Source organism: Paludifilum halophilum, from assembly GCF_002245355.1.
GTDB lineage: Bacteria > Bacillota > Bacilli > Thermoactinomycetales > DSM-45169 > Paludifilum > Paludifilum halophilum.
The window spans coordinates 1-56,270 of the sequence record NZ_NOWF01000005.1 but is presented as its reverse complement, the minus strand read 5'-3'; the positions used below and the strand labels follow the sequence as shown (position 1 = coordinate 56,270).

Below are 56,270 nucleotides of genomic sequence, written 5' to 3'. Positions count from 1 at the left end.
GATGCGGAAGGTGACGGCACCGTGGCGGTCGGTACGGAAGATGCGGGTTCCGTGTTCTCGCAACCGCTTCAGCACCTCGGGGGCGGGGTGGCCAAAACGGTTGTCGCGACCGACGGAAATGACGGTACTCCGGGGACGTATTTCCTCCAGCCACGGCTCTCCGGTAGAGGTATCGCTCCCATGGTGAGCCGCCTTGAGCAGATCGATCCGGGGCAAGTCCCACCGCCTTACAATCTTCTTTTCCGCCTCCTCCTCGATATCCCCTGTCATGAGGATCTGTCGCCCGTAGGCGGTCAGAAGAAAAACCACGGAAGCGTCGTTGGGAGCGATCCTTTCCCCTTCTTCCGCCGGAGCGGGATGAAGAAACCGCAGGGAAACCCCCGGTTCCAAGGCCCAGCTCCCGCTGACAGCCGGAGTATGGAAATCGGCTCCTCGATCGGACAAGCGATGCATTAATTCCTTTTCCGTCGATGTATTCGGAGAGAGCGAATTGCGAATCACCCGATCCACGGGAAAACGCTCGGCCACTGCTTTTAATCCGCCGATGTGATCGGCATCCCCGTGGGTGATCACCAGGGCATCGATATGTCGGATTCCCCGATTCTTTAAAAAAGGAACGACCACTTTCTCCCCCACATCGTATTCCTCCCGTTTTTTCTGCCAGTCTTCCTTAGGAAAGGGAAGAGTCCCGCCGCCGTCCACCAGGATCACTTTTCCCCGGGGCGTTTCAATCACGGTACAGTCCCCTTGACCGACGTCGAGGAAGGTGACGCGAAGTTCCTCCTTTCCGCCGATATCCGGGTGATAGGCGTAGAAGAGAAGCCCTATCATCAAACACAGAGAAAGAAGACGGTGTCGAAGTCCTGTTTGCGCACTTCCCGCCCACACCCACAGTATATAAAGAGCGACGGAACCGTAACCCGCCAGCCACCACCCGGATGGGGACGGCCAAACCCCGTGAAAACCGGTCTGAGCGGCCAGAGGGCGCAGAAAGTCCAACAATCCCCTCACGAGGGTTGAGGAAAGGGTGGCGGGCAACCAAGCCGCCCCTTCATGAACGACCCCCAATCCCAAAGCCCCCAGGGATAACGGAATAACCAACAAACTAACCACGGGTACAACGATCACATTCAGCCCCCAGGAAAGGAAGGAAAATTCATTAAAATGATAAATCAACAGGGGGAACGAAGCCGCCTGAGCCACTCCCGTGACAGCGATCAACTGATTGAGCCGCCGCCAGGGAAAAGGTAAGGCTCTGCTGACCGGGGCCACGGCGATCAAGAGAGCCCCTGTAACCAAAAAAGAAAGCTGAAAACCCACTTCAAACAATCGATAGGGATTCCACCACAACATCGCCAATCCCGCCGCTCCCCAAAAGGAGAGACCGTCCTTCCAACGGCGGAGAATCACGGCTGTCAATCCCAGGCCGGCCATAATCGAAGCACGGATGACAGGTGCCCCGGCTCCGGTCAACAACGCATATAAAGGCAACAGGAGAATGATCGTCCCTGCTGTTTTTTCCCGGGTCACACCCACTCCCGTTAATACGGCGTACAGACATCCGACGAAAACCCCGACATGCAAGCCGGAGATCGCCAACAGGTGAACCAGTCCCAACACTTCGAAAGCCCGTTCCACCGAGGCGGGGACCTGACTCCGCTCCCCCAGAAGCATTCCCCTCATCAAACCGGCGGTCTGTTCCGGGTAAACCGCTTCCAACTTCTCTCCCAAAAACTGACGCAAACGGTCGATACCACTTCTCCAACCCTCTTCTCCCCGGGGAAGAAAACGGATCCGGTGAAGGGATTCAGCATCCGCCACCCAGTAAATCCCCCGATGGGACAAATACTCCCGATAGTTGAAGGCCCCTGGATTTCTCGCCTTCTCCGGCTCTTTCAGCCGGACTTCCGCCTGAATCCGCCACCCCCGACGGACCCGGCTGATGTATTCTTTTTCCGAAGGTTGCTGTAGTCGCGTCCGAAGAACCACTGTTTCCTCCGAAACAAAAAACGATCGATCTCCGATCGTCAGCGCAGAAACATCGACGGGGAACTGAACCGAGTCCCCATCCACTTCCGGAGGTTCAGCCGCTTCTCCCCGCAGGGTGACCACCTGATCTTCCGGCATGCCGGCAGGAAACCCCGTTCGGTTCCCTTCATCCACCCATTGAAACTGGGCCGCTCCGGCGGCGACAGCGGCCAAACACAACCCCAAGAGAAGGAGTCGGCCCCGATAATAGTGAAAAACGATTCCCAGCAGCAAAAAGATCAGTGCAGCAAGCCCCCATATCCATCCGCTCAAAGGAACCTTCGCTCCGAGACCGATTCCCGACGCCCAAGCCAGTGCCACCCAAAATAACGGCCTCCTCATCTCATCCCCCATTTGATGACAAATCAGGAAATGATCATATATTCGACAACAAGAGACATGTTTCCTTTCTGATGGCTCCATTTCCTTCGGTTGTTTTTTTCACCGAAAAACCCTTGTCAAAAGGACAAGGGTTTTTCAATAAAAAGAGTCGGGTCCGGTTTTTCCTCGAAAACCGGACCCGATCACATGAGTTCCATCGGACTGACGCATTGCCTTAGTCGTCATCCGGCTCTGTCGGTTGGATTTCAGCCCCGTCATCAGGGTTATCCGGATCGCCTTCACCGGGAGGATCGTCCCCCGGATCCCCTTCACCGGGGGATTCGGGGTTATCGTTGCCCGAATTCCCATCTCCCGGATTCCCGCCTCCCGGATTTTCGTTACCGGGATCATCATTGCCGGAATTTCCGTTACCGGGAGATTCACCCTGATCCGGCTGGTTTTTCTCTTTTTTTTTCTTCTTCTTTTCCTTCTCTTCTTCTTTCTTGGCCCGTTTGCACTCGAAACATTTGAAACCCACCGAGGGCTGGGACTTGAATTTACTGCTCTTCGACGCCAGCTCCGGATCAGTTTCATCAATGGCCTGGAAGATTTTCGTCCAGACGATCCTGGCCCGTTTATCATTGGGGAGGCGATGGGCGTATTCGTAACCGGTCCAAACTCCCAGGGTGATATCCGGAGTATATCCCATGAACCAGACATCTTTGGTACCATTGGTCGTCCCCGTTTTACCGGCCAAGTCGTAACCGGGGACCCGGGCCCCGACATAGGTGCCGGTTCCGCTTTTGATCACGTCCCGGAGCATATCCGTAGTCCAGTAAGCGGCTTGGGGGGAATAAACCTTCACCGGATCGCTTTCGTGTTTGTAGACCGTTTCTCCGGAAGCGTCGGTAATCTTTTCGATCATGTAAGGTTCATTGAATTTCCCTTCGTTGCCGAGGGAGGCGTACCCCGCCGTTACCCGCTGTACGTCGAAGCCGTAAGTAAAGCCGCCGATGGCGGATGCTTCACCGTCATTTTTATGGACGGGAAAATTCATTTTACGCAGATAGTCCAGGCCCCTCTGTACGCCGACCTTACGAAGCACCTTGATCGCCGGGATATTTATCGACTTCTTCAGGGCTTCCCGGGCGGTCATCGCTCCATCATACCGATGGGTGTAGTTTTCATACACTCCGCCGCTGTGGCGCAACGGTTCATCGATAATCACAGAATCCGGCGAAATCACCCCTTTGTCCATCCCCGGACCGAAGTCCAACAAGGGTTTGATCGTGGATCCGGGCTGGCGCCTGGCATCCAGGGCGTGGTTTCGATTATTCGCCTCAAAATCGCGGCCGCCCACAAAGCCCAGCATGGCACCGGTTTTCGTGTCGAGCAGGGTAGCCCCCACCTCTTCTTTGGCGTTTTTAATCGTGCGCCCGTTGACGGTATACGTTATGGGACCTGCATACAGCGCATCATTTTGGGCCGCTTTATTCATCGCTTCGTATAGATCCTTGTCCAGAGTCGTATGAATCCGGTATCCGCCGGTTTGCACCTCTCCGCGGTATTTGTTCAGGGTCTCCCGATATTTACCCTCTTCGCTCAGTTTCTTTGCGTCAAGACCGTCCTCTTTCATCAAGATTTTGGCCGCTTCTTCCTCCAAGGCCATCGTAATGTAGGGGTACTTTTGATAAGCATTGGTTTCTCCCTTTTCGGCCAGAGAACCTTTGATGTCAAACTTTGCGGCTTTTTTATACTCGTCTTTGGAGATCTTTTTGTTCTCCACCATATTTTTAAGTACGTCCCTCATTCGTTCTTCTCCGCGTTTTAACGCCTCTTTGCCCATAAAGGGATTATAGGCGTTGGGACGCTGCACCATACCTACGATGTAGGCAGACTGGGCGAGGTTGAGATCCTTGGCGTCCACTCCGAACATCCCTTGTGCCGCGGCCTGAACCCCTAACATGTTTCTTCCGCTGGCTCCTCTGCCGAAATAGACGCTGTTCAGATACGCATTCAAAATTTCTTCCTTGGAAAAAAAGCGTTCCATGCGCTGTGCCAGGAAAATTTCCTTGGCTTTGCGCTCCATGGTTTGTGCATTGTTTTTCAGGATACTCTGTTTAACCAACTGTTGGGTGATTGTGCTTCCCCCGGTTTGAACCTCACTGCCGGTCACCTTCTGGAATGCGGCGCGAAGAATCGAACGGGGAACAATCCCGTCGTGCTCGTAGAATTCCCGATCCTCCGTGGAGATCAGAGCATCGACCAGATGGGGGCTGACGTTATCCGCCTGAATCACTTTCCGGTCTGCATCAGCGCGCATCCGTCCGATCAGCTCTTCATCCCGGAAGTAGGCATAGCTGGTCTGGCTCCATTTTGTAATCGCCTCTTCCAGCTTTGCTTCCGGACGCACGGGTTCTTCATTGACAAGGGAAGCTACGTAACCCGCTGCAGCACCGACCGAAGCCATTGTACCGACTGAGAAAAGCGTGATCAGAACCAATGACGTAAAGAGAAGTCCTCTCACCAGACGACTGCGCTTATTTCTTGGATCTTTCGTGTCGGAAGGACCCTTTTTTTGTTCGTTTGATTGAGAAGGTCTTTTTTGATCTGCCACCGCTCAAACCCTCCTTGTTTCATGGCCATATTGTATCACAGGTTGGAAAAATGAGTGAGATTAAAAAGGTTAAAAATCGTTGTATCAACTTTGTGAACTCGTTTGACCGCACATTGGCGGTGACTGTTTGTCAACCGCCGGATCCGGTGATAGCATGATACAAGATCCACAGAAAACGGAGGGGTCTCCATGGCCAGCCATTTCAGCGATATCGGTTTTAACGCCGACTCCGACGAAGAAATCATGTCTCTCCTTCGGCAGGCGGCACAGGAAGGACAACCTGTGGAAAGCACCAACGGGCACTATCTTTTCTGGTCCCCGGAAGAAGGGATTCAGCTTTGGCTTCAAGTGGACCCGGAAGGAACCGTTATCGGGTTCAATCCACACCTCGCCGGCAAAGGACGAATCCGGGCCGCTCTGACTGAGGAACAACCGGAACCGGATATGACGATGGAAGGAGGGTTTCACGCCTGGGCCGATCCTTCGGGGGAAAGCCCGGACACCGGTGCCTATCCTTTTCTCTTCGACATGCCGGATTACGATCGTTATCGAGGGCATCTCGCCCTGCCTCAAACCGTCAACACCCAGATTGCCGCCTTCGCCCACGAGCTGTACAGCTTTGCCGACGAGGACGCATATGCTTCTTTTCAAAGAGAAAACGACCTGCGTTTCACCCCGGAGTCCTTCGTCTCCTCCGGGCTTCTTATAGCGTCGGAAGCGAAGACCGAAGAGCGACCGGAAGCGACGGCGGTTTTTACAGGCCGCGTTTTGGAAACCGAGCGTCGAACCAATCCGACAAGCGGCCGCCCATTTTACCACCTTCATGTCCGAACCCTCGGCGGCACCTTCGACGTCGCCGCTGATCCGGACATCATCCAAGGAGAACCCGTCCCCGGGGGGATTGTACAAGGGTCCTTCTGGTTGAGCGGCCGTATCATCGACTCGTAAGAGGGAAAGGTATCGGTTAAAGGAGGCTATTATGTACGGGTTCCTTCGCATCGTCAATATCTTTTTCTCGTCCGTTTTAATCGCTCTTTCCTTCAATATGTTCCTGCTTCCGCAAAAGATTCTAACCGGCGGTGTCTCCGGTGTTGCCATGATCCTGGGGTTGGTGACGCCCCTGAATACCGGTACGATCATCTTTATCCTGAATCTGCCGCTCCTGATCCTGGGGCTCTTGAAACTGGGTAAACAATATATCGCCTATAGTATCTTCTCTGTAGTCGTCACCTCTGTCGCCATGCAGTTTATCCCGGTGAAGGGGATTTCTGACGATCCGATTCTTTCCTCCATCTTCGGCGGAGTTCTAGTAGGAATCGGAACCGGGTTCATCTTTCGCGCCGGGGGATCCACCGGAGGCTTTGACATCATCGGAATGATCCTTACTTTGCGAAAAGAATTCCCTCTCGGCGGTCTCATCTTCGCGATGAACGCCATTGTCGTCTTTATCTCCGGATTCGTCTTCGACTGGGAGCTGGCCCTGTACACCATGATCTCCATCTTTGCCACCGGAAAAGTGGTGGATGCCATCCACACCCGCCACGTCAAGCTAACAGTCATGATTATCACTGTCAAAGGAGAAGCGGTGAGACAAAAGTTGCTGGCCAGCCTGGTCAGGGGAATCACCGTCCTGGACGGAGAAGGAGGATACACCAAGGAAAAACGCAAGGTCTTGATTACGGTGATCTCCCGTTATGAACTTTCGCAAGTGAAGCGAATGGTTTCGGAAATCGATCCCCACTCCTTCGTCAATATTACCGAAACTGTCGATGTGATGGGAACCTTTCGCCGAAGTTGAAGGAATCTGTAATCCTTGCGGAGGAAAACCCACCGGCCGGCGGCCGGTGGGTTTTCTTTCTGGATCCAGTCCGTCCCGACACCCGGCTGGCAAGCCGAAGGGGTAGCGGATCGTTCCTTATACCACCTTCGCTCGGCGGGATAAGGTGGCTTTATTCCAGGCAGGCATGGAAACAGATTGAACCTCGTCGGCATAAATCAGTCCGAGACGGTCCGTCTCATAGACACGGCGGCCGTCATACCGGTAGGTATTCTGAATCGTCAGCTTGATCACTTTACCAAAGGCACTGATCAGGGAAAGTTCATCCCCGGTTTGCAGTTGATCCATCACTTGACCCGTCTCAACGCCGCCCATTACAAATTTACCTTTATATTTCGCCATTCTGAAATCCCTCCGGACGTTTAATATTATGAAAATTTCGTTTTATTACATTTAGGTAACTATCGGGTTACAATCGGTTTACACTCTTTATTTTAATATGACGACCCCCTCTTTCACAACTCCATAATATGACCAATTGTTGAACGATTTTGTCTTAAAACGAAGGAAACCCCTTCGGAAATGATCTCTCATTTTAGGGTCCATACTTGCAGGATACGCGACTTTGGTCTGTTTTGCATCGTTTTGCAGGCGAATTGATAATAAAGACCTATATATTTAGTTCTGTTGGGAGAAGATTTAGTCAACGGGTGTCATCGCTTTTCCCTCTTAAAGAAGTATCACAACGGAAAAGACGTTTCCTACGAAAAACCGCCGACTTTTTGTCGGCGGACAAACGGTATCATTTCTTGTTTCTTTCAGATTCGGGGCAGTGTAATTCCCCGCTGGTGCTGGTATTTTCCCTTCTTGTTTCGGTAAGAGGTTTCACAGGCTTCGTCACTCTCGAAGAAAAGCACCTGACACAGTCCCTCATTGGCATAAATCTTCGCCGGAAGCGGGGTCGTGTTGGAAATCTCCAGGGTGACGTGCCCCTCCCACCCCGGTTCAAAGGGTGTCACATTGGTGATGATTCCACACCGGGCATAGGTGGATTTACCCACACAGACCGCCAGCACGTTTTCCGGAATCCGAAAGTATTCCACCGACGTCGCCAAAGCGAAAGAATTGGGCGGGATGGTGCAAACATCCCCTTTGAAATCGAGAAATGATGACTCCTCGTCGATCGCCTTGGGGTCGATCACAGGCATTAAGGCATTATGAAAAATCTTGAATTCATCTCCGACCCGAAGGTCGTAACCGTAACTGCTCAATCCGAAGCTGACCGCTTCTCCCTTACCGACGTTGGAATCGACAAAGGGCTCGATCATCCCCTCTTCCCGGGCCATTTTCCGTATCCATTTATCCGATTTGATCGTCATGACTGCGGCTCCTTTGTCTCTATTTTCCTTTTATTGTACAACAATCAGTGACACACAAAAACCGCCGATTTCCCCGGAGGATTGGCGGTTTCTGGTGACGATGGCGCAAGTTGCTTGTGCCATCCTAAACAATGGACGCCCTCCATTCCGGGCCGACGGAGATGAGACGCCGGCTCCCGATGGCCTGTTCCAAGTCGCGGAAGAGGTCGTCAGCATCCTCCAAACCGACGGAGAGACGCAACAGACCGTCGGTGACCCCCCTGCGTTGACGCTCCTCCGTCGGCATAGCAGCATGGGACATCTTGGCGGGATAGGACAGGATACTTTCCACGGAGCCCAAACTGACAGCGACGATCGGAAGGCGCACCCGGGACAGCACTTCCCGCACCTTGGCGCCGGAACCCAGGTCAAAAGAGAGGACCGCTCCGTGACCACTCGCCTGGGACTCTTGAAGGTCTTTTCCCGGATGTCCGGGGAGTCCGGTATAATACACTTTTTTCACACCGGGCAATTCTTGCAAACGGCGGGCGATTTTTTCCGCTGAAGCAGTTGAGGTTTCCATCCGCGCCTTCAATGTTTTCAAGCCCCGCATGGTCAGCCAGGCATCCTGCACTCCCAGTATGGACCCCAAGGCGTTTTGAAGGAGGGCGAGACGTTCGGCTACTTCCTCCCCTTTGACCGCTACCAATCCCGAAACCACATCGCTGTGTCCGCCGATAAACTTCGTCGCACTGTGGATAACGATGTCCGCCCCCAACCGGAGAGGCTTTTGAAAATAAGGGGTCAAAAAAGTATTGTCCACAATGATCAACAAACCGTTGCGCTCAGCGATCCGGGAAACACCCGCCAAATCCGTCACCTTCAGTGTGGGGTTGGAGGGAGTCTCGATATAGATCGCCCGGGTTTCGGGGCGGATCGCCTTTTCCACTTGACCCGGATCCGTGGTGTCGACAAAGGAAGCTCTGATACCCAACCGAGGCAACACATCGCTCAATACCCGGTAGGTTCCCCCGTACAGGTCCTCGGAGACCACCAGGTGATCCCCTGAAGAAAAGAGGAAAAAGACGGTGGAAATCGCCGCCATTCCGGAGGCAAAGGCAAATCCGCGGTATCCCTCTTCCAATTCGGCAATGGTTTGCTCCAGAGCGTGTCGGGTCGGATTGCCGGACCGGGCATAATCATAATCCCCCGGTGCATCAACATCCTCCTGATGATACGTAGACGCCTGATATAGAGGAATACTCGCCGCACCGGTAAAAGGATCGATCTCATTTCCGTTGTGTAAGAGACGAGTTCCGAAGTTCATCCCGCTTCACTCCCTCTCCCTCGATTGAAGCTTGTGCTCGATCAAAAGCCTGCGACAAATCGCCGATTAAATCGTCCATATGCTCGATTCCCACTGAAAGCCGGAGCAGTTTATCACACACTCCCACCTTTCGCCGAATCTCCTCCGGAATCTCCGCATGGGTTTGTGTCGCCGGGTACGTGACCAGACTCTCGACTCCCCCCAGGCTTTCTGCAAAGGATATCAGGCGAAGCGAACGCAATATCTCGGGAACAAAGACCGGATCTTTGACTCGGAAGGAAAGCATACCCCCGTACCCCCCGGCCTGTTCTTCCTGAATCCTTCGCTCCTCCGAATGAAGGGTTGGATAAAACACCTCTTCCACCGCAGGATGGGTCAGTAAAAACTGGGTCAGAGCCATCGCATTTTCCTGGTGTTTTTCCATCCGCAGGGCCAACGTTTTGATCCCTCGCATTAACAGCCAGCAATCCTGAGGCCCCAACACGGCCCCGATGGAATTGTGAAGAGCGAAAACCTTCTCCGACAGATCCTTTCCCTTGGTGACAATCAAACCTGCCAGAACATCGTTATGCCCGCCCAGATACTTGGTGGCGCTGTGAATGACGATATCCGCCCCCAGTTCCAACGGTCGCTGTAAGTATGGCGTCATAAAGGTATTATCAATGATCGACAACCAACCGCGATCGCGAGCCCGTTCACAAACAGCCCGGATATCCGTTACCCGCATCAAGGGGTTGGTAGGGGATTCAACGAATATTCCGCAGGTATAGGGGGTTGCCGCCTCCTCAATCGCCTCCAGATCTCTCAGATCCACATAACTGAAAGTTATTCCGTAGCGGGTCAGAACTTCTTCAAAAAGGCGATAAGTCCCGCCGTACAGATCGAGGGAGACAATCAAGTGATCTCCCTTGGAGAAAAGACCCATAATCGTCTGGATCGCCGCCATTCCCGAGCTGCAGGCAAAACCGGCCTCTCCCCCTTCCAGCTCTGCGATGGCCTGCTCCACCACCTGTCGGGTCGGGTTGGCGGTTCGAGTGTAATCAAACCCTGTGGACTCTCCCAAGGCGGGATGTTCGTAAGCGGTGGAATGATAAACCGGACAGCTGACAGCTCCGGTGATGCGGCCTCTGTTTTTTCCGATTTGGACCAACTGGGTTTCGGTATGCATGCGCATCGCCCTCCAAATAAAAAACCGTTTCCGCCTCATACTCCGTCCGAATATTCGGCATAAAGGGGGTTAAACAGGATCGCTTTCGGGTTTTGACTACAAAAAAACCTCTTCTCTTATCGTGAGAAGAGGTTTGGCTCTAAAATCCCTTCTCTTATCTCTCAGTGACCGCTACGCGGCCCTGCAAGATTTGGCACCTTCCGGACAGTAACCGGGGTTGCCGGGCTTCATCGGGCTAGTCCCTCCGCCTCTCTTGATAAGAGTTCTTTCACCAATCATCCAATTGTTTTCATCAGGCTGAAACTTGAGATTTATTATAACGACTTCCTCCGATACCGTCAACCCTTCGTTCAAAAAATTTCCGTCCACGCACCCGACCCGGAACTCATATTTATGAAAGCGGCATCATCTCTATCCGTTTTGCCCGGAACTCTTCTTATCCTTCCTCGATGGTGTTACACTGAATGATGGTGAGTACGCGTTTTCAAACCGAGAACACTACGAAAACAGCTGAAGGAGGACGCTATGACAAACAATCAAACCTTGATCCAGCTGACCGAAGAGTACGGTGCCCGCAACTACCATCCGCTTCCTATCGTGATCTCCAAGGCCGAAGGCGTTTGGGTAGAAGATGCTGACGGCAAACGATATATGGATATGTTGAGCGCCTATTCCGCCCTGAACCACGGACACCGACACCCGAAGCTGATCGAAGCGCTTAAAACGCAAGCGGCTAAAGTCACCCTGACTTCCCGTGCCTTTCACAACGACCAACTCGGTTTCTTTTACAAAGCCGTAGCCCAGTTAACCGGCAAAGAGTTGGTTTTGCCGATGAACACCGGAGCGGAAGCGGTGGAAACGGCGATCAAAGCGGTACGCCGCTGGGCCTACGACGTGAAAAAGGTCCCCGAGGACCAAGCGGAAATCATCGTTTCCGAGAACAACTTCCACGGCCGCACCATGGCCGCTGTTTCCCTTTCATCCAGTGACGAAAACAAGCGGGGCTTCGGCCCGATGCTCCCCGGGATCAAAGTGATTCCCTACGGCGACATTGAAGCGCTGAGGCAGGCAATCACCCCGAACACCGCCGCTTTTCTCGTCGAACCGATACAGGGCGAAGCCGGTGTGATCGTCCCTCCGGAAGGCTTCCTGAAAGAAGCTTATGCTGTCTGTAAAGAACAGAACGTCCTCTTCGCCGCCGACGAGATTCAAACCGGCTTCGGACGTACCGGGCAGCTCTTCGCCTGCGATTGGGAAGAAGTGAAGCCGGACGTTTACATCATGGGGAAAGCGCTGGGAGGAGGCGTTATGCCGATCTCCGCAGTAGCCGCCGACGAAGAAATTCTCGGGGTTTTTGAACCCGGTTCCCACGGTTCAACCTTCGGGGGCAACCCCTTGGCCTGCGCCGTCTCCGTCGCTGCGCTGAATGTGCTGGAAGAAGAGGAGCTGACCCGTCGTTCCCGCGAATTAGGCGCTTATTTCAAAGATGAATTGCAGAAGATCGAACATCCATCCATCAAAGAGATTCGCGGAAAGGGCCTTTTCATCGGAATGGAACTGACGGAGCCCGCCCGCCGCTACTGCGAAGAGCTGGCGGACCGCGGACTGCTGTCCAAAGAAACCCACGAAAACACCATCCGCTTCGCACCGCCTCTCATCATTTCCGAAGAGGATCTGAACTGGGCATTGGATCAAATTCGGACAGTGATGAGCCGATAAGTCCAAGGAACCTTCGGGTTCCTTTTTTTATGGCATGAACCAGTCGATCAGGGCTGTTAAGATCGCAATCGCACCAAGCACCAGCAGCACAGAACGCAGCAAAGCATCATCTCCTCCAAACGGTTCTCTCTACCGCAAGGTTACCTGATCCCGGAAATTTTCCAGCGTTTTTTCCCCGATTCCCGGTACTTCCGTCAACTCCTCCAGGGAAGAAAAGGAGCCGTTTTCCTCCCGGTAGCGAATGATCGCCTCCGCTTTGGAGGGACCGATTCCCTGCAACTCCTCCAACTCGGCGGCCTGAGCGGCATTAACGTTGACCTTAGAACCGGCACCATTTCCGGAAGCGGGTTCTCCTCCCCCGGCAACTGTATCTTCAAGCGGGGAAGCCTCTTCCCCCTGCTTCGGTATGTACAGTGCCATCCCATCCGACAGGGGCTGCGCCAGATTCACCCGGTCCATATCCGCTTGCTTCCGCGGTCCCCCCGCCTCCTCCACCGCATCCTGAACCCGGGCCTCCGATTCCATTCGGTATACGCCGGGCTTTTTTACAGCTCCCTTGACATCCACCACGACTTCCTTCGCTTTTTCGTCTTCCCGACGGTCCTCTTCCTTCGGTTTCGCCTGTTCTTCCGGCTCATAGGGCGGCAAGGGAGGCTCTTCAGCCTCCTCTCCACCCAACCAGGTTACCGCCGCCAGCCCGGCCAGAGCGAGGACGAGAACCACCATCGCCACCGCCATCTTTTTTTCCCGAGGGCTCCATTCTTCTTCCAACAAACCCATCCCCTCCTGTGACCGCAGATTCCTTTGTTTACGGGGTACAGGGAGAGCCGACCCTCCATACCTTGATCAACCTTATTTTGGTTGATGCGATTGTATTCCTTCCGGTCCCGCTGTCGCAGAACGCACGCTTCCCCTTTCTGCCTCCAATTGCTGGATCATCAACCATCCGGTTCCCATCATAATATGCCGCGTCATCACGTATCCATGGAGATAACAACGGATCGCCTTGATCGTTCCGACACCCTTGATACAAGGAGGGATCGATAATGAACGTGGGCTTTATCGGCACGGGAAACATGGGTCGCACCCTGGTCGAGGCTTTCATTCGATCCGGAAAGTTGAAACCGTCGGACATCATCATTAACAACCGAACCCGTAGCAAAGCGGACCGCCTCGCCGAAACGCACCCGGGACTCCGGATCGCCGACAACAGCCGGGAATTGGTCCGGGAGACACCGCTCTTCTTTCTGTGTATCAAACCCGGTGAATTCCGACCGGTGCTCGATGAGATCCGGGAAACCGTCCGATCCGAACAGATTGCCGTATCCATCACCAGCCCGGTTATGATCCGAGACCTGGAGGAATGGCTGCCCGCCAAGGTTGCCAAAATTATCCCCAGCATCAACCATGCAGTTCTCGCCGGAAACTCCCTGTTCGTCCCGGGAAATCGGTTAACCGCGGACGATCAACAGATGCTGTGGAACCTTTTTTCCGCCATCAGTCAGCCCCTCCGGATCGAGGAAGAGCACACCCGGATCGCTTCCGATTTGGCCAGCTGCTCCCCGGCCTTTTTCGCCCAGCTTTTAGAAAGTTTGGCGAATACCGCAGTCAAAGAAACGGGAATTCCTCAGTCATCGGCCCTTTCGCTCGTCAATCAAATGACCCAAGGGCTGGCCCGACTGCTCGCGGAAGGGGGATTTACCCTGCAAAGTCTTCAGGAACGGGTGGCGGTTCCAGGAGGAATCACCCGGGAAGGCCTCGATTTATTAAACAAGGAAGTAAGTCCTGTCTTTCACGAGCTGATTCAGCTGACCCATGCCAAGTATGATCACGATGTAAAAAAAGTGAAGCACTCCTTGGGTCATACAGCGAAGAAAAATATGTAAGACGGTTTTGTTGAAAATGTTGGACACTGGACAGGATATTCTACAACATCCCCGATTTTCCCTTTCGAGGAAATCAAAGTTTATCCAAAAAAACCGATGCCCCATTTTCAGTGAGGCATCGGTTTTTCACATCGAGGACCGATCAAGCCCTTTCGCTTTTCTCTTATCGAATTCCACCGCTGGTTCCCTGTTTCCTCATCCCCCTCCTCTCTTTCTTCCATCCCTCCGAACGCCTTACGGCTCGGGAAAATAGATTCCCTCCTGATCCCAAAGCTGTTCCATGTCCCGCAGACGACGGGCGACCTTCGGCTTGGAATTTCGTCCAACCGCCGTCAATAAAGCGTTTATCAGGCTGAGAGGAGCCGTAAAAGAGTCAACAAAGGAGGGTAATCGACTGGATGCGACGAGATATGTACCCGCCTCCCGGGCTAGGGGTGAACCGTTAGAATCCGTAAGGGCCAAGGTTTGAACATTTCGGATACGGGAGAAGGAAAGCGCTTGGACTGTTCGCGCCGTATACCGGGGAAAGCCGATCCCGATCACCAGATCCTCCCGGCCCAGAGTGGAAAGACGCTCAAACATGGTATCGGAGTTGGCGATAAATTGAGTGTTCTGCAAAAGGAGATTCAGATAAAAAGTCAAAAAATAACCCAAAGCGTGGGAGCTTCGAAAGGCGACAACCTGAATCCTCCGGGCCCGGGTGATCCGGTCGACCGCCTCGGCGAAGGAAGACGCGTTCATCATGCTCATCGTTTGTTTCAAATTGCTCAGATCGTCGTTTAGGACTTCATAAGCTACATGGGATTCTTCCGGATAGACATCTTCGGACAACTCGAGACGATCCACAGTGGTCAACCGTTCCCTCATCCGCTCTTGCAGGCTCCGCTGCATTTCGGAATAGCCGGAGTATCCGAGAAAAACAGCGAAACGGACGACCGTCGCCTCTCCCACCTCCGCCGTTTCCGCCAATTTGGCCGCCGTCAAAAAAGGAGCGGTATCCGGATACCTTTCGATAAACAGAGCGATCTTTTTTTGTGCCTTGCTCATCTCGGCACTCTTGTTGCGAATACGCCGGAATACGTCTTCTTTTTCTTCCAAATCTTCACCTACTTTCGTATAAGTTGCCTCACCCCTCCTTCAAATCTCTCCAGCGTCTCCGCCAGCACATCCTCCGTATGGGCGACGGAGAGAGAGAATCGGTTTCCCGGCTTGACATAGATTCCCCGCTCTAATAAAGCCGTATCCAGCTTCTTCCGAAGGTGCAAGTCGGAACGGAGGAGATCCTGTACTTCACGGATCGGGGTGTCGGACAGAACCAGGTTAAAAATCGTTCCCACCCCCACCGTTCGACCGCAGAGTCCGAAATCGCAAAGAATCTGTTCCATTTCCTGTCGCAATCGACAAGCCGCTTGTTCCACGCGGTCGTAAACCCCTGTCTCCTCCAAAGCGTTTATCGTGGCAAGTCCTGCGGATAAAACCGTCGGATGCCCGTTGTAGGTACCGCTATGAAACAGCACATCCGACCCGCCGTTTTTCCCCGTGTCCTGCCCGCCGAAACTGAGAATATCGCTTCGACGGTTTGGCGAGCAGATTTCCATGATTTCCTGACGGCCGCCGACGGCCCCCACAGGAAAGCCACCGCCCAATACCTTTCCAAGAGCCGTTAAATCGGGAATAACCCCATAACGTCCCTGAGCACCGGATAAACCCAGCCGGAACCCGGTCTTCACTTCATCGAAGATCAGCGGGATTCCATAAAGGAGGGTACATTCACGCAATTTTTTTAGGAATTCAATATCCGGAGGGATAAATCCTGCCTGTACCGGCTCCAGAATGACAGCCCCCAGCTCATGTCGGTGTTTTTCAAGAATCGCTTCTGTCTGTTGCCAGTCGTTAAAGGGGAGGACCACCGTATTGTCGCGATAATAGTCCGGTACTCCCAGGGAATCAACCGACGAACGGGGGGGAACATCTTGTTCCCGTTCCTCCGGCGTGACACTAATCAAAACCTGATCGTATCCCCCGTGGTAATGCCCTTCAAACTTGGCGATTTTGCGCCGCCCGGTCCATCCCGTCGCCAGACGGATGGCCAACATCGTCGCCTCCAAACCCGAGTTGGTGAACCGGGTGGTTTCAATCCCCGGATACAATTGTACCAGTTTCTTGGCCACTGCCGACTCCAAAGCGTGGGGCGTACCGAAAACCGGCGTCCCCATCTGGTCCAACTGTTCCTTAACCGCTCGTATCACCCGGGAATTACCGTGGCCGAGCATTAAGGCCCCGTAGCACAGATTGTAATCGATATATTCGTTTCCGTCGACGTCATAAAGTTTGGCTCCCCCGGCGGATTCCATGAATAGAGGATAGGGTTCAAAATGCTTGATATTGGCCGTCACACCTCCAGGCATCGTTTCGGATGCCTCTTCATACATCTCAGCGGAGTTCCGCGTTTTTTCAAGAAAAGGGGGAACCGGCTTGGCCGGCGTTGCCATGGTTGTCATCCCCTGTTTGATTTTATTTCATTCACATTTATTACTATATGAATGATTTATTTCATTATACGGTATCTCCGACGATTTGTTCAGGACGTTCATCTCTGCTATCCGCCTCTCTTTCCTTCTCCACTTCCGCAAAACGCCCTTTATGACGGATTTTCTCCAAATTGATACATAAATGAAGGATTTATTTCATCGAGGGGATTTCGAAAAAAAAAACCCCCGATTGAGGTTTTTTGATTCAATCTCTTTTCCATTGAAGAGCATCCACTTCTCTCGGACAGACTGACCCTCATCTTTAGGGACTTATGAGATAAGAAAAGCCGCCCAAATTTGAACCGACCGACCTTAGCGGTTTTTGAGTATTGATTCATTCAACGGTAATAAAAATGTCCAGATCATGAGCATGGCAAAAAAAAGAAAAGTTGCACTTGAAACATAGTTCCTTTTCTCTATTAGTTGATAAACAAGAAAAAACATCATGGCCACTATAAGTGGTTGTTTAGAGAGAAGATAAAGTGGAACACATGAGAAAACATGAAACAAAAAACTTATCAATCTAGGATAATAGGGGAATCTCCCAGTGATGGTGTCCGCGATGATAGAAACCGGTACGCCATATATAAATACTCCTATGAAGATAAATAGAGTATATGTTGTAAAAGCAGTGAGTATATTGGCAAATGTATATCCTTGGTGTGAAGAAAAGCCTGAGGTGTTAAGAGGGAATATAATAGATAAACAAAAAGAACTTACGGTAGCCGCAAATACAGCGGTTTGAAGCTTCTTTGCGAACATCTCATCCCTACTTTCGTTCTAATAAGCAATCCATATAACCCGAGGAGACTCGATGTGCTCTCGAATCTTGAAGACGGGAAAAGAATTGCTCAACCAGCGATTGTAAAGTGGGAAGTCGATTCCTAGCGAAGCGACGTTTGCACTCAGAGGAGCACAAGTCTCGCCTCGTTGGCCAGAGATAGTCGAAATCTACGTGTTCTTGTCTATGAATTGGTACCCATCCTCCATCACTAGCGTACGGAGCAATGTAGAACTCGTGCGAAGGAGCTTGATCGTGAACCCCATAATATTCTCCCCTACCATCTCTATATACCTTTGCATAATAAAATGCGTCGGGATATTTTTTTGTATCCGATTATTTTATAATTGTAAAATTTATCAGCATCAACATTCGTGTCACGAAAACGCTCTCCTGTAATTTTTGTGATTGGCTTCCCATTCCGATAAAGTTGGTATTTATGATCTTTGTCTGGAAGATCAGACCATTCAAGTATGACCTCGTCGCTCCTTACATATGAATTAAGACTACTTTTCACCATTGGAAACGAAATTTCATCCTCTTCCATATTCATCTTTTTCATTGAATTTTGATTAGATTCAATTGATTTCTTAATCATATCGGTTGACTTCCTGGGCCGGTTTCGGAACAAAAAGTCCGGTGATGGTAAAGCACTAAAAAAAGAGACCACCCGCACAGGTGGTACTCTTCTTGAACCTCAGTTGGCTACGATATTCACCAACTTGCCGGGAACGACGATCACTTTGCGGACCGTCTTCCCTTCCAGCATCGTTTTCACTTTCTCCTGTTCCATCGCCTGATCCTGGATCGTTTGCCGGTCGGCCTGGGAGGGGACGACTACTTTCCCCCGAACTTTGCCGTTGATCTGGACGACGATTTCAATCTCATCTTGAATCAGCGCCTTTTCGTCGTAGGAAGGCCAATCCTGATCGTGAACACTGTCCGAATGGCCGATGGAATGCCACAGCTCTTCCGTCAAATGGGGAACACTGGGAGCCAACATCAGAATCGTCTTCTCAATCGCTTCAGCCAACGTACCCCGATCTGCATCTTCCGGATAGGCTTGAATCCCGTTCACCAGTTCCATCACAGCACTGATGGCTGTGTTAAATTGGTAACGTTCTCCGATATCCTCCGTCACCTTTTTCACGGTTTGGTGGAGAAGCCGGTGCAACTTTTTCGCCTCCGCGTCCTCCGGACGGGAATCCGGCCGATCCCGGAACAAGTCTTGATGCTGCTCGACCATCCGCCACACCCGGTTCAGAAAACGATAGCTCCCTTCCACACCGGATTCGCTCCAGTCCAATTCCCGGTTCGGCGGTGCGGCGAACAGGATAAACAGGCGCGCGGTATCCGCTCCGAAACGATCGATGATCTCCATCGGAGAGACCACATTCCCCTTCGATTTGGACATCTTGGCTCCATCCTTCAGTACCATCCCCAGCGGGTCATATTGTTCAAAGGGTTCCACCGCTTTCACCATGCCCGCATCGTGCAACACTTTGGTGACAAAACGGGAATACAAAAGGTGGAGCACCGCATGCTCGATTCCTCCGATATAATAATCCACATTCATCCACCGGTCGGCTTGATCCTTATCAAAAGGAAGCCGGTCGTTTCCGGCGTCGGTATACCGCAGGAAATACCAGGAGGAATCGATAAAAGTATCCATCGTATCCGTCTCCCGCCGCGCTTCTCCTCCGCAGGAAGGACATGTCGTGTGAACAAAACTCTCCGAGGTGGCAAGCGGGTTTCTCTTTCCGTCAAATACCGCATCCTCCGGCAACAACACCGGCAGATCTTCCTTGGGTACCGGGACGGTTCCACAAGAGTCGCAGTAGACAATGGGTATCGGACATCCCCAATACCGCTGTCGGGAAAAAAGCCAATCCCTCAGCCGGTAAGAGGTCGTTTTTCCACCCCGTCCCTCAGCCTCCAGACGGTCAGCGATGACGGAGATCGCCTTTCGATGCTCCAACCCATCGAACTCTCCGGAGTTGACCAGGACCCCTTCCCCGACATAAGCGTTCTTCAGTTCTTCGGTGGTTTCGTCCTTCGGCTGAATCACTTGGCGAATTTCGAGTCCATGTTTCCGGGCGAACTGGAAATCCCGTTCATCGTGGGCGGGAACCCCCATAACCGCCCCGGTTCCGTAATCCATCAATACATAATTGGCCACCCAAATCGGGATTTCCTCGCCGGTCAGAGGGTGACGGGCGGTGGCTCCGGTATCGTAACCCATTTTTTCCACCTCGGAACCGGTACGCTCCAGCTCCGATTCTTTTCTCATCCGGTCGATAAACCGACCGACCGATTCTTCATTCTCCCGACCGCGAATCAGCTGGGGAACCAAGGGATGCTCCGGGGCCAACACCAGATAAGTGACTCCGTACAAAGTATCCGGACGGGTGGTAAAAACAGAGACCGGCTCATCATTCAAGTCGGGTATGGTAAAGGTCACCTCAGCCCCTTGGCTCCTGCCGATCCAATTGCGCTGCATCGCCTTGACTTTTTCCGGCCAATGCGGCAACTGCTCCAGATCATCCACCAACCGGTCGGCATAGTCGGTAATACGCAGAAACCACTGCTTCAGCTCTTTCTTCTCCACTTCCGAATCACAGCGCCAGCACTGTCCGTCCTCCACTTGTTCATTGGCCAGGACTGTGGCACACTCCGGACACCAGTTGACCGCCGCTTTTTTCCGGTAAGCCAGGCCTCGCTCATAGAAAAGGAGGAACAGCCATTGGGTAAACCGATAATAATCCGGTTCACAGGTAGCCACATATCGGTCCCAGTCATAGGAGATTCCCAAGCGGGATTGCTCTTCCCGGATCCGTTTCATATTGTTCAGCGTCCACTCCCGGGGGTTGACTCCCCGCTGGATCGCCGCATTTTCCGCAGGCAGGCCGAAAGCATCCGCCCCCATCGGATGCAGGACCCGATAACCTTTCATCCGCTTAAAACGGGCGACGAGATCTCCCATGGAATAGTTGCGGACATGACCCATATGAAGTCCTTCCCCGGAGGGATACGGAAACATCTCCAAGGTGTAAAACTTCGGTTTGGATGGATCCTCATCGGCCCGGTAGGTATTGTTTTCCCGCCATATCCGTTGCCATTTCGGTTCGATATCCTTCGGCTCGTACTTTTTCATCTCAACATCCTCCAACCCCGAAAAATATAAAACCTCCCGCCCCCAGCGCCGAAGCTAGGGACGAGAGGTTGGTTCACAAACTCCCGCGGTACCACCCTGATTAGCATTCCGCAGAATGCTCCCTCATGACATCCGTATCGTGGATGATCCGTTGAAGAGTACTGCCGCAGGTTCCCCTTCAAAGCGATGAGGCGAGTTCATCGCACCGTCCTGGTTGGCTCTCACCAAATCCGCCAACTCTCTGAGCAGGATGGATGGATTACTACTCCTCATCATAGCCTTTTATTCATTTCCGAAAGAATTTAGTTTACATTATATGAAACAGCCTGACCATGTGTCAACGTTTTTTATACAAAAATGTTTCATTTTTTTCTCTGTCACTGAACACCGACTTGCCCCGCATCGCCCCACAAACGCTCCAAGTCGTAGAAATCCCGCTCATCCTTGTGGAAGACATGGACGACCACATCACCGAGATCCATCAATACCCAACGAGCGTCCCGGAGCCCTTCAATCCCTTTAAGCGGCACCTTCGCCTCATCGATTTTTTCCTTGATCGCCTCTACAATCGCCTGTACTTGGGTCTGTGATTTCCCGTGACAGACGACAAAATAGTCGGCGATAACGGACAACCCCCGAATGTCGAGGATGTTGACACGTTGGGCTTTTTTCTCCTCGGCGGCGGCGGCCGCCAACTGTGCGATTTCCACCAGGTTCAAAAAGATTCCTCCTTCGATCTTGGTTCGTTAACCTGATCCAGCATATAGTTTCGGGCGGCGAGGGTCAAAGGATACACTTTTTGACCTCGCTGAATCAAAAACCGGAGGGTGTTGTCCAAGGACTGGAGAATCGCCCGATCCAGATTTTCCCGGGCCAGTCGCCGAACATCCTCCACTCCCGGAAAGCGGCGTCCCGGTTCGATATAGTCCGCAAGAAAGATCACTTTTTCTAATAAAGTCATATGCGGACGACCCGAGGTATGATAACGGATAGCGTTTAAAATGTCCGCATCACCGATTCCAAACTCATCCTGTACCACCTCGGCTCCGACGGGAGCATGCCAAAGCTCAAGGTTATGCTGTAATAAATCCTCCGGGAGACCCCGGCGGAGGATCACTTCCCTCATCCGCTCCCTGGACCAGAACTTGCAGTAGTCGTGCAGCAGAGCGGCTGTATCAGCTTTCTGCGGATCGGCCCCGAACCGCTCCGCCAGCTCCAAAGCCGTATCCACCACCCGCAGGGTGTGCTCCCAGCGGGTTTGCGTCAATTGTTCCCTGACGGCTCGTTTCCAATCATCTCGATTCATAAATTCGATGCTCCTTCATATACAAGCGAACGGGCTCGGGTACCAAAAAACGAATCGATTCCCCTGCAGCCGCCTTGTTGCGGATATAGGTGGAAGACAATTCCACTTTTGCCCCCTCGGTAACCAGGATCAACCGGTCCCGAAGCCAATCAGGCAGCCCTTCGTCCTCCAAAGAAACCCCCGGTCTCATCAGTCCCACCACGCGGACCGACTTTACAATCTGCTCAATCCGATGCCAACGGGGAAGATCCAAAACCATATCCGCCCCCACAATCAAGTAAAACCGGTCATCCGGATACCGCTCCGTAAAAGTTTGTACCGTATCCGCCGTGTAGGAGAGGCCGGGGCGTTCGATTTCCGCCCGGGAGAGTCGGAAAGGGGAAAAGCCGTCGATCGCCCGCTCCACCATAGCGACCCGGTGTTCCGGAGAGGCTTTGGTTCCGCCGGATTTATGGGGCGGACTGGAAGCCGGGACGAACCAGACCTCGTCCAACCCGAGGGCTTCCCGCGCTTGATCGGCCATGACCAGGTGACCGATGTGCACCGGATCGAAACTGCCGCCGAAGATCCCGATTTTCATGGCTGTCCTTCGATTCCTTTCTTTCGCAGGGATCCTTCCCCCGGACGAGAATCCGGAGACAACGATCGGTCAAGGGTTCGACGCATTTGTTCCACGGGCGCCTCCCGACCGGTCCAACGCTGAAAGGCTAGAGCCGCCTGGTAGAGCAGCATTCCCGCTCCAAAGTGAACGGCGGCCCCCCGAGCCCGCGCCTCCTGTAACAGCTTTGTTTCCCGGGGATGATAAACCAGGTCACTCACGGTCATCCCTGCGTGGAGAAGGGACGGATCGATCGGGATGGCTTCTATGTCCGGGTGCATTCCCACTGAGGTTGTTTGTACCAATAGCGTCGCCTTTCGGACCGTATCCCCCAGTTCCGTCCATCTTGCCCACCGGCAAAGGGCCCACCGACTGAGATGAGAGGCCAACCGTTCCGCCTTAGACTCTGTCCGGTTGGCGATGATGATTTCCTGTACTCCGGCCCTGGCTAAAGCATAGCCCACCGCTCGAGCCGCTCCGCCGGCCCCCAGGATCAATACTCGCTGGGACGTCGGGTCCAGCCCGGTCTCCCGGAGAAGGGATCGTATATAACCTTCCCCGTCCGTATTGGTTCCAATCAGACGATCCCCCTCCCGAACGACCGTATTGACCGCCCCGATTTCCCGGGCGCTCTCCTCGACGTGATCCAGCAGATCCATAATCGCCACCTTATGGGGAATCGTCACATTCCACCCGCGAAACCCCAATGCCCGCATTCCCTGGACGGCATCCGCCAGGGATTCCGGAGCAACGTCGCAGGCCAGATACAGATAGGACAATCCCTTCGCACGAAAAGCTTCATTCATCATCTCCGGCGACTTGGAATGTCCGATGGGATGCCCGATTAAACCCGTTTTCTCCGTCTCGCTGTCGATCTCCATCCTCGGCTTCCCCCCCTTATTTAAATGATGGCCGGGCGAAGGTGAACCTGTACTCCTTCCGGTGCCCAAACATCTACGATACTCTTTTGGCTTCCCGTGGTGACCCAGCCCAAACCGGAAACGACCAGATCTTGCTTGGTCTCTCCCTTGAGATGAAAAGTGTGCCGCTTCATCGGAGGCAAAAGAGAGGGATCTGACGGGGGAGACAAAAGTCCTCCCCGGTGACGTTCCCACATCTCATCCGCTTTTTCCCGTTTGGTACGATGGATATAGAGTGAATTGGCCGCATAGCAAACAAAAGGCTGCTTCGGGCCGGTAACAAAGTCAAAACGGGCCAGCCCGCCAAAAAACAACGTCTGTCCCTCGTTGAGTTGATACACCTTGGGTTTTACCTCGCTGTCCGGAATCGCCGCCGAAAGCTCCCGGGGAGGAATCCACTCACTGATCCGGTCCTTACGAATAATCCCCGGCATATCCACAATCCGTTGACCACCCTCCAGGGGAATGCTGATCGCATCCAGGGTGGTGCCGGGATAAGGGGAAGTGGTAACAGCGTCATCCCCCGCACCGAATCGCTGAACCAGGCGATTGATCAATGTGGACTTTCCGACATTGGCCGTTCCGACGATAAAGACATCCTCGCCGTCCCGATATCTCTCGATGGCGTCGGCCACTTCCCGGAGGCGGAATCCTTTGGCGGCGCTGGTCAGTACCACATCCACCGGTTTCACCCCCAACTCTTTGGCCATACGGTCCACCCATTCCTTTAGCCGTTGGCGTTTGACAGACTGGGGGAACAAATCCACCTTATTAGCCAGGATTAACAGAGGATTTCCTCCGATATGCCGGTGAATTCCGGGAATCCAGCTTCCGGCGATATCAAACAGGTCGACCACTTGGACCACCAAAGCCTTTGTCTTGGCGATCTCGGCCAGCAGAGAGAGATAAGCATCGGAATCATGCTCTACAGTTGCAATCTCATTATAGTGTCGAATGCGGAAGCACCGACGGCAGATCACGTTCTCCCGCTCCAGTGCAGAAGCCGGAACATATCCCGGCTTGTCCGGATCCACCGTCTGCAGTGTTACACCGCACCCTTCACACCAAGCTTCCCGTTCCAATTCCGTATCCGTCACTTTTGATCCTCCCAACCCAACAATCCCCGTTGCCGCATCCAATGAAAGACCATCCGTTCCAATCGCCGGTTAACCCTTGTAAAAAAGCCCTCCGCTTCCGATACGGGCACCACCAGAATCGTCCGAAGCCCGATGCGGTTCCCCCCTAAAACATCGGTAAACAGCTGGTCCCCGATCATCACGGTTTCCTCCGGCTTCGTCTCTATCTCCCGCATCGCCCGTCTGAAAGCGGGGGAAAGGGGTTTTTTCGCCCGGTGGATATAGGGAACTTGGAGCGGCATCGCGAACTTGGACACCCGCGTCCGATTGTTGTTGGAAACGATCATGACACGAAAACCCATCCCTTGCAACTGGTCCAGCCAACTGACCAACTTCGGTGTCGCGTCGGGACGGGTCGCTTCCACCAGAGTATTATCCAGGTCGACAATCGCTCCCTTGATCCCCTGGTACTGCAATCGGTTCAAATCGATTTCATAGATCGATTGGACAAACATATCGGGAACCATCGTTTTAAACACAAATCCACCTCATCAACGCTTTCTTTACAGCTTTCTTTTCGGCATTACTATACCACATCATGGAATGGCGATGCAAAAGGTGAAAAGGCTTTCCCATTGATTTTGAGGGGACTCATCCTTTATATCATTCCTTTTCTGATTTTAAAGATTCTATTAAATCCCGCTCTCCATCGACACATTCAGATAGAAACACAAATGACTTCATTACGCTCTCAAATCAAGCGGTTTAAAAGTCAAAAAAATAAAGTTAGAATCCTACCTTTTTTCTGAAAAACTATTTGCACTTAAGAAAAAATTGGATAAAATATAATCATCAACCTTTTATAATTGAAAGGTGGATACCGATGAGTGTTCAATCGATTAATGAGATCGGTGAAGTGATTCGGAATGTTCGAAAGGAGAGGGGACTTCGGTTGCAAGATTTGGCGGATGATCAGATCTCCTCCGAGACGATCAGCCATATCGAAAGCGGTGTCCCCTCTGTCAACCAGGATCAGACGCGATATCTGATGGAAAAACTGAATATCGAGATGGGGAGCCTGCCGGAGCTTATGATGAATGAGCAAATCAAACTGCAAAAAGCCAGCTTTCAATTGGAAGCGATCGAGTCTTTAATCGACTTTGAACACACCGACGAAGCGATGAAGCGAATGAATGAGCTCGCGTTGGATGACGGTCACCCCTTTGCTGCTATAAAACATTACCTGCAGGGAAAATATCACTATAAAAAGAACTGCATGAAAAAAGCGGAACATTCCTTTTTCAACGCCATCCGCTTGTCAAAACAAAGTCCTTATGGACAACATACGAATATCGAAGCCGCCAGTTTCAATGAATTAAGTGTTTGCAGCTATTTTCAAAACCGCTTGGAACAGGCGATCGATTTTACGAATAGCGGACTTGACGCTTTTGTCGAAGGAGGAGACCGAAAACAGATCCAATATATTTTAACGGCGAACAAGCTCGCGTATCTGGAAGAAGCGGGACGGCTGGAAGAAGCGTTGAATGGGATCCAGACCGCTTGGAAGAGCTTGTCGAAGATCAACAAAATTTCTGTCGTGCTCCATTTATACGAATTGAGAACTCATTTACTCCGTAAAACCCAAATGTACAACGAAGCCATTCGTTACGCCCGGGAAGGCTTGGAGATCGCCCGAAGCAATCAAGACTTCAGACGCGCTTTTGAACTATGGAGCGCCTTGGGAAATACGTACCTGGATATGAAAAAGTGGAACCAAGCGGAAACTTGCTTTCATTTAGCCATCTCACTCAAAGAAAATTCCCAGTATAAAAATGTGATCATTACAACTTATACACAACTGGGCATCCTTTATCTTCTGCAAGAAAAATGGGAACCGGCAAAGGAAGCTTTAAATCAAGCTATTCTTAAAGGAAACGAATTGAACGACAGTCACCGTCTTCATTTTGCCTATCTGGTAATCGGAGATTGTTATCGAAAACAAGGGAAAAACCAAGAAGCGGTTCCGTTTTATCAAAAAGCGTTGGATTTGGCGGTTAAACACCAATACAAGAGCATGGAACATACTTCGTGGTTCCGTCTGGCGCAATGTTGGGAATCAATTGATAAGAAGGAATTCGATAGGTGTAAGGATAATATGTACAAGGTACAAAAGAAACTGAATCAGGAGGAGGTAGAAAATTATGAGATTCCTGTTTAACTCCGTATTTGCGGTGGCATTGCTCGCTTCCGCTTTCGCTGCGGTGACAGGATCGCAACAAGACATCTCCACTCAACTGATCGCTTCAGCGGACCTGACCGGTACACCGGATCACGGTTAAGTTCCCGGAAATCCTGTCGAATAACAAAGAACCTGGGCGGTTTATCCCGTCCAGGTTCTTTGTTTCGACCCGTTTATTGCAATGGTATCGGTCATCCGATTCCCTTACCTCCCCCGCTTCTGCCAACCTTCCCCGGACCATGTCACAGGGAGGTCTTCGCCGTTTTCCGCCTGAATCACCGGATTTTTCACGTACCAGCCCCGGCCGTTGGCATAGGAATCCGTATGGTAGCGGAAACGTAGAAACTTCACTCCCCGGGGGAGGGTGACGCGTTCCCGGATCCACCCTTCACTGCTTCCGGTATAGCTGGAGCTGAGGGGGGTCCAGCTTTCTCCATCGTCGGACCCTTCCACAATCCCATAGTCCGGAGGAGAGGAGTCCCCCCTGCTTTCCATCCGGTGCCAGGTCTCGAAGGTGAGAATCCGCTTCTCATCGGATTGACGATCCCATTTACCAGAAAGGAGGGAACGGTCCAGCCCATCTCCGTAACCGGAAAACCAGGGCTTTTCCCCTTTCAGCATCCGTATCGGGATGGCGTCGGCGGTGTGGCGGGCCACCCGGCGGCGCACCGGATTGGGAGATGGGCTTTCGCGTGTAGGGTGAACGCGGTTGGTCAAGGTAATCGCAATGGCGGCATTATCCCGGCTGACTGCAATGGAAGTCCCGGTATAACCCGTATGACCCATCGTATGAGGAGCGGTCAAAGCATCCATGTACCAGCTTTGGTTCAACTCCCAACCCAGACCGTGGTCGTCACCGGGAAAAGCTTCGTTCTGGTTCTTCTCCAAAAGGTCCACAGTCGACTCCTTTAAAATGCGGCTGCCTCCGTACTCCCCCTTCTGCAACATCATGTGGGCAAAGATCCCGAGATCACGGGCCGTAGAAAAAACCCCGGCGTGTCCCGCCACCCCATCCAAAGACCAAGCATTTTCATCGTGAACTTCCCCCCAGACCAGACCCCGACCGGTCCAGGGATGGTATTCCGTCGCCGCGATTCGGTCTCTGAGGGAATCCGGCGGATTGTACATCGTATCCTCCATGCCCAGCGGATCGGTGATGTTTTCCTTGACGAACTTGTCCAACCGCTTTCCGGACAGTTGTTCCACCAGCGCTCCCAAGGTAATCATATTCAGATCACTGTAGGTGTAGGTCGTCCCCGGATCGTTTTCCAGAGGATGGTGAAAGACGATTCCCAACCGATCCTCCCGGTTTTCTCCCATCTCGTAAAGGGGAATCCAAGACTCAAACCCGGAAGTATGGGTCATGAGCTGCCGAATCGTGACCTCTTCCTTCCCGTTTTGAGCAAACGCGGGAATATATTGTGTGACGGGGTCATCCAGCTTGAATTTCCCCTGCTCGTACAATTTCATCGCCGCCGTGGTTGTAAAGATCTTACTGATGGAGGCCAGATCGAAAATCGTATCCTTTTTCATCGGCACCGGCTGTTCCAGCGGAGTCTTTCGGTCATCCTTGTACCGAGCGGCATAACCGTAAGCGTCGTGCTTTACGATGGAACCGCTGCGCGCGATAAGGACCACAGCACCGGGCATCCTCTCTTGTTGAATCTTTTCCCGGATGAACGGATCGATCGCATCGAGGGATTCTTCCACCATTCCGGCGGAACGGGGATCACCCGGATGGAGCACCGGGCTGGCCGGCCCCGGTTGATCCCATGGGAAACGCTTCCCCTGTTGTTCCTGTATCACCGCATTCCTCCCCGATCCTTTTTTCTCCCCTTTTTGTTCAATCGCCGATCCCGATGGATGGGAATCCGCTCCCAGTACCGGCAGGGGAATGAACAAGCTGAGTCCCACTGCTACTGACACGATGCGCCGCCAACTCCTCCCGCACACAGCGACCGCCCCCTCCCATACCATGAACTCCTTATACTCATCTTCTATCCCCAGCCTTCCTTAAAGGGATTTCCCCCAACCTTTCTTCCTCTATTTTTCCGGAAGGTGTGTGGATGAACCCTCTTTGAACAAAAAGATCTATTCTCCCGCTACCGGTATCATCAACCGTGCTGACTCATACGGAAAAACCGCGGGTTTCGATTCCCCACGGTTTGACCTGTATCACACATCTAGGCGCCTTGCAGCTGCTCTTCTTCCCGCCAAACTTTCCGCGCCTCGGCCAGGCGGAAAGCCATATATTCTTGATAATTATAGATTCCTTTATGTTGCAGGGGCCTTTGTACATGAGACCGGATCTGTCTAACTTGCCCTTTACCTGTCAAAGCCCGTATCCACTGATTGATCACATGGATCAACCCCTTTCGTCTATTGAAAAATCCAGGCTTTGCATCTCTTTCTGGTATTTTATATACCCGCTTCTTTTATCGATGAATCCTCATTCGTTCGATTTTTTCAAAAAGTTTTCATTGTAAAGTGGCAACAGCATGAAAAAAACACCAAAGCCGCTTTCCTCCAGAAAGAGGGGAAAGAGACTCCGGTGTTCGTCCGGTTTGGCGAAAAAAGCCTCCTCTTAACGACCCGATGCCCAATCCGCCAGTTTCAGTTCCTCTAGGGAAGACAGGCGCAAATCCACAGAACCAAAGGAAAATTGGGCCGTCACAGAGTTGGGAACGACAATACATGCCATTCCCGCTCGCTTGGCGGCGAGAGCTCCATTCGGGGAATCCTCCACTGCCACCGCCTCCGATGGATGCACCCCCAAGCATTCTGCCGCCTGGAGATAGAGTGAGGGATCCGGTTTGGTCCGTTGTACATCTTCCCGGGTACGGATACACTCAAAATAATGACGAAGCCCAAGTGATTCCAAATGCCCCTCGACCCAGTCCCGAACAGAGCTGGAAGCAAGACCGATTTTCCACCCCAATGCCTGTGCCTGCTTCAACACATCTTCGACTCCGGGCAAAGCCTTCTCGCCTTCAATGGAAGCAAGGTGCCTCTTTCTGCATTTTTCCTTCAATGCCTCACGATCCAGACGTTTGCCCACACATCTCTCCAGATAGGCATAGGGGTCAAAATCACTGTCAGAACTTCCAACCACCCGGCTCCATTCTTCCAGAGGCAGTTCCGCTCCGTGCTCCCGGAACAAATCTTGAAACGTCTGAAATTCATGCGTCTCGGTATCCAAAATCAAGCCGTCAAAATCGAAAACAATCGCCTGTAACAAGTTTCTTACCTCCTATAGGGTTCTGATCCACCCTTTTACGAATCCACCATCACCCGGTGGACGGCTTCAGCCACGGATCCGGCGGCCATCCGGGCTTTCTTTTTCACTCCGTCGGGACTGTGGTCCATGGCAAAGCTAAAGGTCGGGAACATCTCAAACATCGACACATCATTAAAGGCGTCTCCGATACACAGAACCTCATCCGGCCCCAGACCGAGATGATGGACCAACACCTGAAGTCCGTTTCCCTTGGAGACACCAACAGGCATCACATCCAAGCAATCCTTGTCGGAAATAAACAGGTCAATCTCTCCGGAATACCGCTCTTCCAAATCCCGTTTCATTCGCCTGATCAGCTCCAAGTCGCCGAAAAAACTGAACTTACACGGTAAAAACTCACGTCCCAACTGTTGGCGAATCTCCGGTGACACTTCAATCGGCGCAAACAACCGCTTCATAATCCGGTCAGCGATTCCTCGTTTTTCCGGGGTCAACAGTCGATGTTCAAAACAAACCATGGAAAAAAGTTCGTCGTATTCCGCAGTCCGGTCGTAGATTTCCCGAGCCAGTTCCAGGGAAAAGGTCTTACGGAGAAGGGACCGGCCGTCCCGGGTTTGGACAAAGGATCCGTTTTGACTGATACCGTGGACCGATAAGCCGATCGCTTCCGCCACTTGATTCAACTCCTCCTGCATTCGGCCTGAAGCCAGGCAGATCTCCGTCCCCCTTTGAACCGCCTGTCTCAGGGCTTTCCGATCCTCCGGATCAATCCTTTGTCCCCCGTTTAACAAAGTTCCATCCAAATCGCTTACAATCAGTTGAATCAAAAGGTCCCGCTCCTTCCCATCACATCGACATTTTTCTCCCGCAATACTTGCATGATCTCCTCCGGCGGATGCCGGTCCGTCACAATTTGGTCGATTTCCTCCAGATCGCACACCCGGTGGAATAATTTCCGGTTAAACTTGGTGGCATCTGCCAGAACAATCACTTGATCGGCGCAGCGAAGCGTGCGGCGAATGACATAACCATCCTCCTCGTGGGGATAAAACAAACCATCTTCCGTAATTCCGCTGGCTCCCAAAAACACCTTATCCACCTTAAAGTCCGCCAATTTTTCAATCGTCGAAGCGCCGAACACATAACGATGCTTTTTGTGGAGGTGCCCACCCAGCAGATGAATATCCACACCCTCTTTTTCCGTCAGTATATCGGCAATATCGATGGAGTTGGTGACGACAACCACTTCCTCCGCTTCGAGATAAGCCGCGGCAAACTGAACCGTCGTCGAAGCATCCATGATCAGATAATCCCCGTCCTGAACCAGAGAAGCCGCCAACCGTCCGATCTCTTGTTTTTCAATCGATTCAGCTTGCAGCCGTTCCTTATATCCCTTCACTTCCTTCGTTAACTGAGGCAGGATCGCTCCACCCCGGGTGCGGATAATCGCTCCCTCCTGATCCAGGCGGACCAAATCGCGTCGCGCCGTATCTCGGGAAATGTTAAAAAGATTGCAAAGTTCCTGTACACTGACACGCTGATGCTTCTTCAGGTGATCCATGATCGCCAACATCCGCTCTTCCTGATACAAATGCCATCCCCCCGCCTGCCGAAAATCACATCTATAGTATATGTATTTTCAAGCATTTACTCAAGTATTATTCGTTTATTATAAGTATATATAAGCTATAACCTTGCAAATCTAAGTGATAGAGAAAAACAGAATCATTTCACACATTATACAAATTCAACCCCTGTTCAGCTTCTGTTCAGTCTCGTTTAAGTTTTTCTTGTTAATCTGTCTCTAGACTAGAAGCGTATGCGGTCTGCGGATTCGATTCACCTTCACCTGATCACCACTGGAGAGATGCCTGATGTCCGTTCATACCAATCGGCGCCAATCCTCCGACAATCCATCGATCATCCTATTTGACGGGGTTTGCAATCTGTGCAACGGCTGGGTTCAGTTCGTGATCCGGCGCGATCCGAATGGAGCCTTTCGATTTGCTTCTTTGCAATCCGGCGCCGCAAAATCCCTTCTCCCTCCCGGCCGGTCGAGGACGGATTCGATCATCCTGCTGGAACAGGAACATTTGTATACCGAATCATCGGCGGTCCTGCGAATCTGTCGAAAACTAAAAGGACCTTGGAAAGCGGCCTACCTGTTCATCCTCGTTCCGAAACCGTTACGGGACTGGATCTATCGTTGGATCGCCCGCCACCGGTATGACTGGTTTGGAAAACGGGATCATTGCATGATCCCGACGGAGGAGGATCAAAAACGATTTTTACCCGACGGCTAGACGATTTTTTCGATAGGAGGTTTTTCCGGTGAACACCGCCAAACTGAAACGCGTCAGCCAAAAAAGTTTGCTGACGACTACCAGGGTCTATCTGGGAATCATTTTTCTCATATACGGGGCCGCCAAAATCCACCCCGGCCAATTTCACCACGGGGATTTTGTCTTTGATTCCACCAAAGATACCCCCTTTGAACTCGTCTGGTATTTTTTCGGATATTCCTTGGTTTACACCCTGTTTATCGCTCTGGGGGAAATCGTCGCCGCCATCCTGTTGATCATTCCGAGAACCGCGACCTTGGGTGCCGTTTGCTTACTGCCCATTTCCGTCAACATTGCTGTGATTAATTTTTGCTACGACGTGAAAGGGATGGGCCCTTTCACCCTCTTCTTGAGTGTTCTGTGCCTCTGGCTGCTCTTTATGGACCGAAAAAAACTACAAATCATTTTCTGGGACCGGCATTCGGTAGAGTCTTTCACAAAGAAACCAAGGCGTTCCACTGTGGCGAATACACTGGGCGGACCGACCACGGTTTCAGGATCTGAATCCACAACCAGGGGAGGGAAGAACCGATGACTCCTTTCACGATGGGACTCTTCGGGGCCATTTTTCTCGTCACGTTTATATATTATTGGTTCCGGGATTCGAAGCAATAAAAAGCCAGCCCTTGTCGGGCTGGCGACTTCGTTGTTCCAACCGAATGGTTTAATTGCGAGAAGGTTGTGAACCTCTCGCCATTGAAATGGCGAGCTTCTCGTTTCATCGAGCCGGCTCCTGCCGCACTCTCCACGAAGGCCAGTTCCTGGCCTGATTGAGTTTTAAGAGGCTTTTCTTGCGAGTTGCAGAATGTTGATGGCCGCATTGACATCCCGATCCTGTTCATAGCCACAAAAAGGGCAACGATGGACCCGTTCGGCCAATGTTTTTTTGACGATTTCACCACAGCTGGCGCATCGCTGGCTGGTTTGATGGGGGTTGACTTGGACCACACGCTTACCAGCACTTTCAGCCTTGTAAGTCGTGTATTGTACCAGTTGCCTCCACCCAGCATCGACGATGCTTTTCGCCAGGTGATGATTCTTTACCATTCCTTGCACGTTCAGATCTTCCAACGCAATCAAATCGAATCGCTTCACCAGCTGATGACTGATCTGATGCGTGTAATCCTTCCGTTGATTGGCGATTTTCTCATGCATTCGGGCAAGGAGACGGATCGCTTTTTTCCTGCGGTGGGAACCTTTTTTCCTTTTGGATATGAGCCGTTGCAGCTGTTTGAGTCTGCGTTCCGATCTTCGCAAGTGGTGGGGAGAAGCAAAGAACTGCTCATCGGATGTCACGGCCAAGGGCTTGATTCCCAGATCCACACCGACTTCTTTCCCCGTTTTCGGTAAAGGTTTAAGAGCTTGCTCCACGGCGAGGCAAGCGTAGTACCTCCCGTTTTTCTTGACGATGGAACAGGTCTTGATGGTTCCGGCGATCTGGCGGTGCAGGCGGATTCGAACCTCCCCGATTTTGGACAGCTTCAAATATTTCCCCTCCACGGAGAATCCGCTTTGCGGATCAGTAAAGCTACGGTAACGGCTCTCCCCTTTAAACCGGGGAAATCCGGTTTTCCCTCCATTCTGTACACGCCTGTAAAAAGCTTGGTATGCTTTGTCCAGCCGTTCGACTACATTTTGCAGCACTTGGGAGTGAACTTCCTTTAACGCTGGGATGGCCTTTTTTCGAGCGGGGAGTGTTTTCTTCTGCTCATAGTAGGACAAAGTCTTTGCTTCCGTCCAGTAGGTATGAATCCGTTCGGCCAGAAGGCGATTGTACAATAAGCGGCACCTTTCTAAGGTGAAGTCGATCCTTTCCTGTTGCTCTGGCTTTGGATATAACCGGAATTTGTAGGTGCGAAGCATCCGTCTCCCCCTTTCTTTTGGTCGATCTACTTTCGGATCCTATCTTCAGAAATGGAGCCAATGGTTTCGATGTAGAAACGACTGTTCCAAAGATGCCCTCCCCAAAGTTTCGGTTTTAAATGGGGGAATTTTAAGAAACATTTTCGTGCGGAAATTCCTTTTAACATCTTGACTATGTACGAGGGAGCCACCTTTGGATGAGCGGAAGCAAATACATGGACATGATCTTTCTCATCCACTTCCATCATGACAACTTCAAAGCCCTTTTCCTCCGCGATCTCTTGAAAAAGCTCTGTCAGAAAGGATTCAATTTCCATATCCAGTACTTTTCTGCGGTATTTGACGGACCAAACGATATGATCATTGACGTTATAGACACAGGTTCTCGCAGGCTTGATGTTCTCTTTTCCCATCCATGTAGTATAGCGAAAATAGTGGGAGTTGGCTATATTTCACGCGATTTCCCCTCGACATATGGTCTGATTGTCTACCGACATTGTCGGACTTGCGGGGGGTTAACACCCCCCTCGTCCGACGCTCGCTTTCATCTACCCCATTAAAATGGGGAGGATTCCCGCCCGCATATCCTAAAAAGATAAAAAACTCCCGGGATTTTCCCGAAAGCTTCTCCCTTTTATCAAGCGCAATACTCCGCCAGTACGCTCTGTAACTCGTAAATGTTGAGCTTTTTGTTGAATTTCTTTTGAATCACCGGCGTCGGATTGCCGGACACCCAAATCTTCAACTCGGCATCATAATCAAAATGCCCCGCGGTTTCAATGCTGAACCGGGAAATGGCGCGATAGGGAATGGAGAAATACTCGACTTTCTTCCCGGTCATCCCCTGTTTATCCACCAAGATCAAGCGCTTATTGGTGAAAAGAAACATGTCCCGGATCAAAACGTAACTCTTTTCAATGGACTCGGTGGATGACAAAAGTTGTTGAAACTCTTGTTGTGCCTTGCTCACATCCACTTCCGACGCATTCCCCATTAATCCATCCAAAAGACCCATGTGTATCACCTCGTATGAACATTCATTTCTCACACGCTTTTTTGATCAACCTCAACATATCATTTTGATATAACCGCTACAAGAGAAATTCTTTAAAATCCCTTTTTATCCTACACCCGCCAAGGGAACTCCAAGTTGCTGATTAATGATAATGGAATTATCAGTGATCCGAATGCAGCAGAAACTCGATATCGCTGCCACTCCAATGCAGGGCCATGGTCTACCACTGCCTGGAGTTCAAAAGGTTCCAGATCATTGCAAGCGGATATCCAGATGTCGGATGGCAGCCAGCATGATCTGTCTAAGAGTGGCAATACCGACTTTTCCGGATACTCCAAATCAGGAAAGCATACGCCTCGATATTGCTAACCATAAAGCGGGAAGATCGTATTCTACCTCGCGATCGGAACACGATCCCCCTTATTTACACCCATTACCAGTTTTCAACAGCCCTTGAGCGCTTTTTACCGTCTACTTGACAAGGGTCCCTTACACATGGTTCCCCCTTTTCTCCGTATTCTCGGATCCCGTCGCCCCGATCAGCCGGGCGATGTCCCGGGAAGTTTCGTATAACAAGGATTCCGCATTTTCGATCGCCTCTTGCAAAGACACGGGACGCCGGAGGATGGAATGCAGACTGACAAAGGTTTCGTACAGCGATTCAGCCCCTTCACCGATGCTTCCGGAGAGGAGAAGAGGTTTTGCCCCGTGCCGCCGGGCCATTTGGGCCACAAAGTAAGGAAGCTTGCCGTAAGCGGTTTGCTCATCCGTCCGCCCTTCCCCTGTAATAACCCAATCCGCCCCGGAAATTTTCCGTTCCAATCCGGCGATATCGGCGACAATCCGGGCCCCCTTCTCCATTCGGGCACCTAGGAGAAGTAAAGCGAAGCCCAGCCCCCCCGCCGCTCCGGCACCGGGTTCATGTTGCAGGGAACGGCCCATACATGCTTCCAGCAGCCCGGCTACATGCCTTAATCCGCTGTCCAATTGCCGAACCTGGCTCTTTGTCGCCCCTTTTTGCGGACCGAAAACGGCAGAACACCCCCGCTCTCCGCAGAGTGGATTGCTCACATCATTGGCAACCCATAGATCACACTCCGACAATCTCGGATCAAGGGTATCCATACTCACCTCGACAATCTCGGCAAGGGATCCCCCCACCGGCCGAACCGGGCGTCCGGATCGGTCGGAAAAAGAAGCCCCCAAGGCCTGTAACAGGCCAACTCCGCCATCATTAACAGCACTGCCCCCGAGAGCGATCATGAACTTTCGATACCCTTGGTTCAGAGCATGAAGAATCGCTTCACCCACACCGTAAGAAGAAGTGTTGAGAGGATTTTTCTCCGCTTCCGGAACCTGTGTCAAACCGGCGATTTGAGCCACTTCGACCACTGCAGTCTCTTCATCTCCCAATACGCCGTAGTGGGTGTGGATCGGCCGAAGAAGCGGACCCGATACCCGGACATCGATCCTCATTCCCTCCGTAGCGTCAACGAGAGCTTCCAGGGTTCCCTCTCCGCCGTCCGCCATCGGCACGACAGCCGCGTCCACCCCTTCCACCTCGGAGGTCAGCGCCTTCAAAATCGTGCTCCCCACCTCTTTGGCGGACAAACTTCCCTTAAAGGAATCCGGAGCAATCACAACACGCATGATGAGATCCACCCTTCTCCCATGTTTTTAAAACCAACCTGTCGTTGTTTACATTCCGCTTGATCCCTCCGATAAAGCCAACCGGATACCCAGAAGGAGAAAGATCCCGGCCTTGACCTTATTCACATAACGACCGAGGTTCGAATAGGCCCGGATTTTTTCACTGAGAATCCCCGCGAGGATGGATACCACCGAAAAAACGGCGAAGGCCTGAATCATAAAGATCAGTCCCAACAAAACCATTTGAAGGGGAATACGGCCGGCTCCGGGGGAAACAAACTGTGGCAGCAGAGCCAGGAAAAAGAGAGAAACCTTCGGGTTTAACACATTCATCAAGATCCCTTTTTTGTACAGGGATTTCAAGTTTCGTCGGGGTATCGCCCGACCGGATAGCCCCCCGTCGTCCTCCTTCAACGCTTTCCAAGCCAAATACAGAAGATAACAGGCCCCAGCGTATTTGACCATCTGAAAAGCGAAGGCCGATTGGTGCAATACGGCGGAAATCCCGACGGCGGCCGCTGTCGTATGGACCGTAATCCCGGAACACAGCCCCATCGCCGTCGCGATTCCCGCTTTCCTCCCTTGCGACACACTTTGTGCAATCACGAAAAGGATATCCGGACCGGGCATCAGGGTTAAGGCCACAGCAACCGCCGCAAAATAAACCAGATTGGAAATGTCCACCCCTGAATCCCCCTTTTCTTAAAAAATACAACTCTCTATGATTGTAAACCATATTTCAAAATTCGGGGAGAAGGAATGCGATCATCCACCCTTTTCCATGAATCATGAACAACAACTGATGCGAACAACCAGGATTTGTCTTTTTCCTTGACGAATAATCCCGGGAAGGGGATTCTAAAAGGAGGGGTTTATGTGAAAAAAATCATGCGGATGCTGTTGGTTTTGGGTTTGATGCTGTTAAATGGTTGTACAGATCCGGAACCACCGGCTCCCTCCCCGGACCCACCCAAAGAAAACCCTCCCGATGAATCAAAACGTCATCCTTCACAGATTGAGCGAGTGGTGGATGGAGACACCGTCCATTTGAAAGATCCGGTATCCGGCTCGACTAAAGTGCGAATGCTGTCCATCGACGCTCCGGAAACGAATTATCGAGGAAAAAGTCAAGGGGCATACGGAGAAGCATCCACACGATACTTAATGAATTTTCTTCCGGAAGGAACGGACGTTCAAGTGGTTTTGGGGCGGGAAGAAAAGGATGATTACGGCCGATTGCTGGCCTATCTCGAAATCGATGGACAAGACATCAACGAAAAGATGGTTCGCCATGGCCATGCGGTTCCTTACTTTATCTATCCCCATTTCGATCGTTTTAAGAGATATCGCAATGCCCTGGAGAATGCCCGAAAGGAAGGACGAGGCATGTGGGATCCGGAGAATCCGATCGACGAACTTCCTTTTGAATTCCGGATGCGGATCGGAAACCGGAAGCCGGATAAATACGCCGGTCACTTTGAAACGAAGAAATATGTAAAGCCGGCGAACTATAAGGAGATTCCATTGGAACAACGGGTCTTTTTCTGGAACGAGCGAGATGCCCAGGAAGCGGGATATCAAAAAGATTGAAAAGAGCAAAAGAAACGATTGCCTTCGAAGTCAGAAATCGGATAGAATAGATTTATCTCATTGTTAAATTCAAAGGAGGTGACAAGGACCATGCGCAAAGATCAGTTAACCGCCGTCCACTCTGATCAGCGGCATCTGTCCCGGGTCGGTTTGTTTAACCCTGGTGCCATTACAGTGGCACAAAAGAGGATGCACATCTTTTTTTCCGGCCCTTTCAACGACTGGTGTATGGCATGGTTTCCTTTTCACCTCCTTTCCCGTCCCGTCCGTTCTGCGCCTATAAACGGAACTGTCTGGAAGCGTCGTGATTTTTCAGAGAGAGCCTTTTTCCCTGCCGAATAACTCTGATCGACTCACTTTAGCGGCCAAATGAGGAGTGAGGGCAGCGGGGAAAAGCGGCAAATGTTTTTTCACAACACTTCCAGGAACGATATCGGGAATCGGAGCCATGGGTTGAGGGAAACCTCGTCCATGGCTTTTTTGATGAGTGAAAACGGGAGGGGAGCCCCTATGCGATGGAAAGATTGGGACCGCAATTTGAAAATCCGTTTGTTTGGGGAAGGTACATTCAACATCTTATTCTGGATGTTCTTCCCGTTTATGGCTATCTACTTCTCCGAATCCTTCGGAAAAGAAAAAGCCGGTTTGCTGTTGATCACCTCCCAGGTGGTCGGAGTGTTGGCCAACCTGGTCGGCGGGTGGTGCGCCGATCGATTCGGGCGTAAACGCATGATGGTCTTCGCCGCAGTCGGAGAGTTTGTTTCCTTTCTCTTTTTCGCTTGGGCCAACTCGCCCTGGTACAACTCTCCGACGCTTACCTTTGTCTGTTTCGCCACATTGGGTGTGTTCGGTTCCTTGTATTGGCCGGCCAGCCATGCCATGATTGCCGATTTGGTGGAACCGAAACACCGGAACACCGTCTTCGCCGTCTTTTACACAGCGATCAATATCGCGGTGGTCATCGGACCGGTCTTGGGAGGGATCTTCTTCTTCCAGAACCGCTTTGCTCTGCTGTCTGCCGCCGCCCTGGTCAGCCTAGTGGTAACGGTAGTGATCGCGTCTTATGTCCGGGAAACCGTCCCCCGAAAGAATGACCTTTCCGGTTTCCCGGAAGGGAAAAAACTGCCGTGGTACCGGTTCTTGCTGCACCAATTGAAAGATTACCGGGTGATCATAGCCGACCGGAATTTCATGTTGTTCATCCTGGCGGGAATCCTGGCCGCCCAAACCTTTATGCAGCTGGACCTGGCCATCGCCGTGTATGTGACAGAAATGGTGCCGGTACAAACTTTATTCTCGGCCGGAGAATGGTCCATTCGAACCGGTGGATCCGAGTTTTTCGGCTGGTTATTGGCGGAAAACGGGTTGCTGGTCGTCCTGTTCACCGTCTGGGCCACGCGATATGTGGAGCGGTTCCGAGAAGGGCGTGTGTTCATCACCTCTTCGTTGCTGTATGCTATTTCCATGCTCGTGATCGGTCTTTCCACCAACGCATGGGTGGCTATCATCGGAATGGCGGTGCTGACGGCGGCGGAGCTGTCCATCGTCGGACTTCAGGAAGGGTTTGTAGCCAAACTAGCACCGGAATCGATGCGGGGGCAATATTTTGCCGCCTCCAGCCTGCGTTTTTCCATCGGCAAAGCCATTGCCCCTTTCGCCATTCCCATGACAGCATGGATCGGACATGGTTGGACCTTTGTGGTACTGGCGGGCCTTGCATTATTCAGTGCCGCAGTTTACGTTATTCTTTTTTGGAAACTGGATCGGCAACCCACTACAGCATCTTCCGGAGTTTCCGGGGTGTAAGATCAGATTCAGGGAGCGGAGCCCGTTTTCCCGCTCCCTCTCTTTCTATCCGTCCCGGTTGACCATCCCGTTTAATAGAGTCTCCATATACGCTTCCGCCAGTTCTTCATCGGTAACTGAACCGTTTGGATGAAACCAATTGTAACTCCAATTACACATCCCGAGGATGGCAAACGCGACGAGATCCGCTTGTAAGTCCTTTCGAAATTCCCCGGTCTCCACTCCCGACTCAATGATCTTTTGTATATTAAACCGAAACAGTCTTCTCTTTTGTTTTACGGTAGAGGCGCTCTCCGGCTTCAAATGCATCATCTCTCGATGGAAAACCCTCGCAGGGCGTCCGGTTACTTTAATTTGCGTCACCAGCAGTTTGACGGTTTCCGATAATTTGGTCCGATAACTGGTTTCCGGATTTTCGATAATCTGTTCTTGGAGGGTTAAAAGATCATCGATATACATCAAATGGATATCCCTTAACAACTGCTCTTTGGAGCTGAAGTAATAGTAAAAAGTCCCTTTGGTTACCCCCAATGCCTCCACTACATCCTGAATCGATGTTTCGCTGAACCCCTTCCTTTCGAATAATAGAATACTCTGCTCCACAATTCTCTTTTTTATATCCACTCCATGTTACCCCTTTCTTCTAGAAACCCATACACGAAACGATAAACTCATTCTACTACGATTCCGGTTCATCGGAAGAGGATAAAGAAGACCCGGATCAACCATCGTTGGATGGATCGCTCTAACTAAAAAATGGAGACATCGTTTATGAAACGATGTCTCCCGGAACATCAATGAGGGCCTGTCTGATCCATCCCAGCTTGGGTGCCCGGGCCGGTGTAATCCCCTGCAATTTCTTGCAAAAAACGCATAGCGAGGCCCGGAGCGGAGCGACTTCGACGAGACTTAAGCCCGATGGGTGCATAGAAGGGGTTTTTCACAAGGCTCCGGTCCATAATCGTTCCTCACTTCTCCCCGTCATGGTACAACTTTACCAAGCCGTCGCCCCGCCATCCGCCACTACGACTTGCCCCGTCATGTAGGCGGCGGCAGGGGAAGCCAGAAACACGGCGATTCCCTTGATATCATCCGGCTGTCCAAACCGGGCCAGCGGAATGTGGGAAAGCATCTTTTCTTCAAATTTCTCCAGAAGCGGCCGGGACATTTTACTGGGAAACCATCCGGGAGCGATGGCATTCACCTGGATCCCGTACTGGGCCCAGCTGGTTGCCAGATCCTTGGTCATGGTGATCACCGCCCCCTTGCTGGAATTGTAGCCGACCGTCTGTATATATTCGGGATGACCCCCGCTCAGCCCGGCCACGGAGGCGATATTGATGATCCGCCCACCTTTTCCCCGGGCGATCATCCGTTTCCCTGCCGCCTGGGACATCAAAAAAACTCCTTTTACATTGACATCCATCACCTGTTCAAACTTGTCGATCGGCATCTTTTCCGGCGGGGCTCCCCAGGTCGTCCCGCTGTTGTTGACGACGATATCCAGAGGGCCGAAGGTGTCCTCCGTCTCCGCCACCACCCGCTCCACCTCTTCAGGTTGTGTCACATCGCAGGCGATGGCGAGAGCTTCTCCTCCCTTGGACACAATCTCTTCTTTTACCTGCTCACAGGCCTCTAATTTCCGGGAGCACAGGACAACCCTCGCCCCGGACTCCGCCAGGGCTTCCGCCATGTATTGGCCCAGCCCTCTCCCCCCTCCGGTAACAATCGCTGTCTTTCCATCCAGGCGAAACAAATCCTGAGTGTTCAATGAAATCATCCTTTCCGATTCGCTCTAGGGTAGTAGGCCAGCGTAGATCCTTTGCGTTTTTTGCAAAAGATCGGAGACGGCCTACCGTCCCAACCCATTCCAGAAGAGGATCAAGCAGAACGAACTGTCTGAAGGGGCACTAGGAAAACGAAACCCGTCCCGTCCGAGCCAGCTCAGTGGTATAACGGATGAGCCCCCTCACCCGTTCTCCGAAAGAGGCAAAGCGGGGATCCCGGGTTTGCCCTCTTTTCCATCGGGCATAAATTTGCTGGATGATCACCGCCAATTTGAAATAGGCAAAGGTCATGTAAAAGTGGATCGAAGATAAATCCCGACCGCTTTGAGCGGCATAATATTCCAAAAACGTATCTCTGGAGATAAAACCGTTCCGCTCAGTCACCGTAGGCAAAAGACTTCGCAACTCCTCGGGATCATCCGGGCGCACCCAATAACTTAGGGAGACGGCCAAATCGAAGAGGGGATCCCCGATCGTCGTCATCTCCCAATCCACGACAGCAACCGGTGAACTCCAATCCGGCGGATCCCACAGCATGTTATTCAACTTAAAATCGTTGTGAATAATCGTTGCCGGCGGGCTTTGCGGGATGTTGTCGGTCAACCAGCGAGTCAAAGGCTCCACTTCGGGAATGTCATCGGTTTTCGCCTTGTTATATCGACGGATCCATCCCCCCACCTGCCGCTCCAGAAAACCCTCCGGGCGGCCGAATGATTCCAGCCCCGCTTCCCTCCAGTCAATGGTGTGTAATCGAACCAAAGTCTTCACCGCTGTCTCCGATATCTGCCGGCCCACCTCCTCAGTCCCGTCGACACCCGCCGGAAAGGATCCGTCCAAAACCACTCCTTTTCTCCGTTCCATCACATAAAAGACCGTACCCAATACTCCGGGATCCGTACAAAGAAGATAGGGTTTCGGGGCTAGGGGATAGACGGGATGCAGTTTTTTCAACAAAGTCGCCTCCCGCTCCATATCGTGAGCTTTAGGGGGGAGAGGACCCAAAGGCGGGCGCCGCAATACCGCTTCCCAGCCCCCGATTCTGATGAGATACGTCAGGTTGGAAGCCCCGGAAGGAAATTGCCGCACCTCCATAGACCCCTCCGGCACATCTTCCAGGTGTTCCCGCAGATAGCGGAGCAACCGCTCTCGATCAAAATCTTCCCCGGGACGGACAGGGATCGTTTCGGCTCCCTTTTGCTCGGACATGGCTGTTTCACCTCACAACAGATTAGGATCGATGGCAGTCCTGCTCACGGATCAGTCGGGACCATGGACGGAACGGGAATGAAGGGGTTGTAACCTCCCGTCTCTCACTTCAACCAGCATGTCGCTGGCACCGATATCTCCGACATAGCGAAGGAGATCGGCTCTTTCATTTTGTACAAACCAACGGCCCACCCGAGCCTGTTTGAGAATATCCTCCGTCTTTCGCTTCTGTGTCCGGCCGAACTCCCGAACCAACCAAGCCGCATCATCCAGCTTCCACCCCTGTATATCCATCCGGGACAGAATCACGGCGGCACACCAGGTGTCTTCCAGGGAAATGTATCCCTTCGAGCCGGAACAGATCAGATAAATGTCGTCGGATTCTTCCTGAAGATAACGAGCCACTGACGGCGCATTCCGCAGACAGGCGATGAGCAGTCGGGATGCCGGACGGGCTCGGGAAATGGCCCGAGTCCCATTGGTGGTTAAAAAGACGACATCCTTCCCATCCACTTTATCGGACCCAAATTCATCGGGAAACGGACCGCAATCAAAACCGTCGATCAACCCCCCGTCCTTTTCTCCCCCGGTCAGCACGCGCGAGGTCAGAGATTCCCGCCATTCCACAGCCTCTTTCATACTGCCTGCCGGAAATACACGACGGGCACCGCCTTCCACAATGGTATGCAGTGTGGTGGTGGCCAACAGCACATCGATCACGACGGCGGTGCTTCCGGACAACGCTTCCGGATCGATCTCTTCTTTTCGCATCCATACCCGCAGTTTTTTCATCTCCCGCCGTTCACCCCTCCGATGCCGGATGATCGGTTTTATAACCTTTCGGTTGAAATGGGACACATCTCATCCAGTGGACGTCTCCCGTACAGGGTCGGACAACTCCAGCTTGGCGATCGCCCGGCGATGGACTTCGTCGGGACCGTCAGCGAGGCGAAGAGTGCGGGCGTGGGCCCACATAAAGGCTAACGGAAAATCCTCACTCACACCCCCTCCTCCATAGGCCTGAATCGCCCGATCGATCACGGATAAGGCCATGTTGGGAGCCACGACTTTAATCATCGCGATTTCCTTTTTGGCGACTTTGTTCCCTGCCGTATCCATCATAGATGCCGCTTTCAGCGTCAACAGACGGGCTTGCTCGATCTCGATCCGGGAATCGGCGATCCATTCCCGGATCACTCCCTGATCAGCCAAAGGCTTACCGAAAGCGACCCGTTTTCGAACCCGATTTTTCATCAATTCCAACGCCCGCTCGGCAGCGCCGATCAAACGCATGCAGTGGTGAATCCGACCCGGTCCCAGCCGCCCTTGAGCGATGGCGAAACCTTTTCCCTCCCCCCAGATGATATGGGACTTCGGTACACGAACCCGGTCATACGTGATTTCCGCGTGGCCGTGAGGGGCATCATCATAGCCGAACACCGGCAGCATCCGTTCCACACGAACTCCCGGTGCATCCAGAGGAACCAGAATCATGGAGTGCTGGGCGTGTTTCGGCGCATCCGGATTGCTTTTTCCCATGACGATCGCCACTTTGCACCGAGGATCCCCTGCGCCGGAAGACCACCACTTGCGGCCGTTAACGATGTATTCGTCCCCGTCAGGTGTGATGGTCGCCTCCATATTGGTCGCATCCGAGGAAGCAACCTCCGGCTCTGTCATGGAAAAACAGGAACGGATTTTCCCCTCGAGCAGAGGTTTCAACCATTGTTCTTTCTGTTCGTCCGTGCCGTACCGTTCTAACACTTCCATGTTCCCCGTATCCGGAGCGGCACAGTTAAACACCTCGGGAGCGATGGAGGAGCGGCCCATGATTTCGCAGAGAGGGGCGTAATCCAGATTGGTCAACCCGCCGCCCCACTCACTGTCCGGCAAAAACAAGTTCCAAAGCCCCGCCTCCTTCGCTTTCGCCTTCATTTCCTCTATCACGGCGGGAATCGACCACCGGTCCGTCCCCTCCCGCAATTGCTGCACATAAACGCTCTCATTGGGATAAACCGTCTCTTCCATAAACGACTGCAACTTCTCTTGAAGATCTTTTGATCTTTCGGAGTAATGAAAAATAATAAAAATCCCCCTTTATAACCGGGTCATTGCAGCCGGTTCCACCGCTGATCCTCCGGCAGCCCACACACACCCGTAACAAGCCCAGAGTGTTTTCATACTAACCGGTTAGTATGTTTGTTTATTTTATCACGACATATCTGACTATTCAAACCGCCTTTGCTAAAATGAAGAGCAAAGGGGAAGTGTTCATCCGGAGGACGGCGGCTGTGGATATCTCAGCCCTGGTCCGATACAAAAACCCATCCGTTGAACAGGCTGCTAGTCAAGTCGTAAAGAACAAATTGCGGGCACTGGGCGGCACCGGGGGAGTCATTGTCATCGACCGGAAAGGCCGTTTCGCCTTTCCTCACTCGAGTAAAGGCATGTTCTACGGATACGTTACGAACAAGGAAAAATGGTAATCATTCTTTCTCCGAGGGACAAAAGCGATTCCCGATAAGGGAAAATTCAAAATCAATTTTTTTTAGTCAAAGTGAGATAGACCATATGGATACACACAGACTGACTTCTATAGAGTCCGACCAGGGCTTTATGACAAAACCAGCCCTTTGGTAGGCTGGTTTTGTCATAAAATATAAAGGTTCACAGACACTATCCTCCTACCATTGAAGTCGTTTTAATGATTCCTAAAAGTAGGACAAAGGTCATGGACGATCTCAAACCCCATCCATGGTATGAATCAACTTCTTTTGTAAAACACTAGGTAAGAGTTATTAAGAAACCATAAGGGGGTTGGTTATGGTACATTTGACGATCGAACTAATTGCCGGGTTCATCTCCCTTTTTTGCGTGACCAAAATGCTGGGCAAGGTTCAGATTTCCCAACTTACCCCCTTCTATTTCGTCTCCTCGATCGTGTTGGGAGAACTGTTAGGTAATGCTGTTTATGATCCGGAAGTGGGTCTTTTATTTATTATTTACGCTATATCATTATGGGGACTCATGATCTATCTCGTGGTAAAAGTGACTCAAAAATACCCGAAAATGAGGGAATTATTGGAGGGAGAACCCTCCATCGTCATCCGAAACGGGGTTGTATCCCGAAAAGAACTCAGAAAGAACAATATTGATCTAAACCAACTACAAAACTTACTCCGGCATCAGGATGTCTTTTCCGTACGGGAAGTCGCCTTTGCCATTCTGGAAACGGATGGACAATTAACGGTGCTAAAAAATTGGAATGACTCCACTCCTACCCGCGGGGATATGAATCTCCCTCTACAACCTGTACACCTGCCGGTCACACTCATAATCGACGGCAAGATTTTATCGGATAACCTACAAGCGATGGGATGGACAGAACAACAGTTGCAATCGCAACTCCAAACCCAGGGGATTCAAAAACCCGAAGACGTGTTTTTTGCCGAGTGGAAGGAAGGTGAAGGATTGCATGTCGTTCAACCGGATGACTAACAGGAAAAGCCCGCTGTGAACCCCTTCCCTTGGTTAAGGGCTTGCCCCTCCTCCCCGATTACTTAAACAGCTGATTCCATTCAAACACATATAGCCGCATGACAAAACCAGCCTACAAAGGGCTGGTTTTGTGGATGCAAATTTTTTATTGTGTTCCCACACGATAAAACTCATGAAACAGCTTGATTAGGGCTCTTTTTTCAATCCGTGAGACATAAGAGCGAGAGATACCCAATTCTTTAGCGATTTCCCTCTGCGTTTTCTCTTTTCCACCGGACAGACCGAACCGGCTTTTCACTACTTGTTGTTCCCGCTTATCCAAAATGTGCAAGTGATTATAGATTTTACGCTTCTCAATCTTCATTTGGACCAAATCCACGATTTCATCCCGATCGGTTCCCAACACATCGATCAAAGTGATTTCGTTTACATCAATACCTTATCTGTATTAAGAAATACAGATATTTTTTTGCATCAAATAGGTAGGCTTAGGCAGTTTCAAAACAGATCAGATAAGAAAAGGTGGGTTTAGGTATGTTTGACAGACGAAAGGGAATTTTTGTACAGTCTGATCGTAGCGGAGCGGTTAAAGACACGGAAGGAGTGATAAGTGAGGTGAAGCCCACAAAAGAAGATAAGCTGATCACCCCTGAAGAGGCAGCCGAAAGGTTGTCTGTCTCTCCTGTTACCATTCGCAATTGGCTGCGACAAGGAAAAATGAGTGGGGTCAAAGTATCAAGCCTCTGGCGAGTACGCGAAGAAGATATCGAAGAAATCATCCAATATAAGGGGAGGAAGTAAACAATAAGCATGGGAAACATCGCCTTAAAAAAGGAGCTGACGGGTTCGCTGAGGTAATCCACCTTCTTACGTCCATCAACTCCGCCATGAGGAGAAGGCTCAAAAAAAATGGAATGATTGGATTTGTACTTGGAATCTTATCCACTTTGAACATGAAGCACTTAGGAGGTATTTTATTATGAAAAAATTTCTCGTAGGTTGCGGATCAATTTTTGCGGCTTTTGTGCTACTCGGGGCTTGTGTTGCTGTTATCGGAGGAGATAGCGATGAAGCAGAAGAAATACCACCCGAGGAAACAGAACAAACCGATCCAGATGTAGCAGAAACACCTGAGCAAGATGAAAATGACAGTGAAGAAGAAACCAGCGCTGAAGAAGAGGAAGAAAAGAAAGATTCCGGAGTAACCCTGGACAACTTCCAGAAAATCGAAAATGGAATGACTTATGATGAAGTCGTGGAGATCTTGGGCAAAGAAGGCGAACTCATCTCAGAGGCGGGGGAAGGCCAGTATAAAACTGAAATGTACCAGTGGGAAGGCGACAGCGGATTCGGTGCAAACATGAATGTAACTTTTCAAAACGACGAAGTTCAGAGCAAAGCACAGGCAGGACTGGAATGAATAACCACCCTGCCCCTTGTCCCGATTGGTGGGGGCAGGGAACTTCTTTTGGATGAGGTAGGTAAAGGGGGATAAGAATGTTTAAAAAGATGCAACGGATGTTTTGGCGTATGCAGGGAGAAAAACTTATATTGCAATCTCAAGTATCTCCTGATCTCCAAGCAGGAAAATACCACCATAGGTATCGTGTCACCCGGATAATACCTAGAAAAAATACTTGGGAAGTCTGGGGCAAAGTGGACGCAAATTCCAATATTCATACGAATAACTAAAGTAGGATTATATTGATCTTAGGATATTATTTTATACAAATGAGGAGATGAGACATGAAAGAACACGGATGGCAATTGGTTTGGTCTACCTTAGAAACGGCGTCTTTATTATTTTTTGTGGCATTCTCCCTCTTTTGGTTCGTATTCCGGCCGTTATCCGTTCTGACCAGCGGCCTGGCCGAACAACGGAAGAAGAAACGGTACATACCGATCGTTGACGCGGGAGTTTCGGTGATTCTCCCCTGTCATAACGAAGAGGAAACGATTGAGGAAGCTGTTCAGTCTATATTGAATCAATCTATTTCCTATCCTCTCGAAATCATCGTTGTCGAAAACAACAGTACCGACAACACGATGGACGTGCTACGGCATCTAGAAAAGAAATACCCGGAAGTACGAGCGGCGTCAATCCTCACACGGCGTGGTCATTGTGCCGTCAGTGAAGCAATGAACCATGGAATCTCTCTTGCAAAAAAACCGATAGTGGTCCGCCTGGACGCAGACACCCAACTCGGAACACCCACCGCCTTGGAGGAAGCCGTTACACCGATCGTACAAGGTAAGGCCGTGGCAACCTGCTGCAATGTTCGGATCACGAATCCTACCACAACACTGGAACGGCTTCAGGCGATCGAATACTTTTTCGCGATGGAACTGGACCGTCGGAGCCAAGTGGTTTATGACAGCGTTCTGTGTTGCTCCGGGGCGATGTCGGCTTTCCAATTGGATGCATTAAAAGCCGTCGGCGGATACCATACGAACCCGAATATCAGTGAAGATATGGAGATTACACTAAAAATGCATAAGATGGGACGCGTGGCTGTCAATCAGCGGGCAATCAGCTTCACCGATGCCCCTCGAAAAACCAAGGTTCTGGCCAAACAACGGTATATCTGGATGCTTTACGGAATTATCTGTTTGTTCGTTCATCGGAAACAGATTGGAGACCAACGTTTCGGACGACGCGGGCTTGTTGGACTTATCGGGCTACCGCTGAAAGTTGTCCAGACTTACCAGGCTTTTGTCGGAATTGCCGTAAAGGCGGTGGGTGCTTTTCTTATCTCGGGGGATTCAATAGAAGAAATGATATGGTCCTTTGGTTTATTATCAGCCGTCCATGTTATCGTGACAGGTATGATCATGGCGATCGTTTCCCTGGTCGCCTACTCCAGGCAAGGGGTCAACTATTGGTATCTGCTCCCGCTGTTTTCCCTCGTCTATCAACCATTTCTTGCCCTGGTCCGTTTCTGGGGAACTTTGGCGGGTCTATGGATCATCCTGAAGGACAGCGGTTCCCGAACCCGCCTGGCCCGGTATGATGAAGACCATACAGGACCTGCACAGGAATATATCGCATAATAAAAGCCGGTCAACCGCCGGCTTTTTTCTATTCGTTCTATTCTTAAATGGTAGAATCATTGTAGGGTAAAAGAGAATGAAAAGCCTCACCTCCCGGGCCGAGTTTACGGTAAAGGGGGTGAGGCGTATGGAATGGCTTCAAGCTATTGCGGCTTTAATTGTCGCACTTGTGGCCGTTGCTCGCTTCTTCCTGGACTGGCAGGATCGCCACCGGAAGAAGTAGCGTTGACCCTCTGGATTGGGCTCAGTTAAGTTAAAAGCCGCTAACGAACTGCCATTCGATAGCGGCTACAGGCCCACGGTGGGGCAACCCTGACTGTTCTCTCTTGCCCTTTATTATATACGATTCATGTGAGTATATTCAACAAACAACGTGTGACTTCACAATATTACTTCGTATACCGAAATGGTCGTCGATGTCCAGTAGGGTCAAAATCCCCGGGGATCGACGACATTTAGAAATCCGCCAAAACCCTTGTTCCAAAAGGAAAAGCGGGAAAATGAGTTGAGAAAAAACCGATTTTTGTGTACCCTATGGGTAGAAAAGAAATGGCTCTGTTATGGGCCTTTTTGGGGTTTATGATCTACCTATGAGGGATTGAAACGAAACCCCCATTTCTTCAGTTTTTCAAGTGCTGTTCGTTTATGATCTACCTATGAGGGATTGAAACCAGTCTGGTCGGACGCGGTAGGCGCGGTAACAGCGGACGTTTATGATCTACCTATGAGGGATTGAAACTGGAGAGTTCGACAAATTTCCCTTGAACCCTCCATGGTTTATGATCTACCTATGAGGGATTGAAACTTCCTCTGCGAATCCGGTTCTGACCCGTGGTGAGAACCGTTTATGATCTACCTATGAGGGATTGAAACTCACCCACTTGGGCGGTTTCGGTGTCGCCCACCTGGTTTATGACCTACCTATGAGGGATTGAAACACAACTCATTCCGGCTGATACCCTCTTTCTTACATTCACTTCCAATCTATCTATGAGGAATGAACCTTGGATTCAAAAAACAAAAACCCTGGGCAGGGGTTACCCCGCCCGGGGTTTGTCATATCTCAGTGTTTGGCATCAATGAAAGCATCGAACCCTTTTTCCTCTAATTCCTTTACCCGCTGTTCAGCATTATCTTTTTTCTGGAACGAACCGGCAACTACCCGAAAAAAAGTATCTTCCGGATCTGGATCGGGCTCCGGCTTTGGTTCCGTCACTTTTTTCTCCAGCCCCTCCGTGTCCGCAATCGCATCCGCCAGAGCTTCCGCCACATCGTCAAGGAAGGCATCCGACTTCAGCAACTTGGCATCCTTGTCTGTGTCAATGAAACCGATCTCCACCAGGCAGGCCTTCATCCGGGAAACCCGGATGACATGGAAGTTTGCCTTTTTCTTGCCCCGATCTCTATGATCGTACTTTTTCAGGATCGGGCCCATGTGTTTGTGTACGTTTTTTTGTAGCAACCCGGCACTGTCAGGATGAGCGTTCGGAACTACATACGACTCAAACCCGGTTCCACCGCCAGCGTTGATGTGGACCGACAAAAAAGAACCGGCCTTCAACCGGTTCGCGAAGTCACACCGACCCTGGAGGGAAATGTACTTGTCGCTCAGCCGAGTCATCTTGGCATCTGTCTTGTATTTTGCCTCTAGATGCTGGCACACCCGACGGGAAATATCCAACGTCAGATCCTTCTCCTCCAGTCCGTTTCCGGAACAGCCCGGATCATATCCCCCGTGCCCCGGATCGACCACTTGAATGCTCATATTACTCCTCCACCCTTTCATACGTTTTTTCAAAAACCTTCGGCTTGCAGGGATACCGCTCTCCCTCCACCCCGGTGATAATCCAATCACCAGGGTCTGCACGGTGGACGCCCTCAAGAGTGTTGATATACATAACCTTATCCGTTTGGTAGGCCTCAACGATAACCGGTTTTTTTCTATACTTGGCCATTTTTCTTCCCCCGTGTCAGGTTTTTCGGGCCACTGTACAAGCCAACCGATGCCAAACCCATGAAGTCTTTAGTTTCCACTCATTCACGCCCTTTCAAAATGAAAATGGATAAACTACCCAGAGATGGCGTCGTCAACTTTATTCACCCACGAGGGATTAACGCCGTGTTTGCGGCGGTAAACATAAACCGTCTCACCGGGGAGAGCATAATTCAAGGAAACTCCAACATCCCAATCGTCTCCGATTTGAAAGAATTTTACTTTCCCGTCTTCAGCTGTTGTCACCACTGTACCGGCATAAACCTCATCGGCGGCCTCCACCTTCCAAATATCATCATCATTGATTTCAACCAATATTTCCTCACCCGGAGCGATTCGCCTCGTAGAAACGAAATCCGGCACACCACCCGGCTTTGCGCGCTTTATATGAATGTTTTTGGCATATCCTTCCTCTCCTGGCGTTCCGCCGCCAAGCCAAATCATCCTATTCTTGGGTATCTCTTCGGTAGCTATTGCCTTAATTAGCAAGATAAAACGCCTCCTTTAGGTATTTGCACAGCTTCAAAACCACGTCTTTTTCCTGCAAACCGGTGTCACTGTTGGCGGCCCCCGGATCGTGGCCGCCATGTCCGGCATCCAACCAAATATAAAGGCTCATTTATCATCCCTCCGTGTCAGGTTTTTCGGGCCACTGTACAAGCCAACCGATGCCAAACCCATCACAATCCCCTGTAAAATCCCTTGGGTATCAGGGGAGACATAAAAATACCCCGCTGCGAGCCCGAATAGAAGGGCCAACAGAGGGGCGAAACGCTTTGGAAACCCTACACCTTTAATCAGCTCCACCAGACCGGTAATAACGGCGACCAGGGCCGCATCGTCGATACCAATCATTCGATCAACCTCCAATGACTTTAACGAGAGTTTTTAATCCTAATAGGGCGATAGCGCCCCACAACCACCACTGACGATCCTCTAGATTTTTTACGCGACTTTTTAACCGTTCGTTATCCTTCTCCACATCCTCGGCCAGATCGAGAGCCTCCCGACTCCGTTCATCGGCTTTTCCCAATGACTTGAAATTGGTTTCCATACTGTCGAGGCGGGCTTCTATTCGCTGTTGCCCCTTTGCCATGTCTTGGATCAAGTCGAACATCTCTCTTTGATGGATAAAAACCCCGTTTTGATCCGCCAATTCTTCACCTCCTTTTCGGGGTTCATATTACACGACCAATGTGAATAAAATCACGATCATCCTCCTGCCCTACACCGGAATGAAAGCGAAGCTCCGCCAGGTTGTGGAGAATGTCTGTTGCTCCATCGTCGAACTCACCCTGCTTGACCTGCTTAAAATAGACCTCTCCGTTTCTTAACAGCCGCACGAAAATGCTCGTCCGGCTGTCCGTTTGCTCCGCTTGAAAAACAGCGGGGTCATAGTGGACGCCACCAAAAACCCCACCGGAAACCTCGACGGTCAATTCGGCGGGGTCAAAAGAGACATCCAGCCCGCTCATCTCACCAGGCTTACCTATGATTTTCGATTCTCTAACCTTCATCTAAATACTCCCTCCAGTCGATCCAAGGTATCCGACTCGATATGCGATCCCGTTTAGGTTTAACTCCTGCCCTGCTGATATGTCTGATCCTCGTGGTTTTATGCGTAGCTCAAACCCTGAACGGGAGATATTATAGGCTCCATAGTTGATATAAGCTGAATATCCATCGACTCCGGTCAGGACGACGGCTATGTTTCCTAATGAGCCAGGATTGCTAAATGTTCGCGGGAAATACATAGTGCCCGCGCTATGCGTCCCTGTATCTAAATCCTGAGTCACGCTGATCGAGATATGAAACTGTTGGATCTCCGGTGCGGCTTGAACGCTGTGCAGATCCTTCGGGTATTCTTGGAGCTGATCCTGTCTCACTAGCTCATCGTAGTATCCACGCACCCAGTGGATCTCAAAACCATCATCCATGGTTTGGCCATCTGTCCACGATTGTACGTAGACCCGAACTCTTACCGTCCCAGGTGGGAAATCGATGGTCCGGGTTAATAGGTGCCAATCCTGATAGGATGCTAGCTCTTCCTCATATTCCAACTCATCAAACCGTCCACCTGTCTCGCTGTCGTAGAAAAACCAGTAAAACCGGACCCGATTGGTCGCCGAGCCACGCGTGATGTTACAGCGGAATAAAGCCTGGAAAGTGGCCCGTTCGTTAAATACCAGAAATTCCTGCACTACGCCATGCTGTGGCCCCATGTCACTAGAAACATCTATGTCAATTCGGCCCTCGGATGAATTGTAGTGGGCGCCACCCATGAATCTCCAATCTTCTTTTTCATCTCCCGATGGCCGAGTATCAAAGTCCCCGTTTTTGATAAAGTTTGTAGTGATCTTGTTTCCTCGGATCATTACGCCAGCGTCAGAGGCGTCAGGCGTGCTATAAACCTCTAAGCCACCGCCCTTGATGGTGACATTGCCACCACTGATACGAACTTGCCCCGCATCATCACCTACGGTCACGTCATCGGTCCTAATCCGCCCGCTGTTGATCCGGTCGGCAATCACTTGGTCACCCAAGACGAAGGTTTCCCAATTGAAGGTTCCGTCTGGGTTCCGACTTCCGGCGATGCCAAGGCCTCCGTGTTTTAGCTGCATTGCTTTATCTGGTGGGTTGTCGATGTTATCCTTTGGACGGTTAGTGATTAGAATCCCGTCCTCGTCCGTAATATAAACGTACCCGTTTTGCGAATGGAACTCCGAGCGGGCGGCATCAATAATTCCTCGCAACCATCCAATCGGATCGTCCCGCCCAATCTTCTCTTCCACCCGATCCTGAATCTCTCGAACCGCTCCGGTGATATCCTGCAAGATGTTCCCTAGGGTGATTTTCGTGTTTTCCGGTGAAATAAAGTCACGGTCGATCTCCAAAACCCGTGCCTCGATCTCTACATCCCAGTCAAAATTGCGATCTATGACGGCCACGGTATCACCTAGACGGACCGCCTCGTGGCGGTATTCTCCGGCGTTCACCTGTTCCAAATCAAGGACATCCATTTTATAAGTAATCTCTGGTTGCCGTTGGCGTTTTACTTCTTCCCACGTCTCCCGCAGAAGCGCCTCCGCATCCTCCTGTTGCTCGTTAACGTACACTCCAAACCGATGTCGTCGGGTCCCGTCTGGGTTGACGTGCCCCCAGGTAGCCAGTGCATCGGGATCTCCCACCCATTCCTGACCAATGGGCTTGTCAACGGGATCTCCGTTTTCCTTTTTCCATTCGACATCCGCGAAGGTCAGTCGCCGACCATATCCCTCGGAGTCGGTTTCTTCTCCCTTTCCACGACCATATAGGGCGGTTTTAATCGGCTTCATGTCGGTAATCCGTTCGACGCTGGTGAGATCCTTCGTGTACTCAAACCGTTTCCCGGTCCGTCTCCCCCGCTCCACCAGAATATCCACGTATCTCCCGGTAATGGTATTGTCGGCTCCGATTGTCACCCGGAAACGGATTTCTCCACCCCATTCCTTGATGATCTTCTTGATTCCCGACATCCGGCTCTCATAATAGAAATTTGTGCTACCCGTGCCCAGGTCATCCACGGTGCCCGATTGCCACAGAGACCCCTCTAAGAGTCGGTTCAGTGCATCGCGGGCGTTGGTGTTTTGTGGTCGAATATCTGTGACCACCTCGTCATTCAGTTCCACCACTGCCAACTCCTCACAGTAGACCTCACGAATCATCTCGCCCTGACCGTGTCGCTCAGTCTCCTCTTGGATAACAAAGGCACGGTACGTCCCATCCATGTCCCTGAAAACCGCCCAATACCCACGCATAACAAAACCCGCTTCTTCATGATTAGCGGGTACGGAGAAGGTCAGAGTTTCGCCCCCATTGATCTGTTGTTTCAGGTTCATCTCTTGGATCTTGCAAGCTCCTGGTAGCGTATTGCTCAAGGTAGCGACTCGATGCTCCCTCGGATTCTCTGGGCTACCATAGGCAAAAATATGAATGTCTGGTGTGGTATTCATTTAAACACCTCCCTCCACCTTCCGGTCACTTCCGCCGAACCTAGCGGATCAATATTAAGCGGATTCTCTCCTTTCTGGAAGTAAATCCATTGCTCCGCACCCAGTGGGACTCGATCCAGCGCCAACACTCCGTTAATATAAACAGATCCTTTTCGATTATCGATCTCCAATTCGTCCCCCGGCTTAAAATCATAAACCACGTACACCCGGTTCCCCGTATTCGGGTCAGATATCTCGAAGTGGTCGGTGTAATCCTTGAACTCTACCGTCATAACCGGATAGGCACGATAGGTTCCGGCATAGTCTACGGCATCGTCGCTATCCGGCTCCACTGTCCATAGCTGACGGTGAAGGGTCGGTGTTGTTTCGGGATCGCTGGTTTTCAACACCTGCCGCGTGTAAACGGCCTTCCCGGTCATATCCGTACCGACTT

General features: G+C 51.3%; 62 protein-coding genes, 1 CRISPR repeat array, 1 riboswitch and 1 other annotated feature (1 of these 65 running past the window's edge). Of the genes, 20 read left to right on the top strand and 42 right to left on the bottom strand.

The features are described from left to right. Both CHM34_RS09125 and CHM34_RS09120 read right to left on the bottom strand, forming a co-directional pair. Positions 1-2,349: the 5' portion of a DNA internalization-related competence protein ComEC/Rec2 gene (locus CHM34_RS09125; protein WP_169713666.1), read on the bottom strand. 93 nt of this gene lie to the left of the window's left edge; only the first 2,349 of its 2,442 coding nucleotides appear in the window; its start codon is at positions 2,347-2,349; the stop codon falls past the left edge of the window. Positions 2,350-2,584: 235 nt separating this feature from the next. Next, positions 2,585-4,966 carry a transglycosylase domain-containing protein gene (locus CHM34_RS09120; RefSeq protein WP_094264302.1) on the bottom strand — a complete coding sequence of 794 codons (2,382 nt, stop codon included), beginning with the start codon at positions 4,964-4,966 and terminating at the stop codon, positions 2,585-2,587. Between the two features lie 189 nt (positions 4,967-5,155). Between CHM34_RS09120 and CHM34_RS09115 the strand changes: the two genes are divergently transcribed. Both CHM34_RS09115 and CHM34_RS09110 read left to right on the top strand, forming a co-directional pair. Continuing rightward, positions 5,156-5,914: a hypothetical protein gene (locus tag CHM34_RS09115; protein WP_094264301.1), complete on the top strand. Its 759-nt coding sequence runs from the start codon at positions 5,156-5,158 to the stop codon at positions 5,912-5,914. Positions 5,915-5,945: 31 nt separating this feature from the next. Beyond that, the gene (locus CHM34_RS09110) at positions 5,946-6,764 is read left to right on the top strand and encodes a YitT family protein (protein WP_094264300.1); all 819 of its coding nucleotides are present in this window, start codon (positions 5,946-5,948) and stop codon (positions 6,762-6,764) included. Positions 6,765-6,881: 117 nt separating this feature from the next. Here the strand turns inward: CHM34_RS09110 and CHM34_RS09105 are convergent, their stop codons facing one another. From CHM34_RS09105 to CHM34_RS09090, 4 genes are all read right to left on the bottom strand, one after another. Next, positions 6,882-7,145 (bottom strand): hypothetical protein, encoded by a 264-nt coding sequence (locus CHM34_RS09105; protein ID WP_094264299.1) that lies wholly within the window; start codon positions 7,143-7,145, stop codon positions 6,882-6,884. A gap of 416 nt (positions 7,146-7,561) precedes the next feature. After that, a complete protein-coding gene (dcd, locus tag CHM34_RS09100) occupies positions 7,562-8,122 on the bottom strand; it encodes a dCTP deaminase (protein WP_094264298.1) in 561 nt (186 codons plus the stop codon). Positions 8,123-8,246: 124 nt separating this feature from the next. Beyond that, complete coding sequence (locus tag CHM34_RS09095; RefSeq protein WP_094264297.1) at positions 8,247-9,428, bottom strand: aminotransferase class I/II-fold pyridoxal phosphate-dependent enzyme; 1,182 nt, start codon at positions 9,426-9,428, stop codon at positions 8,247-8,249. After that, on the bottom strand, positions 9,391-10,596 hold the full coding sequence (locus tag CHM34_RS09090; protein WP_094264296.1) for an aminotransferase class I/II-fold pyridoxal phosphate-dependent enzyme: 1,206 nt from the start codon (positions 10,594-10,596) through the stop codon (positions 9,391-9,393). Before CHM34_RS09090 ends, CHM34_RS09095 begins: the two co-directional genes overlap by 38 nt. 151 nt (positions 10,597-10,747) lie before the next feature. After that, a riboswitch (SAM riboswitch) is annotated at positions 10,748-10,859 on the bottom strand. Positions 10,860-11,121: 262 nt separating this feature from the next. Here CHM34_RS09090 and CHM34_RS09085 point away from each other — a divergent pair. Beyond that, positions 11,122-12,315, top strand: a complete 1,194-nt coding sequence (locus CHM34_RS09085) for an ornithine--oxo-acid transaminase (RefSeq protein WP_094264295.1) — start codon at positions 11,122-11,124, stop codon at positions 12,313-12,315. Positions 12,316-12,444: 129 nt separating this feature from the next. Here the strand turns inward: CHM34_RS09085 and CHM34_RS09080 are convergent, their stop codons facing one another. Then, entirely contained in the window at positions 12,445-13,089 is a 645-nt protein-coding gene (locus CHM34_RS09080) for a helix-hairpin-helix domain-containing protein (protein WP_169713665.1), read from the bottom strand. A gap of 272 nt (positions 13,090-13,361) precedes the next feature. Between CHM34_RS09080 and comER the strand changes: the two genes are divergently transcribed. Beyond that, a complete protein-coding gene (comER, locus tag CHM34_RS09075) occupies positions 13,362-14,201 on the top strand; it encodes a late competence protein ComER (protein ID WP_094264293.1) in 840 nt (279 codons plus the stop codon). Between the two features lie 234 nt (positions 14,202-14,435). Here comER and CHM34_RS09070 read toward each other — a convergent pair whose 3' ends face one another. Together CHM34_RS09070 and CHM34_RS09065 are read right to left on the bottom strand one after the other, a co-directional pair. After that, positions 14,436-15,299: a MurR/RpiR family transcriptional regulator gene (locus CHM34_RS09070; RefSeq protein WP_094264292.1), complete on the bottom strand. Its 864-nt coding sequence runs from the start codon at positions 15,297-15,299 to the stop codon at positions 14,436-14,438. Between the two features lie 8 nt (positions 15,300-15,307). After that, a complete protein-coding gene (locus CHM34_RS09065) occupies positions 15,308-16,693 on the bottom strand; it encodes an aspartate aminotransferase family protein (protein ID WP_094264291.1) in 1,386 nt (461 codons plus the stop codon). A 586-nt stretch (positions 16,694-17,279) separates the two neighbouring features. Between CHM34_RS09065 and CHM34_RS18950 the strand changes: the two genes are divergently transcribed. Further along, entirely contained in the window at positions 17,280-17,477 is a 198-nt protein-coding gene (locus CHM34_RS18950) for a hypothetical protein (RefSeq protein ID WP_141201671.1), read from the top strand. Positions 17,478-17,799: 322 nt separating this feature from the next. Here the strand turns inward: CHM34_RS18950 and CHM34_RS09060 are convergent, their stop codons facing one another. The 8 genes from CHM34_RS09060 to CHM34_RS09025 form a co-directional block, all read right to left on the bottom strand. Further along, complete coding sequence (locus CHM34_RS09060; RefSeq protein ID WP_094264290.1) at positions 17,800-18,111, bottom strand: hypothetical protein; 312 nt, start codon at positions 18,109-18,111, stop codon at positions 17,800-17,802. A gap of 99 nt (positions 18,112-18,210) precedes the next feature. Next, positions 18,211-20,667, bottom strand: coding sequence for a leucine--tRNA ligase (leuS, locus tag CHM34_RS09055; RefSeq protein WP_094264289.1), 2,457 nt, complete (start codon positions 20,665-20,667; stop codon positions 18,211-18,213). A gap of 53 nt (positions 20,668-20,720) precedes the next feature. Next, positions 20,721-20,952, bottom strand: a binding site (T-box leader). Positions 20,953-21,044: 92 nt separating this feature from the next. Continuing rightward, entirely contained in the window at positions 21,045-21,386 is a 342-nt protein-coding gene (rsfS, locus tag CHM34_RS09050; RefSeq protein WP_094264288.1) for a ribosome silencing factor, read from the bottom strand. After that, positions 21,383-21,973, bottom strand: a complete 591-nt coding sequence (yqeK, locus tag CHM34_RS09045; protein WP_094264287.1) for a bis(5'-nucleosyl)-tetraphosphatase (symmetrical) YqeK — start codon at positions 21,971-21,973, stop codon at positions 21,383-21,385. The genes rsfS and yqeK overlap by 4 nt, the downstream gene beginning before the upstream one ends. Then, positions 21,960-22,553 (bottom strand): nicotinate-nucleotide adenylyltransferase, encoded by a 594-nt coding sequence (locus tag CHM34_RS09040; RefSeq protein WP_094264286.1) that lies wholly within the window; start codon positions 22,551-22,553, stop codon positions 21,960-21,962. The genes yqeK and CHM34_RS09040 overlap by 14 nt, the downstream gene beginning before the upstream one ends. After that, complete coding sequence (locus tag CHM34_RS09035) at positions 22,550-23,452, bottom strand: shikimate dehydrogenase (protein ID WP_094264285.1); 903 nt, start codon at positions 23,450-23,452, stop codon at positions 22,550-22,552. The genes CHM34_RS09040 and CHM34_RS09035 overlap by 4 nt, the downstream gene beginning before the upstream one ends. 20 nt (positions 23,453-23,472) lie before the next feature. After that, positions 23,473-24,588: a ribosome biogenesis GTPase YqeH gene (gene yqeH, locus CHM34_RS09030; protein ID WP_240511950.1), complete on the bottom strand. Its 1,116-nt coding sequence runs from the start codon at positions 24,586-24,588 to the stop codon at positions 23,473-23,475. Continuing rightward, complete coding sequence (locus CHM34_RS09025; protein WP_094264284.1) at positions 24,585-25,106, bottom strand: YqeG family HAD IIIA-type phosphatase; 522 nt, start codon at positions 25,104-25,106, stop codon at positions 24,585-24,587. Before CHM34_RS09025 ends, yqeH begins: the two co-directional genes overlap by 4 nt. Before the next feature lie 344 nt (positions 25,107-25,450). Between CHM34_RS09025 and CHM34_RS09020 the strand changes: the two genes are divergently transcribed. Both CHM34_RS09020 and CHM34_RS19295 read left to right on the top strand, forming a co-directional pair. Next, positions 25,451-26,785, top strand: a complete 1,335-nt coding sequence (locus CHM34_RS09020; RefSeq protein WP_094264283.1) for a tetratricopeptide repeat protein — start codon at positions 25,451-25,453, stop codon at positions 26,783-26,785. Beyond that, entirely contained in the window at positions 26,769-26,906 is a 138-nt protein-coding gene (locus CHM34_RS19295; protein WP_169713664.1) for a hypothetical protein, read from the top strand. Before CHM34_RS09020 ends, CHM34_RS19295 begins: the two co-directional genes overlap by 17 nt. A gap of 104 nt (positions 26,907-27,010) precedes the next feature. On the opposite strand, the gene CHM34_RS09015 is transcribed toward CHM34_RS19295, so the two are convergent. From CHM34_RS09015 to CHM34_RS09000, 5 genes are all read right to left on the bottom strand, one after another. Continuing rightward, positions 27,011-28,783, bottom strand: a complete 1,773-nt coding sequence (locus tag CHM34_RS09015; RefSeq protein WP_094264282.1) for a serine hydrolase domain-containing protein — start codon at positions 28,781-28,783, stop codon at positions 27,011-27,013. 206 nt (positions 28,784-28,989) lie between these two features. Then, positions 28,990-29,166: a hypothetical protein gene (locus CHM34_RS19290; protein WP_169713663.1), complete on the bottom strand. Its 177-nt coding sequence runs from the start codon at positions 29,164-29,166 to the stop codon at positions 28,990-28,992. Between the two features lie 224 nt (positions 29,167-29,390). Beyond that, positions 29,391-30,044: an HAD family hydrolase gene (locus CHM34_RS09010; protein WP_094264281.1), complete on the bottom strand. Its 654-nt coding sequence runs from the start codon at positions 30,042-30,044 to the stop codon at positions 29,391-29,393. Between the two features lie 35 nt (positions 30,045-30,079). Then, positions 30,080-30,871 (bottom strand): Cof-type HAD-IIB family hydrolase, encoded by a 792-nt coding sequence (locus CHM34_RS09005; RefSeq protein ID WP_169713662.1) that lies wholly within the window; start codon positions 30,869-30,871, stop codon positions 30,080-30,082. After that, positions 30,868-31,635, bottom strand: a complete 768-nt coding sequence (locus tag CHM34_RS09000; protein ID WP_094264280.1) for a DeoR/GlpR family DNA-binding transcription regulator — start codon at positions 31,633-31,635, stop codon at positions 30,868-30,870. Before CHM34_RS09000 ends, CHM34_RS09005 begins: the two co-directional genes overlap by 4 nt. Before the next feature lie 283 nt (positions 31,636-31,918). Between CHM34_RS09000 and CHM34_RS08995 the strand changes: the two genes are divergently transcribed. Together CHM34_RS08995 and CHM34_RS08990 are read left to right on the top strand one after the other, a co-directional pair. After that, positions 31,919-32,347 (top strand): thiol-disulfide oxidoreductase DCC family protein, encoded by a 429-nt coding sequence (locus CHM34_RS08995; protein WP_094264279.1) that lies wholly within the window; start codon positions 31,919-31,921, stop codon positions 32,345-32,347. Positions 32,348-32,375: 28 nt separating this feature from the next. Next, positions 32,376-32,921 (top strand): hypothetical protein, encoded by a 546-nt coding sequence (locus CHM34_RS08990; protein ID WP_206093780.1) that lies wholly within the window; start codon positions 32,376-32,378, stop codon positions 32,919-32,921. Positions 32,922-33,163: 242 nt separating this feature from the next. Here CHM34_RS08990 and CHM34_RS08985 read toward each other — a convergent pair whose 3' ends face one another. From CHM34_RS08985 to CHM34_RS08975, 3 genes are all read right to left on the bottom strand, one after another. Continuing rightward, positions 33,164-34,249 carry an RNA-guided endonuclease InsQ/TnpB family protein gene (locus CHM34_RS08985; protein ID WP_094264278.1) on the bottom strand — a complete coding sequence of 362 codons (1,086 nt, stop codon included), beginning with the start codon at positions 34,247-34,249 and terminating at the stop codon, positions 33,164-33,166. A gap of 26 nt (positions 34,250-34,275) precedes the next feature. Beyond that, positions 34,276-34,662 (bottom strand): IS200/IS605 family transposase, encoded by a 387-nt coding sequence (gene tnpA, locus CHM34_RS20180; RefSeq protein ID WP_094264277.1) that lies wholly within the window; start codon positions 34,660-34,662, stop codon positions 34,276-34,278. 224 nt (positions 34,663-34,886) lie between these two features. After that, positions 34,887-35,264, bottom strand: a complete 378-nt coding sequence (locus CHM34_RS08975) for a PH domain-containing protein (protein WP_094264276.1) — start codon at positions 35,262-35,264, stop codon at positions 34,887-34,889. 135 nt (positions 35,265-35,399) lie between these two features. On the opposite strand from CHM34_RS08975, the gene CHM34_RS20070 reads away from it, so the two are divergent. After that, the gene (locus CHM34_RS20070) at positions 35,400-35,633 is read left to right on the top strand and encodes a hypothetical protein (protein ID WP_338048655.1); all 234 of its coding nucleotides are present in this window, start codon (positions 35,400-35,402) and stop codon (positions 35,631-35,633) included. A gap of 120 nt (positions 35,634-35,753) precedes the next feature. On the opposite strand, the gene CHM34_RS08970 is transcribed toward CHM34_RS20070, so the two are convergent. Both CHM34_RS08970 and CHM34_RS08965 read right to left on the bottom strand, forming a co-directional pair. Next, complete coding sequence (locus CHM34_RS08970) at positions 35,754-36,914, bottom strand: glycerate kinase (RefSeq protein WP_094264275.1); 1,161 nt, start codon at positions 36,912-36,914, stop codon at positions 35,754-35,756. 48 nt (positions 36,915-36,962) lie between these two features. Further along, positions 36,963-37,598 (bottom strand): LysE family translocator, encoded by a 636-nt coding sequence (locus CHM34_RS08965; protein WP_206093779.1) that lies wholly within the window; start codon positions 37,596-37,598, stop codon positions 36,963-36,965. Positions 37,599-37,790: 192 nt separating this feature from the next. On the opposite strand from CHM34_RS08965, the gene CHM34_RS08960 reads away from it, so the two are divergent. From CHM34_RS08960 to CHM34_RS08950, 3 genes are all read left to right on the top strand, one after another. After that, positions 37,791-38,504: a thermonuclease family protein gene (locus tag CHM34_RS08960; protein ID WP_094264274.1), complete on the top strand. Its 714-nt coding sequence runs from the start codon at positions 37,791-37,793 to the stop codon at positions 38,502-38,504. Between the two features lie 90 nt (positions 38,505-38,594). Next, a complete protein-coding gene (locus CHM34_RS08955) occupies positions 38,595-38,846 on the top strand; it encodes a hypothetical protein (protein WP_094264273.1) in 252 nt (83 codons plus the stop codon). A 168-nt stretch (positions 38,847-39,014) separates the two neighbouring features. Next, positions 39,015-40,310 carry an MDR family MFS transporter gene (locus CHM34_RS08950; RefSeq protein ID WP_094264272.1) on the top strand — a complete coding sequence of 432 codons (1,296 nt, stop codon included), beginning with the start codon at positions 39,015-39,017 and terminating at the stop codon, positions 40,308-40,310. A 45-nt stretch (positions 40,311-40,355) separates the two neighbouring features. Here the strand turns inward: CHM34_RS08950 and CHM34_RS08945 are convergent, their stop codons facing one another. The 5 genes from CHM34_RS08945 to CHM34_RS08925 form a co-directional block, all read right to left on the bottom strand. Then, on the bottom strand, positions 40,356-40,934 hold the full coding sequence (locus CHM34_RS08945) for a TetR/AcrR family transcriptional regulator (protein ID WP_338048654.1): 579 nt from the start codon (positions 40,932-40,934) through the stop codon (positions 40,356-40,358). Between the two features lie 370 nt (positions 40,935-41,304). Further along, entirely contained in the window at positions 41,305-42,081 is a 777-nt protein-coding gene (locus CHM34_RS08940; protein ID WP_094264271.1) for an SDR family oxidoreductase, read from the bottom strand. Between the two features lie 139 nt (positions 42,082-42,220). Then, positions 42,221-43,303, bottom strand: coding sequence for a phosphotransferase family protein (locus CHM34_RS08935; protein ID WP_094264270.1), 1,083 nt, complete (start codon positions 43,301-43,303; stop codon positions 42,221-42,223). 51 nt (positions 43,304-43,354) lie between these two features. Next, positions 43,355-44,095: a 2-phosphosulfolactate phosphatase gene (locus CHM34_RS08930; RefSeq protein WP_141201669.1), complete on the bottom strand. Its 741-nt coding sequence runs from the start codon at positions 44,093-44,095 to the stop codon at positions 43,355-43,357. A gap of 69 nt (positions 44,096-44,164) precedes the next feature. Continuing rightward, positions 44,165-45,388: an acyl-CoA dehydrogenase family protein gene (locus CHM34_RS08925; protein WP_094264268.1), complete on the bottom strand. Its 1,224-nt coding sequence runs from the start codon at positions 45,386-45,388 to the stop codon at positions 44,165-44,167. A 110-nt stretch (positions 45,389-45,498) separates the two neighbouring features. Between CHM34_RS08925 and CHM34_RS08920 the strand changes: the two genes are divergently transcribed. Together CHM34_RS08920 and CHM34_RS08915 are read left to right on the top strand one after the other, a co-directional pair. After that, positions 45,499-45,789 carry an isoaspartyl peptidase/L-asparaginase gene (locus tag CHM34_RS08920; protein WP_094264267.1) on the top strand — a complete coding sequence of 97 codons (291 nt, stop codon included), beginning with the start codon at positions 45,499-45,501 and terminating at the stop codon, positions 45,787-45,789. Between the two features lie 337 nt (positions 45,790-46,126). Continuing rightward, positions 46,127-46,801, top strand: coding sequence for a DUF421 domain-containing protein (locus CHM34_RS08915; RefSeq protein ID WP_206093778.1), 675 nt, complete (start codon positions 46,127-46,129; stop codon positions 46,799-46,801). Between the two features lie 145 nt (positions 46,802-46,946). Here CHM34_RS08915 and CHM34_RS08910 read toward each other — a convergent pair whose 3' ends face one another. Beyond that, positions 46,947-47,180: a sigma-70 family RNA polymerase sigma factor gene (locus tag CHM34_RS08910; protein ID WP_240511947.1), complete on the bottom strand. Its 234-nt coding sequence runs from the start codon at positions 47,178-47,180 to the stop codon at positions 46,947-46,949. Between the two features lie 155 nt (positions 47,181-47,335). Here CHM34_RS08910 and CHM34_RS08905 point away from each other — a divergent pair, with 155 nt between their 5' ends. From CHM34_RS08905 to CHM34_RS19285, 5 genes are all read left to right on the top strand, one after another. After that, on the top strand, positions 47,336-47,602 hold the full coding sequence (locus CHM34_RS08905) for a helix-turn-helix domain-containing protein (protein ID WP_094264265.1): 267 nt from the start codon (positions 47,336-47,338) through the stop codon (positions 47,600-47,602). Positions 47,603-47,780: 178 nt separating this feature from the next. Beyond that, a complete protein-coding gene (locus CHM34_RS08900) occupies positions 47,781-48,221 on the top strand; it encodes a DUF3862 domain-containing protein (RefSeq protein WP_094264264.1) in 441 nt (146 codons plus the stop codon). Positions 48,222-48,298: 77 nt separating this feature from the next. Beyond that, positions 48,299-48,493, top strand: a complete 195-nt coding sequence (locus CHM34_RS08895; RefSeq protein WP_094264263.1) for a hypothetical protein — start codon at positions 48,299-48,301, stop codon at positions 48,491-48,493. A 54-nt stretch (positions 48,494-48,547) separates the two neighbouring features. After that, positions 48,548-49,852, top strand: coding sequence for a glycosyltransferase family 2 protein (locus tag CHM34_RS08890; RefSeq protein WP_094264262.1), 1,305 nt, complete (start codon positions 48,548-48,550; stop codon positions 49,850-49,852). Positions 49,853-49,928: 76 nt separating this feature from the next. Beyond that, the gene (locus CHM34_RS19285) at positions 49,929-50,075 is read left to right on the top strand and encodes a hypothetical protein (protein ID WP_169713661.1); all 147 of its coding nucleotides are present in this window, start codon (positions 49,929-49,931) and stop codon (positions 50,073-50,075) included. Positions 50,076-50,427: 352 nt separating this feature from the next. Further along, a CRISPR array of direct repeats spans positions 50,428-50,791; the repeat unit is 31 nt; unit sequence GTTTATGATCTACCTATGAGGGATTGAAACT. 124 nt (positions 50,792-50,915) lie between these two features. Here the strand turns inward: CHM34_RS19285 and CHM34_RS08885 are convergent. From CHM34_RS08885 to CHM34_RS08845, 9 genes are all read right to left on the bottom strand, one after another. Beyond that, entirely contained in the window at positions 50,916-51,617 is a 702-nt protein-coding gene (locus CHM34_RS08885) for an N-acetylmuramoyl-L-alanine amidase (protein ID WP_169713660.1), read from the bottom strand. Position 51,618: 1 nt separating this feature from the next. Continuing rightward, a complete protein-coding gene (locus CHM34_RS08880; protein WP_094264260.1) occupies positions 51,619-51,807 on the bottom strand; it encodes a hypothetical protein in 189 nt (62 codons plus the stop codon). A 113-nt stretch (positions 51,808-51,920) separates the two neighbouring features. Continuing rightward, entirely contained in the window at positions 51,921-52,334 is a 414-nt protein-coding gene (locus tag CHM34_RS08875; protein ID WP_094264259.1) for a hypothetical protein, read from the bottom strand. Next, positions 52,324-52,464: an N-acetylmuramoyl-L-alanine amidase gene (locus CHM34_RS08870; RefSeq protein ID WP_094264258.1), complete on the bottom strand. Its 141-nt coding sequence runs from the start codon at positions 52,462-52,464 to the stop codon at positions 52,324-52,326. The genes CHM34_RS08875 and CHM34_RS08870 overlap by 11 nt, the downstream gene beginning before the upstream one ends. Further along, the gene (locus tag CHM34_RS08865; RefSeq protein ID WP_094264257.1) at positions 52,461-52,700 is read right to left on the bottom strand and encodes a hypothetical protein; all 240 of its coding nucleotides are present in this window, start codon (positions 52,698-52,700) and stop codon (positions 52,461-52,463) included. The genes CHM34_RS08870 and CHM34_RS08865 overlap by 4 nt, the downstream gene beginning before the upstream one ends. Positions 52,701-52,704: 4 nt before the next feature. Beyond that, positions 52,705-53,001 carry a hypothetical protein gene (locus tag CHM34_RS08860; protein WP_094264256.1) on the bottom strand — a complete coding sequence of 99 codons (297 nt, stop codon included), beginning with the start codon at positions 52,999-53,001 and terminating at the stop codon, positions 52,705-52,707. A gap of 22 nt (positions 53,002-53,023) precedes the next feature. After that, entirely contained in the window at positions 53,024-53,362 is a 339-nt protein-coding gene (locus CHM34_RS08855; RefSeq protein ID WP_094264255.1) for a hypothetical protein, read from the bottom strand. Further along, positions 53,363-55,837 (bottom strand): phage tail protein, encoded by a 2,475-nt coding sequence (locus CHM34_RS08850; RefSeq protein WP_094264254.1) that lies wholly within the window; start codon positions 55,835-55,837, stop codon positions 53,363-53,365. Next, positions 55,834-56,270, bottom strand: a 437-nt coding sequence (locus tag CHM34_RS08845) for a phage distal tail protein (protein ID WP_141201668.1), incomplete at its 5' end; no start/stop codon positions are given. The genes CHM34_RS08850 and CHM34_RS08845, both read right to left, overlap by 4 nt.

What these genes read in the sequence shown, in the direction of transcription:
- CHM34_RS09115 (WP_094264301.1), top strand. Translation starts at nt 5,156, where the DNA reads ATGGCCAGCCATTTCAGCGATATCGGTTTTAACGCCGACTCCGACGAA.
- CHM34_RS09110 (WP_094264300.1), top strand. Translation starts at nt 5,946, where the DNA reads ATGTACGGGTTCCTTCGCATCGTCAATATCTTTTTCTCGTCCGTTTTA.
- CHM34_RS09105 (WP_094264299.1), bottom strand. Translation starts at nt 7,145, where the DNA reads ATGGCGAAATATAAAGGTAAATTTGTAATGGGCGGCGTTGAGACGGGT.
- dcd (WP_094264298.1), bottom strand. Translation starts at nt 8,122, where the DNA reads ATGACGATCAAATCGGATAAATGGATACGGAAAATGGCCCGGGAAGAG.
- CHM34_RS09095 (WP_094264297.1), bottom strand. Translation starts at nt 9,428, where the DNA reads ATGAACTTCGGAACTCGTCTCTTACACAACGGAAATGAGATCGATCCT.
- CHM34_RS09090 (WP_094264296.1), bottom strand. Translation starts at nt 10,596, where the DNA reads ATGCATACCGAAACCCAGTTGGTCCAAATCGGAAAAAACAGAGGCCGC.
- CHM34_RS09085 (WP_094264295.1), top strand. Translation starts at nt 11,122, where the DNA reads ATGACAAACAATCAAACCTTGATCCAGCTGACCGAAGAGTACGGTGCC.
- comER (WP_094264293.1), top strand. Translation starts at nt 13,362, where the DNA reads ATGAACGTGGGCTTTATCGGCACGGGAAACATGGGTCGCACCCTGGTC.
- CHM34_RS09065 (WP_094264291.1), bottom strand. Translation starts at nt 16,693, where the DNA reads ATGGCAACGCCGGCCAAGCCGGTTCCCCCTTTTCTTGAAAAAACGCGG.
- CHM34_RS09060 (WP_094264290.1), bottom strand. Translation starts at nt 18,111, where the DNA reads ATGATTAAGAAATCAATTGAATCTAATCAAAATTCAATGAAAAAGATG.
- leuS (WP_094264289.1), bottom strand. Translation starts at nt 20,667, where the DNA reads ATGAAAAAGTACGAGCCGAAGGATATCGAACCGAAATGGCAACGGATA.
- yqeK (WP_094264287.1), bottom strand. Translation starts at nt 21,973, where the DNA reads ATGAATCGAGATGATTGGAAACGAGCCGTCAGGGAACAATTGACGCAA.
- CHM34_RS09040 (WP_094264286.1), bottom strand. Translation starts at nt 22,553, where the DNA reads ATGAAAATCGGGATCTTCGGCGGCAGTTTCGATCCGGTGCACATCGGT.
- CHM34_RS09035 (WP_094264285.1), bottom strand. Translation starts at nt 23,452, where the DNA reads ATGGAGATCGACAGCGAGACGGAGAAAACGGGTTTAATCGGGCATCCC.
- CHM34_RS09020 (WP_094264283.1), top strand. Translation starts at nt 25,451, where the DNA reads ATGAGTGTTCAATCGATTAATGAGATCGGTGAAGTGATTCGGAATGTT.
- CHM34_RS19295 (WP_169713664.1), top strand. Translation starts at nt 26,769, where the DNA reads ATGAGATTCCTGTTTAACTCCGTATTTGCGGTGGCATTGCTCGCTTCC.
- CHM34_RS09015 (WP_094264282.1), bottom strand. Translation starts at nt 28,783, where the DNA reads ATGGTATGGGAGGGGGCGGTCGCTGTGTGCGGGAGGAGTTGGCGGCGC.
- CHM34_RS08995 (WP_094264279.1), top strand. Translation starts at nt 31,919, where the DNA reads ATGTCCGTTCATACCAATCGGCGCCAATCCTCCGACAATCCATCGATC.
- CHM34_RS08985 (WP_094264278.1), bottom strand. Translation starts at nt 34,249, where the DNA reads ATGCTTCGCACCTACAAATTCCGGTTATATCCAAAGCCAGAGCAACAG.
- tnpA (WP_094264277.1), bottom strand. Translation starts at nt 34,662, where the DNA reads ATGGGAAAAGAGAACATCAAGCCTGCGAGAACCTGTGTCTATAACGTC.
- CHM34_RS08975 (WP_094264276.1), bottom strand. Translation starts at nt 35,264, where the DNA reads ATGGGTCTTTTGGATGGATTAATGGGGAATGCGTCGGAAGTGGATGTG.
- CHM34_RS08970 (WP_094264275.1), bottom strand. Translation starts at nt 36,914, where the DNA reads ATGCGTGTTGTGATTGCTCCGGATTCCTTTAAGGGAAGTTTGTCCGCC.
- CHM34_RS08955 (WP_094264273.1), top strand. Translation starts at nt 38,595, where the DNA reads ATGCGCAAAGATCAGTTAACCGCCGTCCACTCTGATCAGCGGCATCTG.
- CHM34_RS08950 (WP_094264272.1), top strand. Translation starts at nt 39,015, where the DNA reads ATGCGATGGAAAGATTGGGACCGCAATTTGAAAATCCGTTTGTTTGGG.
- CHM34_RS08935 (WP_094264270.1), bottom strand. Translation starts at nt 43,303, where the DNA reads ATGTCCGAGCAAAAGGGAGCCGAAACGATCCCTGTCCGTCCCGGGGAA.
- CHM34_RS08930 (WP_141201669.1), bottom strand. Translation starts at nt 44,095, where the DNA reads ATGAAAAAACTGCGGGTATGGATGCGAAAAGAAGAGATCGATCCGGAA.
- CHM34_RS08920 (WP_094264267.1), top strand. Translation starts at nt 45,499, where the DNA reads ATGTTTGTTTATTTTATCACGACATATCTGACTATTCAAACCGCCTTT.
- CHM34_RS08915 (WP_206093778.1), top strand. Translation starts at nt 46,127, where the DNA reads ATGGTACATTTGACGATCGAACTAATTGCCGGGTTCATCTCCCTTTTT.
- CHM34_RS08905 (WP_094264265.1), top strand. Translation starts at nt 47,336, where the DNA reads ATGTTTGACAGACGAAAGGGAATTTTTGTACAGTCTGATCGTAGCGGA.
- CHM34_RS08900 (WP_094264264.1), top strand. Translation starts at nt 47,781, where the DNA reads ATGAAAAAATTTCTCGTAGGTTGCGGATCAATTTTTGCGGCTTTTGTG.
- CHM34_RS08895 (WP_094264263.1), top strand. Translation starts at nt 48,299, where the DNA reads ATGTTTAAAAAGATGCAACGGATGTTTTGGCGTATGCAGGGAGAAAAA.
- CHM34_RS08890 (WP_094264262.1), top strand. Translation starts at nt 48,548, where the DNA reads ATGAAAGAACACGGATGGCAATTGGTTTGGTCTACCTTAGAAACGGCG.
- CHM34_RS19285 (WP_169713661.1), top strand. Translation starts at nt 49,929, where the DNA reads ATGAAAAGCCTCACCTCCCGGGCCGAGTTTACGGTAAAGGGGGTGAGG.
- CHM34_RS08885 (WP_169713660.1), bottom strand. Translation starts at nt 51,617, where the DNA reads ATGAGCATTCAAGTGGTCGATCCGGGGCACGGGGGATATGATCCGGGC.
- CHM34_RS08880 (WP_094264260.1), bottom strand. Translation starts at nt 51,807, where the DNA reads ATGGCCAAGTATAGAAAAAAACCGGTTATCGTTGAGGCCTACCAAACG.
- CHM34_RS08870 (WP_094264258.1), bottom strand. Translation starts at nt 52,464, where the DNA reads ATGAGCCTTTATATTTGGTTGGATGCCGGACATGGCGGCCACGATCCG.
- CHM34_RS08865 (WP_094264257.1), bottom strand. Translation starts at nt 52,700, where the DNA reads ATGATTGGTATCGACGATGCGGCCCTGGTCGCCGTTATTACCGGTCTG.
- CHM34_RS08855 (WP_094264255.1), bottom strand. Translation starts at nt 53,362, where the DNA reads ATGAAGGTTAGAGAATCGAAAATCATAGGTAAGCCTGGTGAGATGAGC.
- CHM34_RS08850 (WP_094264254.1), bottom strand. Translation starts at nt 55,837, where the DNA reads ATGAATACCACACCAGACATTCATATTTTTGCCTATGGTAGCCCAGAG.